This is a genomic window from Pseudomonas sp. 15A4 (assembly GCF_016925575.1).
Lineage (GTDB): Bacteria > Pseudomonadota > Gammaproteobacteria > Pseudomonadales > Pseudomonadaceae > Aquipseudomonas.
Window position 1 is genome coordinate 1,764,276 of record NZ_CP068986.1, and the last position, 57,671, is coordinate 1,821,946.

Annotated in this window: 33 protein-coding genes and 5 pseudogenes (2 of these 38 cut by a window edge); 18 read left to right on the plus strand and 20 right to left on the minus strand. The window is 57.6% G+C overall.

The genetic code is table 11. The features are described from left to right. The 6 genes and pseudogenes from yedA to JN403_RS07990 all read left to right on the plus strand — a co-directional run. Positions 1-819 (plus strand): annotated as a pseudogene (gene yedA / locus JN403_RS07965) (drug/metabolite exporter YedA) (it extends 71 nt beyond the left edge of the window). A gap of 69 nt (positions 820-888) precedes the next feature. After that, positions 889-2,226, plus strand: coding sequence for a DEAD/DEAH box helicase (locus JN403_RS07970; protein WP_122536923.1), 1,338 nt, complete (start codon positions 889-891; stop codon positions 2,224-2,226). A gap of 194 nt (positions 2,227-2,420) precedes the next feature. Next, positions 2,421-3,497 (plus strand): dTDP-glucose 4,6-dehydratase, encoded by a 1,077-nt coding sequence (rfbB, locus tag JN403_RS07975; RefSeq protein WP_122536924.1) that lies wholly within the window; start codon positions 2,421-2,423, stop codon positions 3,495-3,497. Further along, positions 3,494-4,399 carry a dTDP-4-dehydrorhamnose reductase gene (rfbD, locus tag JN403_RS07980; RefSeq protein ID WP_205486672.1) on the plus strand — a complete coding sequence of 302 codons (906 nt, stop codon included), beginning with the start codon at positions 3,494-3,496 and terminating at the stop codon, positions 4,397-4,399. Before rfbB ends, rfbD begins: the two co-directional genes overlap by 4 nt. Then, the gene (rfbA, locus tag JN403_RS07985; protein WP_205486673.1) at positions 4,396-5,286 is read left to right on the plus strand and encodes a glucose-1-phosphate thymidylyltransferase RfbA; all 891 of its coding nucleotides are present in this window, start codon (positions 4,396-4,398) and stop codon (positions 5,284-5,286) included. The genes rfbD and rfbA overlap by 4 nt, the downstream gene beginning before the upstream one ends. 31 nt (positions 5,287-5,317) lie before the next feature. Next, positions 5,318-6,226 (plus strand): glycosyltransferase family 2 protein, encoded by a 909-nt coding sequence (locus tag JN403_RS07990; RefSeq protein WP_205486674.1) that lies wholly within the window; start codon positions 5,318-5,320, stop codon positions 6,224-6,226. A 1,689-nt stretch (positions 6,227-7,915) separates the two neighbouring features. Here the strand turns inward: JN403_RS07990 and JN403_RS08005 are convergent. After that, positions 7,916-9,019 carry an acyltransferase gene (locus tag JN403_RS08005; protein ID WP_205486677.1) on the minus strand — a complete coding sequence of 368 codons (1,104 nt, stop codon included), beginning with the start codon at positions 9,017-9,019 and terminating at the stop codon, positions 7,916-7,918. 492 nt (positions 9,020-9,511) lie between these two features. On the opposite strand from JN403_RS08005, the gene JN403_RS08010 reads away from it, so the two are divergent. Beyond that, positions 9,512-10,507: a glycosyltransferase family 2 protein gene (locus JN403_RS08010; RefSeq protein WP_205486678.1), complete on the plus strand. Its 996-nt coding sequence runs from the start codon at positions 9,512-9,514 to the stop codon at positions 10,505-10,507. Beyond that, the gene (locus JN403_RS08015) at positions 10,504-10,842 is read left to right on the plus strand and encodes a 4-amino-4-deoxy-L-arabinose-phospho-UDP flippase (RefSeq protein WP_122536931.1); all 339 of its coding nucleotides are present in this window, start codon (positions 10,504-10,506) and stop codon (positions 10,840-10,842) included. Before JN403_RS08010 ends, JN403_RS08015 begins: the two co-directional genes overlap by 4 nt. 158 nt (positions 10,843-11,000) lie before the next feature. On the opposite strand, the gene JN403_RS08020 is transcribed toward JN403_RS08015, so the two are convergent. From JN403_RS08020 to JN403_RS08045, 7 genes are all read right to left on the minus strand, one after another. Then, positions 11,001-11,642, minus strand: a complete 642-nt coding sequence (locus JN403_RS08020; protein WP_205486679.1) for a hypothetical protein — start codon at positions 11,640-11,642, stop codon at positions 11,001-11,003. A gap of 32 nt (positions 11,643-11,674) precedes the next feature. Beyond that, positions 11,675-12,268, minus strand: a complete 594-nt coding sequence (locus tag JN403_RS08025) for a hypothetical protein (RefSeq protein ID WP_205486680.1) — start codon at positions 12,266-12,268, stop codon at positions 11,675-11,677. A 164-nt stretch (positions 12,269-12,432) separates the two neighbouring features. After that, positions 12,433-13,278, minus strand: a complete 846-nt coding sequence (locus JN403_RS08030) for a hypothetical protein (RefSeq protein WP_240356860.1) — start codon at positions 13,276-13,278, stop codon at positions 12,433-12,435. Between the two features lie 8 nt (positions 13,279-13,286). Continuing rightward, positions 13,287-13,700, minus strand: a complete 414-nt coding sequence (locus JN403_RS25370; protein WP_240356862.1) for a hypothetical protein — start codon at positions 13,698-13,700, stop codon at positions 13,287-13,289. Further along, positions 13,697-14,728, minus strand: coding sequence for a glycosyltransferase (locus JN403_RS08035; protein ID WP_205486681.1), 1,032 nt, complete (start codon positions 14,726-14,728; stop codon positions 13,697-13,699). The genes JN403_RS25370 and JN403_RS08035 overlap by 4 nt, the downstream gene beginning before the upstream one ends. 607 nt (positions 14,729-15,335) lie before the next feature. Further along, on the minus strand, positions 15,336-15,689 hold the full coding sequence (locus JN403_RS08040) for a hypothetical protein (RefSeq protein WP_205486682.1): 354 nt from the start codon (positions 15,687-15,689) through the stop codon (positions 15,336-15,338). Further along, positions 15,689-16,591 carry a hypothetical protein gene (locus JN403_RS08045; protein ID WP_205486683.1) on the minus strand — a complete coding sequence of 301 codons (903 nt, stop codon included), beginning with the start codon at positions 16,589-16,591 and terminating at the stop codon, positions 15,689-15,691. The genes JN403_RS08040 and JN403_RS08045 overlap by 1 nt, the downstream gene beginning before the upstream one ends. 961 nt (positions 16,592-17,552) lie before the next feature. Between JN403_RS08045 and cysC the strand changes: the two genes are divergently transcribed. Continuing rightward, positions 17,553-18,146 (plus strand): adenylyl-sulfate kinase, encoded by a 594-nt coding sequence (gene cysC / locus JN403_RS08050; RefSeq protein WP_205487270.1) that lies wholly within the window; start codon positions 17,553-17,555, stop codon positions 18,144-18,146. A gap of 248 nt (positions 18,147-18,394) precedes the next feature. On the opposite strand, the gene JN403_RS08055 is transcribed toward cysC, so the two are convergent. From JN403_RS08055 to JN403_RS08080, 6 genes and pseudogenes are all read right to left on the minus strand, one after another. Continuing rightward, complete coding sequence (locus tag JN403_RS08055; RefSeq protein ID WP_205486684.1) at positions 18,395-19,498, minus strand: hypothetical protein; 1,104 nt, start codon at positions 19,496-19,498, stop codon at positions 18,395-18,397. Between the two features lie 113 nt (positions 19,499-19,611). Beyond that, positions 19,612-20,631, minus strand: coding sequence for an MBOAT family O-acyltransferase (locus JN403_RS08060; protein ID WP_205486685.1), 1,020 nt, complete (start codon positions 20,629-20,631; stop codon positions 19,612-19,614). Between the two features lie 629 nt (positions 20,632-21,260). Next, positions 21,261-22,603 (minus strand): annotated as a pseudogene (locus JN403_RS08065) (ABC transporter ATP-binding protein). Further along, positions 22,593-23,410, minus strand: a pseudogene (locus JN403_RS08070) (ABC transporter permease). Before JN403_RS08070 ends, JN403_RS08065 begins: the two co-directional pseudogenes overlap by 11 nt. A gap of 179 nt (positions 23,411-23,589) precedes the next feature. Further along, the gene (gene rfbC, locus JN403_RS08075; protein ID WP_205486686.1) at positions 23,590-24,135 is read right to left on the minus strand and encodes a dTDP-4-dehydrorhamnose 3,5-epimerase; all 546 of its coding nucleotides are present in this window, start codon (positions 24,133-24,135) and stop codon (positions 23,590-23,592) included. Positions 24,136-24,431: 296 nt separating this feature from the next. Beyond that, positions 24,432-25,331 (minus strand): glycosyltransferase family 2 protein, encoded by a 900-nt coding sequence (locus JN403_RS08080; protein WP_205487271.1) that lies wholly within the window; start codon positions 25,329-25,331, stop codon positions 24,432-24,434. Between the two features lie 326 nt (positions 25,332-25,657). On the opposite strand from JN403_RS08080, the gene JN403_RS08085 reads away from it, so the two are divergent. From JN403_RS08085 to lapD, 5 genes and pseudogenes are all read left to right on the plus strand, one after another. Continuing rightward, the gene (locus JN403_RS08085; protein WP_205486687.1) at positions 25,658-27,439 is read left to right on the plus strand and encodes a type I secretion system permease/ATPase; all 1,782 of its coding nucleotides are present in this window, start codon (positions 25,658-25,660) and stop codon (positions 27,437-27,439) included. Between the two features lie 13 nt (positions 27,440-27,452). Continuing rightward, positions 27,453-28,778: an HlyD family type I secretion periplasmic adaptor subunit gene (locus JN403_RS08090; protein ID WP_205486688.1), complete on the plus strand. Its 1,326-nt coding sequence runs from the start codon at positions 27,453-27,455 to the stop codon at positions 28,776-28,778. Then, a complete protein-coding gene (locus JN403_RS08095; RefSeq protein ID WP_172609784.1) occupies positions 28,775-30,166 on the plus strand; it encodes a TolC family outer membrane protein in 1,392 nt (463 codons plus the stop codon). The genes JN403_RS08090 and JN403_RS08095 overlap by 4 nt, the downstream gene beginning before the upstream one ends. Positions 30,167-30,463: 297 nt before the next feature. Continuing rightward, positions 30,464-31,083: pseudogene (gene lapG / locus JN403_RS08100) on the plus strand (cysteine protease LapG); the annotation flags it as partial. 8 nt (positions 31,084-31,091) lie between these two features. Next, complete coding sequence (lapD, locus tag JN403_RS08105) at positions 31,092-33,038, plus strand: cyclic di-GMP receptor LapD (RefSeq protein WP_205486689.1); 1,947 nt, start codon at positions 31,092-31,094, stop codon at positions 33,036-33,038. 744 nt (positions 33,039-33,782) lie between these two features. Here the strand turns inward: lapD and JN403_RS08110 are convergent. Both JN403_RS08110 and JN403_RS08115 read right to left on the minus strand, forming a co-directional pair. Further along, positions 33,783-34,119 (minus strand): annotated as a pseudogene (locus tag JN403_RS08110) (tryptophan synthase subunit beta). Between the two features lie 83 nt (positions 34,120-34,202). Next, on the minus strand, positions 34,203-43,955 hold the full coding sequence (locus JN403_RS08115; protein ID WP_205486690.1) for a retention module-containing protein: 9,753 nt from the start codon (positions 43,953-43,955) through the stop codon (positions 34,203-34,205). Between the two features lie 399 nt (positions 43,956-44,354). On the opposite strand from JN403_RS08115, the gene JN403_RS08120 reads away from it, so the two are divergent. Genes JN403_RS08120 through JN403_RS08130 form a run of 3 tightly spaced genes read left to right on the plus strand, consistent with a single transcriptional unit; the run spans position 44,355 to position 49,270 of the window. Continuing rightward, positions 44,355-45,704, plus strand: coding sequence for a TolC family outer membrane protein (locus JN403_RS08120; RefSeq protein WP_122536993.1), 1,350 nt, complete (start codon positions 44,355-44,357; stop codon positions 45,702-45,704). Between the two features lie 49 nt (positions 45,705-45,753). Further along, entirely contained in the window at positions 45,754-47,907 is a 2,154-nt protein-coding gene (locus JN403_RS08125; RefSeq protein WP_122536950.1) for a type I secretion system permease/ATPase, read from the plus strand. Then, positions 47,897-49,270 carry an HlyD family type I secretion periplasmic adaptor subunit gene (locus JN403_RS08130; RefSeq protein WP_122536951.1) on the plus strand — a complete coding sequence of 458 codons (1,374 nt, stop codon included), beginning with the start codon at positions 47,897-47,899 and terminating at the stop codon, positions 49,268-49,270. Before JN403_RS08125 ends, JN403_RS08130 begins: the two co-directional genes overlap by 11 nt. A gap of 265 nt (positions 49,271-49,535) precedes the next feature. Here the strand turns inward: JN403_RS08130 and JN403_RS08135 are convergent, their stop codons facing one another. The 3 genes from JN403_RS08135 to JN403_RS08145 form a co-directional block, all read right to left on the minus strand. Beyond that, positions 49,536-49,826: a DUF2845 domain-containing protein gene (locus JN403_RS08135; RefSeq protein ID WP_163022099.1), complete on the minus strand. Its 291-nt coding sequence runs from the start codon at positions 49,824-49,826 to the stop codon at positions 49,536-49,538. A 26-nt stretch (positions 49,827-49,852) separates the two neighbouring features. After that, a complete protein-coding gene (locus JN403_RS08140; protein WP_205486691.1) occupies positions 49,853-52,837 on the minus strand; it encodes a DUF748 domain-containing protein in 2,985 nt (994 codons plus the stop codon). A gap of 111 nt (positions 52,838-52,948) precedes the next feature. Then, positions 52,949-53,965, minus strand: coding sequence for a class I SAM-dependent methyltransferase (locus JN403_RS08145; protein ID WP_205486692.1), 1,017 nt, complete (start codon positions 53,963-53,965; stop codon positions 52,949-52,951). Between the two features lie 711 nt (positions 53,966-54,676). Here JN403_RS08145 and mgtA point away from each other — a divergent pair. Next, positions 54,677-57,412 (plus strand): magnesium-translocating P-type ATPase, encoded by a 2,736-nt coding sequence (mgtA, locus tag JN403_RS08150; RefSeq protein ID WP_205486693.1) that lies wholly within the window; start codon positions 54,677-54,679, stop codon positions 57,410-57,412. Positions 57,413-57,491: 79 nt separating this feature from the next. Here the strand turns inward: mgtA and JN403_RS08155 are convergent, their stop codons facing one another. Further along, positions 57,492-57,671: the final stretch of an acetyl-CoA C-acetyltransferase gene (locus JN403_RS08155; protein ID WP_205486694.1), read on the minus strand. It continues 1,002 nt past the right edge of the window; 180 of the gene's 1,182 nt are visible here — the last part of the coding sequence; its start codon lies beyond the right edge, outside the window — the gene reads right to left on this strand; the stop codon is at positions 57,492-57,494.

The window sequence follows — 57,671 nt, forward strand, 5'->3', positions numbered from 1 at the left end:
AACCTATCTCGCCATCCGCATCGGTATTGAAACCTGGCCTCCACTGATGATGGCCGGCGTGCGCTTTACCATTGCCGGCTCCATCCTGTTCGCCTTCATGCGCTTTCGTGGCGCGCCGATGCCGACCTGGAAGCAGTGGAAATCCGCAGGGATGATCGGCTTTCTGCTGCTCGCCTGCGGCAACGGCGGCGTGACCCTGGCGGAACATGCAGGCGTTGCCTCCGGCGTCGCGGCACTGGCGGTGGCCTCAGTGCCGCTGTTCACCTTGTTGTTCGGCTTGTTCTGGGGCCATCGCAATACCGGTCTGGAATGGGCCGGCATCCTGTTCGGTCTCGTCGGCATTTCCTTGCTCAACCTTGGCTCGAACCTGCAGGCCAGCCCCTGGGCGCCGCGCTGGTGATCTTCGCCGCCGCGACCTGGGCGTTCGGTTCGGTGTGGAGCCGCTACCTGCCATTGCCCGCCGGGCCGATGGCCAGCGCATGCGAAATGCTGGTGGCCGGCGCGGTGCTGCTGCTCGGCAGTTTCGTGAGCGGCGAGCGCATGACCCAGTCTCCCGGCCTGTCCGGCTGGCTGGTCATGGCCTATCTGGTGGTGTTCGGCTCCATCGTCGCGTTCAGCTCCTACATGTACCTGCTGAAGAACGTGCGACCTGCCGCCGCGACCAGCTATTGCTACGTCAACCCGGCGGTGGCGGTGTTGCTGGGCGTGTTGTTCGCCGGCGAACACATCGGCTGGGCGGAAGGTGCGGCGATGGCGGTAATCATCAGCGCCGTCGTGCTCATCGGCCTGCCGCAGTGGCGCAAGCAGAAACCGGTGTAGAAAGGGTAAACTGCGCGCCATTGTCTTCTACAGACTCTTGTGCGCTGACCTTTTTCCAACGGTACTGAAATGACATTCGCCTCCCTCGGCCTGATCGAACCCCTGCTGCGTGCCCTCGAAACACTGGGCTACCAGACTCCCACCCCCGTTCAGGCCCAGGCGATTCCGCCCGTGCTCGAAGGCCGCGACCTCATGGCCGCCGCCCAGACCGGCACCGGCAAGACCGCAGGTTTCGCGCTGCCACTGCTGCAACGCCTGACCATGGAAGGCCCGAAGGTCGCTGCCAATTCCGTGCGTGCGCTGGTGCTGGTGCCGACCCGTGAACTGGCCGAACAGGTTCACGAAGCCATCGCGCAATACGCCGAGCACCTGCCGCTGACCACTTACGCGGCCTACGGCGGCGTCAGCATCAACCCGCAAATGATGAAACTGCGCCGGGGCGTTGATGTGCTGGTCGCCACTCCCGGCCGGCTGCTCGACCTGTATCGCCAGAACGCGGTGAAGTTCTCGCAACTGCAGACCCTCATCCTCGACGAAGCCGATCGCATGCTCGATCTCGGCTTCTCCGAAGAGCTGCGCGACATCTACGCCGCGCTGCCGAAGCGCCGCCAGACGCTGCTGTTTTCCGCGACCTTCTCCGATGCGATTCGCGCACTGGCCGGGCAGATGCTCGATAACCCGCTGACCATCGAAGTCAGCCCGCGTAACGTGGCGGCGTCGTCGGTCAAGCAGTGGATCGTCACCGTCGACAAGAAGCGCAAGAGCGAGCTGTTCATTCATCTGCTCAAGAAGCATCGCTGGGGTCAGGTGCTGGTGTTCGCGAAAACCCGCGTCGGTGTCGACCAGTTGGTCGAGCGCCTGCAAGGCTTGAGTCTCAACGCAGACGGCATTCACGGCGACAAACCCCAGGCCACTCGCCAGCGCGCGCTGGATCGCTTCAAGAGCGGCGACGTGCAGATCCTTGTTGCGACCGATGTGGCGGCTCGCGGCCTGGACATCGACGACCTCCCGACCGTGGTCAACCTCGACCTGCCGATCGTTGCCGAAGATTACATCCACCGCATTGGCCGCACCGGTCGCGCCGGCCAGACCGGGGAAGCGATTTCCCTGGTGTGCGCCGACGAAGTCGACCTGCTCAGCGCCATCGAAATGCTCACCCGCCAGACCCTGCAACGCCGCGAAGAACCGGATTTCATCCCGGAACACCGCGTGCCGGCCACCGACGCGACCGGGCAGATTCTTAAGAAACCAAAAAAGCCAAAGAAACCCAAAACCAGCGGCGGAGGTGGAAAACGCAATCTGGGCAAATGGGTCGATAGCGGCGAAGCAGCGGCAGACGTGCCGACGGTCAAGCCAGTGCGGAAGGTGCCGGTGTTTAATACCGGGCCGCGTAAGCGCAAGCCTTAAGGCGCCTTGAACACCCTGTAGTAATAATGGACGTTGCCGTTAAAATGCGGTCTGTTCATTTCGTTGATCGTCGGCACCTGTGTTCGGACGTATCCGACAGTTGATTCGCACAAGAGGCTGACCATTTCTGGCACCCTCGCTTCCATGGACCCGGCAGCGCGCAAAGTTGCCAACAATCAGGGTATGAATTTCGCGTGAAGATCTTAGTTACTGGCGGCGCAGGCTTTATCGGCTCAGCAGTCGTACGGCACATCATTGCCAACACCACCGATTCGGTCGTCAACGTCGACAAGCTGACTTACGCGGGTAACCTCGAGTCACTGCAAACAGTTGACCAGAACGGGCGCTATGCCTTCGAACACGTCGACATCTGCAACCGTGAAGACCTTGATCGTGTGTTCCGCGAACATCAGCCGGATGCCGTGATGCACCTGGCGGCCGAGTCCCATGTTGACCGCTCTATCAGCGGGCCGTCCGAGTTCATTCAGACCAACATCATCGGCACTTACGTGTTGCTCGAAGCCGCACGCGGTTATTGGTCAGCGCTGGACGAGAGCCGTAAATCTGCTTTCCGCTTTCACCACATTTCAACTGACGAAGTGTACGGCGATCTCCATGGGCCGGAAGATCTCTTCACCGAAACCACCCCGTATCAGCCAAGCTCGCCCTACTCAGCGAGCAAGGCGAGCTCCGACCACCTCGTCCGCGCTTGGGCGCGCACCTATGGCCTGCCGACGCTGGTGACCAACTGCTCGAACAACTACGGGCCGTTTCACTTCCCCGAGAAGCTGATCCCCTTGGTCATTCTCAACGCGCTGGAAGGCAAGCCGCTACCGATCTACGGCAAAGGCGACCAGATCCGGGACTGGCTGTTTGTCGAAGACCACGCCCGTGCGCTCTACAAAGTCGTTACGGAAGGCGAAGTGGGCGAGACCTACAACATCGGCGGTCACAACGAGAAACAGAACATCGAAGTCGTGCGCACCGTTTGTGCATTGCTCGACGAATTGCGTCCTGATTCAGCGTTCCGTCCCCACGTTGAGCTGCTGACCTATGTTCAGGACCGTCCGGGCCACGATCTGCGCTATGCGATCGACGCCAGCAAAATTCAGCGTGAGCTAGGCTGGGTTCCCGAAGAAACCTTCGAATCCGGCATCCGCAAGACCGTGCAGTGGTACCTCGATAATCCTGAGTGGGTTTCGCACGTTAAAAGCGGCAGCTATCAACAGTGGATCGACAAGAATTACGCAGAGCGCGAAGACAAAGAATGAAAATCCTCCTGCTCGGTAAAAACGGCCAGGTCGGCTGGGAGCTGCAACGCGCCTTGAGTGTGTTGGGCGAAGTGATTGCACTTGATCGCCATCCGGCCTCCACTCCCTACGGCACGCTGGTAGGCGATTTATCTGACCTCGCCGGTCTGCGCGAAGCCATCCGTAGCGTGTCGCCGCAGGTCATCGTCAATGCTGCTGCTTACACCGCAGTGGATAAAGCCGAAAGCGAGCGCGAACTGGCACACACCATCAACGCGTTGGCGAGCCAGGCGATGGCCGAAGAAGCCAAGCGTCTCGACGCGCTGCTGGTGCACTACTCGACCGACTACGTGTTCGACGGCAGTGGCATGAAGCCGTGGAAAGAGACGAACGCCGTCGCGCCGGTCAATTACTACGGCGCCACCAAGCTGGAAGGCGAGCAGTTGATTGTCGCTTCGGGCTGCAAGCACCTGATATTCCGCACCAGCTGGGTGTATGCGGCGCGTGGCAACAATTTCGCGAAAACCATGCTGCGCCTGGCCAAAGACCGCGCCTCGTTAAACGTGATCGCCGATCAGATCGGGGTGCCGACTGGCGCTGATCTGCTGGCGGACGTGGCGGTGGCCGCGCTTCAGAAAGCGCTGGTCAACCCTGAGCTGTGCGGCATTTACCACCTCGCTCCTGCCGGCGAGACCTCTTGGCACGCCTACGCAAGCTATGTCATCGACTTCGCGCGCGCTCATGGCGAGGTACTGGCGGTCGATACGATCAGCCCGATCGCAACCACCGAATACCCCACACCCGCTAGTCGTCCGTTGAATTCGCGCCTTGCGACGGACAAGCTACGCGAGACCTTTTCTCTACACTTGCCGGATTGGCAAAGTGGCGTAACCCGCATGCTTATGGAAGCTCTGAACAAATGAACACGACCAATCGTAAAGGAATCATTCTGGCCGGCGGTTCGGGCACTCGCCTGCACCCGCTGACACTGGGCGTTTCCAAGCAGATGCTTCCGATCTACGACAAGCCCATGATTTTCTACCCGTTGTCGGTGCTCATGCTGGCCGGAATGCGCGAAATCCTGATCATTTCGACGCCCGACGATTTGCCGAGCTTCCGCAAGTTGCTCGGCGATGGCAGTCAATACGGCATCGAACTGACCTACGCCGAACAGCCTAGCCCGGATGGCCTCGCCCAAGCCTTTATCATTGGCGAAGAGTTCATCGGCAAAGACCCTTGCTGCCTGATCCTGGGCGACAACATCTTTTACGGCCAACATTTCTCGGACAACCTGCGCGCCGCCGGCGAGCAGACCGAAGGCGCGACCGTGTTCGGCTACCACGTCAACGATCCGGAGCGTTTTGGGGTGGTTGAGTTCGACAAGGACGGCCGCGCACTGAGCATTGAAGAAAAGCCAGCAGCGCCGAAATCAAGCTATGCGGTGACCGGTCTGTATTTCTACGACAACCAGGTTGTCGAGATCGCGAAAAACATCAAGCCGTCCGAGCGGGGCGAGCTTGAAATTACCGACGTCAATCGTGTCTACCTTGAGCAGAAGAGCCTGACTGTACAAATGCTGGGTCGCGGCTTCGCCTGGTTGGACACTGGTACCCACGAATCGCTGCTGGAAGCCAGCCACTTCGTCCACACCATCGAACAGCGCCAAGGCTGGAAAGTCGCATGCCTCGAAGAGATCGGTTACACCAACGGCTGGATCACCAAAGAGCAGGTCGCTTCCCAAGCTGAAAAGCTGAAGAAAACCGGGTACGGACAGTACTTGCAAAAGATGCTTGACCACGGCAACGCGTGATAGACCTTTGAACGAATAGGCTGCCAACAGCATGTCTTTTGAGTTACCCGAAGTCGCTGTGCTGTTGGCTGCCTATAACGGCATGTCGTGGATAGAGGAGCAGATTGCCTCTATCCTCGCGCAGACCAATGTGCACGTCAGCATCTACATCAGCGTCGACCCGTCGACCGATGGTACCGAAGGCTGGTGCGCCGAGTACGCGGCGACTCACCCTAACGTAACTTTGCTCCCTTCTGCAGGCCCATTCAAGGGCGCCGCACGCAACTTCTTCCGCCTGATACGCGATGTCGATTTCAGTGAGTTCGACTTTGTATCCTTCTCCGACCAAGACGATATCTGGTATCCCGACAAGCTTGAGCGTGCGGTTGCAAAACTGCGTTCGGACGATGTTGACGGTTACTCCAGTAACGTCGTCGCCTTCTGGCCCGATGGCCGCCGAATGCTTGTCGACAAAGCCCAGCCTCAGGTGCAATGGGATCACCTCTTCGAAGCAGCGGGGCCGGGATGCACGTATGTGCTCAAGCCAGCGCTAGCAGCGGGGTTCAAGAAGCTGATCGTGGATGAGTGGGAGAGGGTGCAGGACGTCGCGTTGCATGACTGGTTTTGTTATGCGTACGCGCGCAGTCATGGGTTTACGTGGTTTATCGATCCAGTGCCTGGGATGGATTATCGGCAGCATGCGGATAATCAAGTTGGGGTGAATGCTGGATTCAGCACAGCAATCGCCCGGGCGAAGAAAGCCCTAAACGGTTGGTGGTTCGCTCAGGTGTCAATAGTTGGATCGCTTCTAGATAGTCACCCCGACGGTGTGCCACATACCAGTTCACGATTATGGCTGGCGTTGACCGCCCGCAAGTGTCGCCGCCGTCGCCGCGACCAGATCGCCTTCACGCTGGTATGTGTCGGATCAATTTTGGCTGGAAATAGATTTAAATCCTGAGGTCCTCATCGGAAGAGAAAACCAGGCATGATGATTGGTGCGCCCGGAATACGAGTCATTTGTTCATATGAGGCCAAGGGACGTGCCGGGTCCAACCGCGGCAGTCGGTACCGAATCTTGTTTTGCCTTTGGTGGAACTTAGCTGCAAATCAGGTAGAGGAATATGTATGAGGCGCGTGGTGATTATCGGCGCGGGATTCAGTGGCACTGTAGCTGCGGTTGAATTCATGAGACATGCTCCCCAAGGAGCAGAATTAATACTGGTAAATCGTTCTGGCAAAATGGCTCGCGGTTTAGCATACGGAACGAGTAGCCCACACCATTTATTAAACGTGCCTGCTGGCAATATGTCCGCATTGCAGGATGATCCAGACTCTTTTTGCGTTTCTGCCGTCGCTTAGACAATGAAACTCACTCCGGCAGTTTCGTCTCTCGTTCGCTATACGGTGTGTATTTGGAGGAGCTCCTGGCCTTTGCTGAGTCGCAAAGCGCAGGTCGTGTCACCTGTCGGCGCGTAGCGGGTAACGTGCTCTCGGTTGAAAAGAAGGGGAGCGAAGTGTTGTTGGAAATGGCTTGCGGAGCAAAAATCCAAGCTGATCATGTCATTCTGGCGTTGGGAAATTTTGCCCCCTCAAATCCACTGGCCGTAAATCCGCAATCATTTTCGCCATTTTATATCGCAGACCCGTGGTTGAATCACTTGGAGCTGGCCCATAAGGACGCTCCAAGGGTCCTGCTCATTGGGACGGGACTGACTGCTGTCGATGTATTATTGTCAATCAAGCGCTCACTGCCCTCCGCGCAAGTTTTTATGGTCTCACGCCGTGGGCTGCACCCGAAGGCCCACAGGGACCAGCTCCCAGCTGATGGCTTTACGACGGATGTTCAGAGTTTAATTCTGAATGCTGAGCCTACTGTTCGAACGTATTTAAGGATCGTACGGGACTGTATAAGTATCTCGTCAGAGCATTGGAGGGAGGTAATTACGGCTCTCAGAAATATCACTCCAGAATTGTGGTCGCGTTTGCCGTTAATCGAGCGTAGGCGTTTCCTGCGACACCTCCAAGTATATTGGGACTCACATCGGCACAGAATTGCGCCCGAACCGTCTCGCATTTTCGAAGCTGGTATACAGGATTCTAGTGTTGAACTCATCGCAGGTAGAGTTACCGCAGTGGAGATCAAAGGGGATATCTGTGAGGTCGACGTGGCGCGGCGTGGCTCTGAGCGCGTTTATCGGGTGGCGGTCAACAAGATAATCAATTGCACTGGACCTTGCACTAGCCTCTCTAGAATAGAAGATGAGTTGATGCGAAGTCTTGTCAGCGCCGATATTATTTCCTCAGATGAGCTTGGGCTGGGGATTAATGTATCACCTGGCTATGAAGTATTGAGCAGTCAGGGCATTGCGACGCCATGGCTTAGTTATGTTGGGCCGATGCTTAAAGCTACATACTGGGAAGCGACAGCCGTACCTGAGTTGCGGGTCCATGCTAAAGCGCTGGTAATTGAAGTTATGCGCAGGTTATCCGCTGCGCCCTAAGAGCAAAGCGACTTCTCAGTCGGCACCTGCTATAGGGCTACTGCCGTCTCTTAAGGAGGCGCCAGGGCCCCAATGCCTGCTTGAATGACAGGCACCAGCTGTAAGCCTTCGGAACTCAAGCGTTGAGCGCGAACTGCCACAAGCGGCTATGGGACTGAGGCTCTATGCCGCGGGGCGTTAAAATACCACTTTTCAAATAGCATGTACGACACATAGGAAGCAAAAAGGGTAAGCACAAGAGTCGTCATAAATGCAAATACGGCACCCCCAAGCGACGCGGGCCATGGAGTTAGCTTGTATAGCACAATGGACGCAATGACCGAATGATACAAATATAGCGAGTAGGACAGCGTGCCCAGCTTTCTCATAGCGGGGAGCATAAGGAACGAGCCAAGGGCAGAGTTTCGCCATACCAGTCTAACAAGCAGTACTGCGGCGCACGCCAGGAATAGGGAATAATAACTTTGGTAGCTAATGACTCCTAAAGCCTTTATGACTCCGCAGCTTAGGTAAGCAATGACCGCAATCGAGAGGGGGATTTTGGATGCGAATGCTTTGAGGGATGATTCAGATAAAATCCCGATGAGTCCCCCCACAAACAGAGCTTCGAACCGGATGAGCGAAGGCGGTATGCAGAACAGAATTGCTAACAAAATTACGAACTTTATGGAGGTTTTAGCTGTATCACCTGGTACCAGTGCCAATATAGGTATTATCACGTAGAAAGCGAATTCGTATCCGAGCGACCAAGATACGTGGTTATAGGGCATCACCCCCAGCGCCGGAAAAGCATTTAAAAAAATCAGGTTGCCCAGGAAGTCCATGATTTTCCACGGCCATCCAAATACTTGCACCACAATTAGGGTGGTGATGAGTAGCGATACGAAAAATGCAGGATAGATGCGCTTAACTCTGGCGAGTACGAAGTCCGAATAAGAGAAATTTGGTTTTTGGATCAGTCTTGTCATCAAAAAGCCGCTGATGATGAAAAAGATATCTACGCCATGGTTGCCGTCCGCTAAATAATATAGCGCCTTAAGCGTTCTTGAGTCGGAGGAGTAGCTAAACTCAAGCGGGTTTATTTTAAAATATTCGAGAACAATTCCGGAGAGGACATGCTCAACGAATACAATGAGCGCAGCATAAAATCTCACTCCTTCTAAGCTGGGGTATGCTAACGGCCTGACAAGCGAGACAGTGCTTTTTTCCATGCTATATGTGGCCTGTTCTGGGTTGTTTTTATTAGCCATGCTGAAGGAAACTAGCCGAAGCTACCTAGTTTTTACGTTTTTTCCCACGACCCCGTATCTGGTAAGTTTTGAAGTGTGATGAGTGTGATTGCTCAAGTCCAGACTTTTGTTAAGCCGTGCCAAGCTGACTTATAGTTGAGCACATCATCCATTGCTAATGGGCACAGTGCCCCAATACCGTGCACGGACAGGTGGCGAGTGAGGGTTTTCAGCCAAGCCTCTTTAGATCTGAAGGTAGTCGCTGCGGCCCTTGATCGGCCCCAGGCATGGGCGCGACGGTTCTACTAGGCCGTTAGGCGCTTGGCACTAGGACTGCCAGTACCGCCCTAAAGTGGGTTACCATGGCTGCTTTTCGAGCGGGCGCTGCTGGCCGACAAAACATCATCGAATCCATTTACGAAAGGGCTGCCACTCGGTGGACCCACCCCTGGCTCTGATCTCCATGTCGATTGTGAGTTCTTGATCGATCAAAGGTATGAAACGGCGAAAACCATGACAATGACAGACTTGAAAATTGCGGTAATCATCCCTTGCTACAAGGTCAAGGCACATATCCTCGGTGTTATCGCCGAGATCGGAAGCGAGGTGACTAAAATCTACGCGGTCGACGACTGTTGTCCAGAGCAATCTGGCAGTTTTGTCGAAGAACACTGCACAGATCCTCGAGTAGTCGTCGTACGCAACGAACAAAATCAGGGAGTGGGCGGTGCCGTTATGGCTGGCTATCAGGCTGCCATCGCCGACGGCATGGACATATTTGTAAAAATTGACGGCGATGGGCAAATGGACCCTCGTTTGCTCCCTGAATTCGTCGCCCCCATCATTCACGGTGAGGCAGACTACACCAAGGGGAACCGGTTCTTCGACCTCGAGGAAATCCGTCAGATGCCCAAGATTCGTCTGTTCGGTAACGCCGCGCTGTCGTTTTTAACTAAGCTTTCTTCGGGCTATTGGGATCTTTTTGACCCGACCAATGGCTATACCGCGATCCATCGAGATGTTGCGCGCCATCTACCTTTCAACAAGATCAGCCGGCGTTATTTTTTTGAAACTGACATGCTTTTCCGTCTGAATACATTGCGAGCAGTTGCCGTAGATATTCCGATGGATGCTAAATACGCAGATGAGGTCAGCAACCTCAAGATATCTAAAATCGTTGGCGAGTTTTTCGTCAAGCATATGCGGAATCTGGCCAAGCGCATTTTCTATAGTTATTATCTGCGTGACATGTCGCTCGCCTCGTTAGAGCTGCCTTTGGGGTTGATTTTGGTGATCGTAGGTTCTTTGTTCGGATTCTCGCATTGGGCGTCGTCCCTGAGTTCAGGTGTACCTACGCCAGCCGGAACAGTGATGCTTTCAGCGCTGCCAATTATCTTGGGTACCCAGTTCATCCTCGCCTTTATCGGACACGATGTTCAGGCGGTACCTAAGCGAGCATTCCATTTGTTGCGCAAAAACAAATCCGTCAACGAGCTGAAAGTAAAATGATTTATTTCGTAGCGCTTATATGCGTCCTTGGTATTGCTGCTGGGCAGATTCTCTTCAAATTGAGCGCCTCTACTCTGCAACGCACTGGAAGCTTCTTTGATATAGCTACCCTTACCACACTGTTTTCGGCTTTTGCGCTGTACGGCATTACAACGATTGCCTGGGTGTGGGTGCTGCAGAAGATCGAGCTTGGGAAAGTTTATCCGCTAATGGCGTTGGCGTTTGTCATCGTGCCAATTGGGAGTCATCTATTCTTCGGCGAAAAATTTCAGCCTCAGTACTTCATTGGTGTCGCAGTCATCATCTTAGGGATCATCATCACAGTTAAGGCCTGATAGACACTAAGGCTTTGGTGGGGCGAGATGCTCAAGAGACTTTATTAAAATTCGCGCCGTTGACATTAAGAATGTCAATCGGCGCGAATTGGTAGCCCCTGCTAAAAACGCTTCATTGGGCCGCTTACAGGAACAGGTCCGTCATCGTTTCCAATAAGTTATTCGTCCCCCATGAGCAATACCATGAAAAGCATCATGACCAGTGGTATTGCACCAAATAGATACCTGAAGTCTGCAGCGATGGCTGTTGGCAGATAAGATGCGTACATCAAAGCGGTAGCCGCAGCGATGAGTGCACTGATAAGTAGTAGCCGACGTGGCAGGCGGGCATAGACACCAATCACCACCGCTAGGGCCAGAGCGCCTAACCAAAAGAAGTGACGGTATATAGGCCAAGTAAAATATTGCACCGCAATATCGTAGATAAGTTGACTCCGCTGATCGCGTCCTTCACCGATACCTACTTGTTTAAGATAGCTCGGGTTTCCTTCCACTCCGATGTGGATAGGAAGCGTGCCCTCCAATCCATATAGACCTATCAGCTTTCCAAAAGCCGACAACCGGTGCTCTGCGTAAGCCCCTGGATTTTGTTTAAGCATCGCCCACCACGCGTCACTCAACTCGCTGTTCGGCAGCCGGCCAACCCAAGCTTGAGTAAACGGGGTACGGTCCAAGGTGTCCACCCGTTCCGGTGTGTAGATCTGGCGGATGGCTGTCAGCTGCTCTGGAGTAATTGGGAATGCGTAATCGCTTGCCTGTCGGTCTGAGTCACTTACCATGCCTGCGAGATCGAAAATCATTAAATTACGAAACCCGACAGAGGTCGCGACCTTCACGGGTGGTTTGATAGCTGCGTCAACTCTTTTTGGAGTACCGTAACGCTTACTAAGAATGCGGCGATGACCCCGGCAATCACGTAAAACTTCTGGTTCCGAGAATGGCTTGGCCACAAAGCTACAATCACCGCCAGCAAGATGCAGGGGACCATAAAGATTCCCTGCTGGCGGGTGATCATTCCCGCTGCCAGAACTGCGATGGCCCCTAGTGCGCAGGCATAGCGTTTGTAAATACCACCTGTACTCGCTGCAAGCGTTAGAGCACATCCTGAAGTGAGAAGTGACGCGAACAGCACATCCTTCCAGACGATGCCTGCGTACAGGAATATGATCGGATTCAGCACAATCACTATTGCAAGGATTATTCGCCAGTAAGGGAGGTGGTCCCGCCCTTGGTCTTGGCCCATATTGCCCACCGAAACGGCAGTCAAGGCAAAGCTGCCGTAAAGCAGAACAGCGTTTATCAGCACCAAAAGCGAAGTTGCAACAGAGCCGCCCCCGAGCCACCTCATCAGCGCCGACATGAAGGGCGGGTTGTAGCTGATAGACTGCCCAATTGAGGCTTCATAGAGCTGAACGCTGGTGTCCATAGAGACCTGTCCGGGAGCCTGCAGCGCGATGCAAGTGCAGGCTGCAACTCCGGCGATAACCGAAATCAATATACCTGCCTGCGACTTCGAGACGACCGGCCATCGATAGCTCTGTTGATCCTCCGACGCTTGGTGGTGTACCGCTGCTGAAGGCACCTCAGGCGTCATTTCGAAACCCGCTTCACGATTCCCGCGACCCCTTCAGTCCGAAGTACTTCCCATGCTCGCTTTGCTAGCTTGACGCCGTGGCGCGGGTCATCAATGGCATTAGCAAAGTGGTCGCGTACTCGGCTTGAGCTGAACACAGCGGCGGTTCCACCCGCTTGATAGCCTGGGGTTAATGCGCTGGTCAAGCGCACCATTTCTGCTGGAGCAGCATTTTTGTCAAACAACAAAGGGAATTCGATACGGCCTTGGGATTCCCACCATCCTTTATAGCCACCTTCCTGAGTCAAGAAAGGGTTCGGGAAAGCCTGCTGTAGATCAAGTCGCTCTCGGTAGATCAACCGTGCCGGCTTCGGAATTACCGTGCCGTCGTCAAATCGCGAAAATGCCCAGACGACTTTGCTCAGCGGGTCTTTGCCCAGCTCGGCGATGGTGCGGGTATACCACTCAATGAGCGCATGTACTGTCTCCTGTCCGCCCGCGTTCTTGCGAGCCATCGTACGATGATCACCGCTATCGAAACCTGTGAAGTGATAGAAGCCCAAAGGTTGCCCATCCACCATCACACTATCTGGTAGCTCGCCCGTAATTTTGCGCGTAGTGGCGTTCCATGGTGCAACGTTCAAGCGCGACGTGCGCATAATGCAAACGCCTTCAAAGAAAGCAGGTGCCAAGTCGATCCAGCGTTGATCGGTGAACAAGCCGTTATGAATTTCGGCGCGGCAGAAGTAATACAGACGATCAGACCACCAGCGGGCGAATTGCTTGCCTACCTCTGTTGGCGCTACGGCCAGGAAACCCAAATTATAAATGCCGTGTTTTAGGCTGGAGATCTCATTGTCCATAATCGCTGCTAGGGACGGTTCTGGCTCAATTTGATGGGGGTGAGGGCGATATTTGAATGGCCCAGAGCCTCAATCACATCGGTCAAAGGCGAAAAGAGAACAGTATCTGGGTCCATGTAAATAACACCCGCGCAGTCCTCGCGGTCCAGCAGCCGAGCTAGCAGAAAAGGCTTGATTGCGGTGGAGAGTTCAACGATTGTGTGACAAAACGCCCATCCTGTTGCGTTTGGAATATCCAGACTGCTCAGTGGGTGAATCTCATCGAAAGGCTCCGCGGACAGATCAAGACCTGCCGGAATTTCATCGGACAAAGCCAAGTGGACGACCCACTCAGGGTGGAATTTTTTGATCGACTCAATCAGCGCGCGAACTTTGGGGATGTAGTTACAAGCGGCGCTCGTGTAAACGTGTATTTTTTTCAAGAGATAACCTTCATTGTTAACGGATGCATGGAGCGATCAAAAGCGATAATTTCTTCAAGTAGCCCTGGTCCATCTTGACGTGCCGAAACGTGTCCTGAAGGTTGGCTACGGACGATGTCAGCCTGAGCACCAAGGTCCAGACAGATCATTGGTAGATTCATTGAGATGATCTCGTGCGCAACAAACGAGAAAGTTTCGGGGCAAATCGATGGCAGCAGGGCAATATTGATTTTGTGCTTCTCGACGATCTTGGGCAGATCATCTTGCTTGTACGGGCCGGTCTGCGTTACTACCTCTGGCGGACACCATGCGTCCACACTGCCAACAACGACAATGCGTACACCGGCGCCCGCAGCGGCGATCGCCTTGGCGAGGTCTGCAACCACCCCTGCTCCCTTGTGATGGGATATGGATCCGATGACACCGATTGTAAGAACGGGCTCTTCCGCGCGGCTGTTTCGTACCGTTCGAAGCGGCGGAACTTCATGGGGAATCAGTGTAGCCCTCGCGGCCACCTCCGGATACGCACGGCCTAAAAGTCGTCTGGTCGAATCGGAAAAACACCGTATCTCGTCCGCAGCGTTGAATAGGTCTCCCCAAACGCCTCGCCAGTTGGTAATTGACCTCTCGCCCGTAAGGGAAACAAAGCCGTCGCCGTGGTAGGGCAGGCATGACTCGCATTGGCTGATCGACGGGACGCCACAATAAACCCCAGTGCTGTCCAGCAAGAAATTTGAAGGGCAGACCAGAAAATAATCGTGCATCGCAACGATCAGCTCAGACTTGTACCTTGCCTTTACATTCAGAACGAGCTGCTGAATGAGCGCGGGATTCGGAAATGACACTGCGCAATTAAAAAACAGCTTCACCGACTTGGCGGGTTTAAGCAGCGCTATAAGCGACTCTAATGGCTGCAATGCCGAGGCGAAGCTGCCGGCCACGTCACGAACTTCTATGAATGGCTCCATTGATGCCACCTTGAAGCTAAGAAGCACAACGGTGTCGCCTGCCTCGACCCACTGCTTCACCAAGCGCTCGCGAAACAGGTTAGCCCCCCTCCCATTGAGTGGTCAATCACGAGACGGCAGTGCTTCCCTTTTAACCGCTGTGAGACACTCGGATCATCAGGCTCGCCCAGGCGAGGGTTGCTCCTGCCGTATCTTATGGCTTTCTGCACTAACTGGGTTAGCTTGCCTTGCCTTACGTACCCCCAAGCGCGCCTCAATAGGTAGCGGCTTTCCGCTACCCCTGCCCTTGGAACGGCTTGGCTGATGGCAGTGTGGAGGTCATTGCGAACCACTCTGCCGTCTGTAAGCTGAAATACCAGATCCGCATTTTCGGGAGGTACCCCACTCCAGCCCGCCATCAACATGAAACCCGACTGGCCAGCTTGGGCATGATGAGGAAAGACAATGGCAACCTCTTCCCTGACTCGGCCAGTTGAAACGTCGACGGATTCAATCCGTCCGTCGGCATATTTAAGTTCCAAGGTGGCATGTGAAATGGTGCCAGCTTTATCAAGCGCCCAGCCGTAGCCGAACAAGCCGTATGGATGAAGTGCGATGTGATCGATTTGGCACATCAACGTATCATGCAGATCGCTCTGGTGCTGATCTTGGGCTGCTACTCCGCTAGTCACTTAGATGTCTCGTCCTTATTTGTGTCGCTGTCCGCCTCGTCAGTAGCGGGTACGACGTAGCCTTTGATGACCGCAGCATGGGTGAACTCTTTCTCCAGCCGTTCTATGGTCGCTTGTCGAGTTAACGCAAGGTTTTCTGCAAACGCTAGCCCATCGCTGGTGAGCTTCAATTGCGGTTCCAATTCTCCTATCCGCTCTAATCTTTCGAACGCAAGCTTTTCAGCATAGGCGAGAGCATCAAGTGTCCGCTTTAATTGCGACTCCTGCGAGGTTAGCTCTGCCAAGCGTTTCAGCGCTAGCTCTTCAGTAACCTGTAGTGCATCGCTAAGTTCGATTAAACGGGAGTCCATTACAGTGAGCTGGCGGTCCGTTGCAAAAAGTTCTGAACAGCTTGCAGCGTTGGTTTGATCTCGACTTCAAACGATCTTTTTATGCTTAGCCATTCCGGACTCTGCAAAGCGATATTAGGAGACATGCCGTTGCTCGCCACAGAGCGCCAAAATGTGTACGCGCTAATGATCAACGGGTGCATTAGCGGTTTCGCGGTGCCCTTACCGTTCGCTAACCCCGGAGAGATGAAATCTGAGGCAAAACTTTCAACCAAGTTTTCGCTGACGGAAATCCCGATCCATTTTGCCAAGCCTCGCATGACCTCGGCAGGAGCATGCAGAAGGTCAGAAAAATCTATTAAATGCGTATCCGAGTGCTCCTGGAGATAATCCAAGCTGCCAAGCAGATGATTGAACCAGAGCCAGCCGGCCCGCTCGACCGCTATCCCATCACGTCTATTCAATGAGAGCGCGACTTCTGCAGGATCGCGTAGCATCAGCAACAGGCTAGGCGTCAGCCCGCGAGACCTGAATGTCTCAGACCAGAAAGCCGAAAGCAGGCACATTCTGGGGTCTTTGAAACCCCAGACGCGAGTATCGCCAAAAACCTCGTCAACCAAGTCGTAGGCTGCAGTCCTTTGGGGCGCCCAGCGCAAGGCAGCGCTATCGGGAAATGGGTAAGCGGAATCCCAGCGGAGCCCGGCCATATCCAACAACCGAGTGTTGAATTCGACGAATTTCTTCTCTTCAAAATAACCTTTCGGGTTCCATTCGTCCCCTCGATAGAGAGAGGTCCCCATCACCACTCCAAGCTGCTGAAGGCCCGCAGCAATTGCACTCGTGCCGCTTCTATGCATGCCCAGCACCAGTACGACTTTGCTGTCCGCTCCGGCATTATCGCTCGTTGTCGAATCGTCTTCCATTTACCAAATCGCTTTCTAAAAAGTCTTTGTGAGATGCCTGAGATCTATCGTTGGAGCCATGATGCCCACTGATTGATGACGGCTGAGGGTGCTCCGCGCGGAAAGCTCCTCCATGTTGCCGCGCTCAACAAAGCGCAGACGTCAGCATTGCGACATCTTGCCATTCCTAGAAAATCGCCTGAGTGATGAGTTTATGCCACGTTTTGCCGCGACGTCCTAGCTATCCGAGTAGCGGCGCGACACAGAACGTACTCCGCCCGCGGCACCTAACCTCCAACCACGCGCGATGGCCGGTGCCTGTTCTCTGTAGCGATGAGCTACTTGAAGTTCTGGCCTTTCCTCGTGCGGCACGATACTGGATAGAGCTTGTTGTTGCCACTTGTCAGAGCGCTCTATGCCCTAATCCGTCGCTGCCGGAGCCAAATCCGGACTGAGTTCGGCACACATCCCGGCGCTTCCTTCTTTACTGCTTACCGGTGGTACCCCATGAAGCCTGAATATTGTGGGCTGTATTTTTCAAGCTTTACACCTGCTAAACGTTTGGGGCGGGTTTGGTCAGCGTGCCGTGGCGCTCGCCCCAGGGCTGATCCGGCCACAGCGCCCACGCCTTGGCATCCGGCGTAGCCAGTGCATCCGACTTCTGTGTATACAAATGTTGCTAGGCTGCATTGCAAATGATTGGTAAATAAAAAGAGTTGACGCTTTTCATCAACCTTCCGGGCAATCGCATACATCTCGTTGTGTTACCGAATGAAGCCCATGCCCCGCCATCCAGGCGATTGTGGTGATTCGATCGCCTCCATCAGCTACGCGAAGGCTCGGCCATCCGCATGGTGATACGAGCAGATGCCTGTGTATGCTAGGATCGGAGTTTGACGGGCTGAAGTTCAGCCCCTTCCACAATGACGCAGCTTTTTCAGCGCACATGTAGGCCACATCGAGCGGACGTTGACGGAGAGAGATTTTGAGTAATACGAGTTTTTATGAGACTGCAGTTAATCAGCAGCTCAGATCTGCGTTGAAAAAGCAGCGTCCAGTTGTAATATGGCTGACTGGGCTTAGCGGGGCTGGTAAATCCACTATTGCGAATGCGTTGGAAACTGAGCTGCTTGCACTTGGCAAACATACCTATCTTCTAGATGGAGATAACGTACGTACCGGATTGTGTGGTGATCTTGGCTTCAGTGATCAGGACCGCAAGGAAAATATCCGTCGCATTGCTCAAGTCGCTAATCTGTTCACGGATGCCGGACTGATAGTCATAGTTGCGTTCATTTCGCCTTTCCGCGACGACAGAAGACTGGCGCGGGAGATCATCGGGTCGGATAAGTTTGTCGAGGTATTCATTGATACGCCCCTCGCTGAATGTGAACGACGGGATCCCAAGGGGCTGTATGTCAAAGCGCGTTCAGGGTTGATCAAGAACTTCACGGGGCTGGACTCTGTGTACGAACCGCCGGTCGCGCCAGATATGAGGATAAATACAGTTGATTATAGCGTCCAGGACGCGGTCAACGATATCTTGCTCGGCTTGGATCGTTACCTCGCCCCTTAGAAAGTATTATTGGTCCGTGTTGTAAGGAGCAATACGGGAGGTACTTACAAAGGCTCTTATAAGCACCTCATGTTGAGGGGTAGGTAGCCGATTCAGAAGAAGCACGGGTACCGAGCGCTACCAACGGGACAGTGTCTTGTATGTCGGGCTGACCAGTCCATAGTGACTTCTTTAATCTGCCTTCAGTTCCAGTTCGGGCATTTCCCTCATCGAATGACGGATGCCTGACTCGATAACTTCGACTACGATCACATCTGGCTTAAATTGTTCAACGAGGTCCTTTCGAAAAAACCGTCCTGTACATGAGCTGTTATGATTGTCTCAAATTGTTCTTTCAGCATTGGCAGTAACTCCGATGCAAACGAGTCTCTGAGTAGTAAAAGCGTTTTACCCGTCTTTGCATCGGTATGGAGTACTTGCGGTGCAACCCAACTATGGTCGTTACTTAGAAAGGTAGTCTTCTTTGGATCATGCGTTATGGCCGTGGCAAAGGTTACCCGATCATGGGCGACAAAGTCATCGATGCCCAGCATCAAAGAAAGGTTTCTGGGTACGCCGCCAATGCCGCCATGCACTGGCTGAAATGCAGTGATCGGCAGTGGCGCTAGCGATGGTAGGTCTTTTGCTATTCTGCTCATTAAAGCTTCATAGCCGATATACGCCCCTAGGCCCGTCCAATGAGTGTCGTATTCGTCATATAGTTTTTGCTGGCTCTTTTGATCAAGAATGGCAGGCCGTGGATCAATCACCTGGTCATACCCGGCGGCTTGAGCAGCGGCAATAATGTCGTCCACTTCAGTTCTAACTCGCTCGCTGGGCATCCACGCAGGTCTGTATTCGGGATAAATATCTTCTTTGATTGGGCCTAACAAAAAATAGAACTTGGCGCCATTGCGTTGTGAATACCTAATGCGCTGGCTCAGACCTTGTACCCAGTTATCAATACCCTCTTTCTCTAACTTCTGGTGCCCGGCCGCAAGCGCAAGATATCCGCCATCATCATAAAATAACCATCCATCTTTTCCAACGATTACTTTGTTCGACCCTGAGTATCCAAGTTTATACCTCAAATAATTTATCCCGGAGATAAGGTACGTGCGCACAGGAAATTGATCTATGACAAATGAGTCGAGCTTGCTTGGTATGGATGACCAATCATCTAAGCTAGTAGGAAAGCGAGGGGCGGTTGATAAAACTCGGTTCTCCGCAATCGTCGGCTTACTGATTTTTAGATACGGAAATAAGTGAACCGCAAGGATTATAGCCGCGAAAGACAGGGTGAGTGGCCACCAGTTTCGTGAGGGGCTAACAACCAAGTTTTTATCTGCAGTCCGAGCAGTGGGTTGGTCCATGATGCAGCCTCAGAATCGGAAATATAGAAACGGATTAAGTGTGTTTCCTGAAAGCAGAAACATACAAACCACTAACCCTGTTATCAAAAGATAAGTTGGGATCGCGTGAACGCTCAAGACCTGCGACCCCCGCCGCCGGGCAGCGCGGTGCCCTTAACTGAATCAAATCGCAAGAGGTTGCATAATGCAGGGATCACCGGAAAGGACACCACCATGCCTATAGCCATAGCGGCAATCGTCTCAGGCGTCATCCATGCCATAACGGGTTGCCAAGTGACATCTCGCCCTTCAACACCAACGAGGGCTTTAATGACTGCCCATGCTTGGCCGAAGTCTTCGGCCCTAAAGAATACCCACCCTGTCATCACCACCGCTAGCGTATAGATTCGGGCAAATACAGCGGGTATGCCATCTAACAGCTGTTTCAAGAATACTCGTTCGAGCACCACAAATAACCCGTGGAACAGGCCCCAGACTATGAATGTCCACGCCGCGCCATGCCACAGCCCCGTGACGAAGAAGACAATAACAAGGTTGCGTATTGTCGATGCTTCACCCCCGCGACTTCCTCCCAGAGGGATATAAATGTAATCCCTAAACCAGAATGAGAGCGACATATGCCAACGACGCCAAAACTCGGTAATCGATTTGGAAGAATAGGGGTAGTCAAAGTTCTTAGGGAATCTAAATCCGAGCATGAACGCCAACCCGATCGCCATGTTGGAGTAGCCGCAAAAATCGAAATAGATTTGTAGGGTGTAAGCGAGTGTTCCTAGCCATGCTGCTGCTGTTGTAATACTACCCGGGTCCAAACCAAATAAATGGTCGGCCGCAGGTGCTACTGAGTTAGCGATCATGACTTTCTGGCACAGTCCGATGATAAAGAACTGAATTCCTAACCCGATTTTGTCTGGTCCGACCCTGCGATTGATAAGCTCGCTGTTGATATCAGTGTATCTTACGATGGGGCCGGCTACCAAGTGCGGGAACATCATCACGTACGTTGAAAGCCGTACCAGGCTTTTCTCGGACTCTATTGTTCTGCGGTTGACCTCAATAAGATAAGAAATAAGCTGGAAGATAAAAAATGAAATGCCGAGGGGCAGATGTATGCCAAGATGAACTGACTCCATCTGCAATGCACCAGTAACAATATTAACTAGGAACTGGCTGTACTTAAAGACTGCGAGCACGCCTATGTTTACGCTTACAAATGTGAACAGCAGCCACTTACGTCTGCGACCTTCCGAGCAGTCTATCTGCTTTCCAGCCCAAAAGTTGATGAGCAGCAGGCCTATTAGCAGGAATAGATATAGGCCTTCCCCCAGACGTAGAAAATAGCGCTTCCCGTCAATAATACTGCATTGCGAGCGCCGGTCAGGTAGTAGGCAATCAGAAATACAGGCAAAAAATAAAAGATAAATACAACGGAGCTAAAGACCATTTTACTAGGCATTCCATGTCAGAAGTCTTCGCGACTTTACCATGGGCACGGTTGTATAAACTACTATTTTGCTGCGCCATGGGTATAAGGTTTGTCGGCTGGGGATGTTGAGTGAAAAAATTCGCTCAGAGACGTCTAGTGCGGGCGTCTAGATATCGTCGGCCTGACGCTTCAGTCCTGATAACCAAAGCCTGGCGAGGGAGTTTAGGCCTCACTTCGGTAGGGTAGCCTCATTCATATCGGCAATCTCACGGCGATAGACATCACCAAGGCAAGCCGGGACTCGATGCTCCGGCTACCTCATAGTCCATAGGAGTATTAGGAAAAATCCTTTACGGTGGACACACAGTCAAAATCGACTACTCCCGTCGCAGTATCATTTTCTGCAGGGCTAACCTTGAAAAGGTAGGCGTCGATAATACGATGCAGATAAGTGTCTTCCTCTCCGATCAAGCCTGTAACGCCTGCGTTCAAAAAATAAGTGCCGATGTTCAGCTTGCAATTGAACTGAAATTCCACGTCTATTTCCTGGCCTGCAGCGGCATGTACTATTCCGCCGCCCACCGGGCTGGATGCAGCTCCTCCCAGCTCGAACCCAGAAGTCGTCTTTATCATCATCCCGAATCGGACGTTGCTTACGCTTTTGCTAAACCTGACTTTGTATCGATAAAAGTAATGTTCACCGCGGGTCAGGGTGTTGGCCGGTTTGTTGGCCCGGGTGTAGATTGCCGGCTCCAAGATGAGGGCTCCATTGCTCTCATAGGATACGGTGCTCTGAGGCTTCAAGTTGGGATCAAAGAAGTCATTGCTCGATGCAGCTTCGACAGTTTCCGGTTCTGCCTGAACGTCGGCCGACTGCTGGTCATCTGATAGATCAGCGAGTTGTAACCGAATTTCGTTTTTGATCTTCTCGCGCTTTTCTGCCGATGCATAGATCAACCTTTGGTACCGGCTCACGATCGCCTTAGGCTGACCTATTGCCAACACCTCGCCACTGTCCAGCAGTACTGCTCTGTCGCAGAACTCGATCACCGTTCCGCCGGAATGGGAAACGAACAGTATCGTGGCACCGCGCTGCTTGAGGGCTTCAATCTTTGCATAGCATTTGCGCTGAAACAGTTCGTCACCAACAGCCAATGCTTCGTCAATTATAAGTATTTGCGCGTCAACGTTAATGGCGACTGCGAACGCCAGTCGCACCATCATCCCGCTTGAGTAAGTTTTAACGGGCTGGTCAATGAAGTCGCCAATCTCGGCAAAGGACTCAATGTCATGAAAACGGCGTTTGGTTTCTTCCTGGGTTAGCCCCAGGACGGCGGCATTCATGAAGACGTTTTCTCGACCACTGAACTCAGGATTGAAGCCCGAGCCTAATTCCAGCAGCGCAGCAATTCGCCCGTTGGTAGTGATTGCCCCGGAAGTCGGATTTAACGTTCCGCAGATCAGCTGCAGGAGAGTCGACTTGCCACTCCCGTTGCGCCCGACTATCCCAACGGTTTCTCCTCGTTTGACCGAAAATGAAGCGGCTTTGAGCGCCCAGAACTCGCGGAAGTACTTTTTTCTCCCATGGAGAACATCTGCAAAAGTCGATCGCGTGGTGTGTCATAAATATGAAAGCATTTAGACAGCGACTCAATTTCAATTGCATGTTCAGAGGACATCGGCGAACCCTTTACGACTTTTTTGGAACCAGGCAAAGCCTAGCCAGAACACGATTATAGAAATGCCATAGGAGATCAGCAGTTGATCTACTTCCGGAGGTGTGCCCATAAACAAAACTCTTCGCACGTCTTCGATGATCGGCGTTAGCGGGTTCAACATCAGATAGCCGCGGTAAGATTCAGGCAGCGCGCTGGCGGGATAGAAGATTGGGCTCATAAACATCAGCACGGAGGTCAGAACGCCCACAATCTGCCCGACGTCACGCAGGAATACCCCAAGCGAGGCAAGGAACCAACCGAGCCCCATTGACAGCATCATCAATGGCAACACCACCACAGGCAGGTATAGCCCGGTCAAATGCGGTGTGCCGAACAAAAACATGTAAGCAACGAGCCAAACTGTGAGGCTCACAACAAAATGAAACAGCGCCGAACCCAGTGTCACCCATGGCAGGATCTCCAGAGGAAACACCACTTTTTGACATAATTTGAGTTGTTCAGGATCAGGCTGGGCGCACGTGTTAAGCATTCTGAGAAAAGCCCGAAGATCATCAGGCCTGCGAAGAGCATGAGGGCGAACTCGGTTTTGGAGGTGCTATCGACGCTCCAGCGTGCTTTGAAAACCACGCTAAACACGAAGGTATAGATGGCGAGCATCACGATCGGATTGAAGAGCGACCAAAGCATTCCGAGCATTGAGCCTTTGTAGCGCCCGATGACTTCGCGCTTGACCATCGCCGTAATCAGGGCCCGGTGCCGCCAGACGCTGGCAATCAGCGCTTTGGGCGTTGGTGAAAAAGTCTGCATTTATTTCAGAGTCCCTTGCACGTGTGTTCCTTCAATGTCGAGATCGGGAAACAGCTCGAGGAGTCTCAGAGGCGTGATCCGATCAGTTACGAGATACGTGCATAGCCCGGCTTAAGCCCGAACATTTTACCTGCGCGCGCTCTGTTGGAAGGCAATTAGCGGTCTTCGCCAGGTTGGCTTTAGGCGAACACCTCAGCATCTTGCAAGCTCGCCGCCTTCTGATCCTTGGCGGAGAGAGCAGGCTGCTCACTGATCGGCCATTCAATGGCAACGGTGGGATCGTTCCAGGCCAGGCTGCGTTCGTGCTCGGGGGCCCAGTAGTCGGTTGTCTTATAAAGGAACTCGGCGCTCTCCGATAACACGACGAACCCGTGGGCAAACCCCTCCGGTACCCACATTTGTTTCTTGTTCTCGGCACTCAGGTGGGCGCCCACCCATTTGCCGAATGTGGCGGAACTCTTGCGCAGGTCGACGGCGACGTCGAAGACTTCGCCGTGGCTCACGCGTACCAGTTTTCCCTGCGATTGCTGGATCTGGTAGTGCAAACCGCGCAGGACGCCTTTTACAGAGCGGGAGTGGTTGTCTTGCACGAAGGATACTGAGCGCCCTACCACCTCTTCGAACACTTTTTGGTTGAAACTTTCGAAGAAAAAGCCGCGATCATCACCAAAAACTCTAGGCTCGAAAACGATGACGTCGGGAATGGCAAGGCGTGTAGCGTTCATGCGTGGTTGTCTCCGATCACTGTACCGGTTGGCAAAGTACTTCATTAGGTGAAGGACTTGCTCCGTAGAGTTAAAAACGCTGTTGATTTGGCTTCGCGAAACATCAGGCTAGCGAGGTAGGGCTGGTTTAGCTTCGGCTGCGGGCAGTGAAGGCAAAGGCCGACACATTAACATAAGCCGACCTACAGAACATTCTGCCCGGCCGTGCGGGCAAACATTTGCGAGTGAAGGGTTTGCCTGCTGTTTATTCGTCCGCCTACCAGCGGATGGGCACTGTTTAATGCCTCAACGCTGATTCATATTCTTCCGAGGGAAGCAGCGAGGAGCAGGCTCACGCGACCTGCAAACGTCTGCCGATAAACCCCTGAACGATGCAGTTCGCAAAGCCTGTTGGCCAGATTCGTGTGGCGGCCCGCATCGAAATGCTGAAGCACGTGACGGGCGTCATCGGTCATCTGAGCAGACATGGCTTTCAGAATCTGAAGGTTGATGTCATTCCACTCGACAAAGCGGCCCGACAGCATCTTGCTGATGCGGGTAATACGGTCTGTGAGGCTCGCATTCGCCCCAATCAGATTGCCGCCATGCTGGCGGTAGTCGAGCGTAGGTTCAGCGTCGTAGATCGCCTGCCCGCCACACGCGGTGACGATGATGTAAGTCAACCAGTCATGAGCGATGATCGTCGCGTCGTCTGGCACGCGAAGCAGCAGGTCTCGGGCAGCGTTGTTGACTAGCATGGTGTTGGCGCCCGCGAGGCTCTGAACCAGCGCATTCCTGAACGAAGGCGGTCGCGAGAACAGAGGAGAAAAACCGATGATCTTGCCAGTCGCGTCGATGAGTCGAGTTCTTGAGCAATACAGGGCTGGGGTCTGCTCGGCAAATACATCGAGGCGCTCCACACTTCTTTCCAGCTTGTCGCTGAGCCAGACATCGTCTTGATCGCTAAAGGCGTAGTAGCGTGACTGGACCTCCGGCCGTTTCAGCAAGGATATAAAATTTTTGCCGAATCCCTGGCAAGGCCCATTGAAGATCACCAGCTTGTGCTCGCCCCATTGACGCTGGTATTCAGCAAGGATGCCGAGCGTCGTGTCAGTGGAGGAATCGTCGGATACGTAAAGCGTCCAGCTCTGCAAGGACTGGCTTGCAATGGATTCGAGTTGCCCACGTAGGTACTCTGCACCATTGTAGGTACACATCAGAATCGCGACATCGGCACGGTCAGAGCCTAGCCCTGCGCACTGACCCTCGTCCTTATCCGTAAGCTGACTAATCAAGAATTTCTTCACCGCTAAAAGCTCGGCATATTAACGTCTGAGGCCCTTTGCGTCAGCCTCGAATGACGGTCGACAGCTCGTCGGATCGGCAGCCCGGCAACGAATAACACCGGTAGTCCAGTGTCGAGATAGCAGGAAAAGAATCTGAACGCGGAACGCAACGTCGGTTGACGGCTCTTATGCTGCCGGCCTTAACCGTTGCCGCACGTCCACGGCTTCGCCGCCCTCTATCTTCAGCCATGGATTCTATGAATCGTTCACACGAAAATAACCTGCAAGCGGCGCTCAAGGCTTGTCGAGGGAGTTTCCTCTCGGTCGGGTTCTTCAGTCTGTTCGTCAACACCTTGATGCTGGTTCCGACCTTTTACATGATTCAGGTCTCGGGACGGGTGGTGCCGAGCAGCAGCACGTCCACGCTGATCATGCTCACCCTTATTCTCACCATCCTGATGCTCACGCTCGGGTCGCTGGAGTGGGTGCGGTCGCGCATCATGGTGCGCATCAGCAACCGGCTGGATGTGCTGCTCAGTCGCGATGTCTACCGCGCCAGTTTTCGGAAAGCGCTGAACAGTGGCGGCATGGACGCGTCGGCGCAGTCCCTCAATGACCTGACCTCGCTGCGGCAATTTCTCACCGGCAACGGGCTGTTTGCGTTCTTCGATGCGCCGTGGCTTCCGGTCTACACCGCGGTGATGTTTCTGTTTCACCCCTGGTTTGGCTGGATGACGGTGATCTCGGCGGTGGTGCTGGTGACGCTGGCGTACGTCAATCATCGCTACACCGGTGGCGCCCTGGCAGAGGCCAACAAGCAAAGCCTTACCGCCAATCTGCACACCACCAAAAGCCTGCGCAACGCTGAAGTCATCGAGTCGATGGGCATGCTCGACACCCTGATGGGTCGCTGGGCGGTTCGGCAGCGGCGTGTGCTGGTGCTGCAGTCCGGGGCGAGCGACAAGAGCGGCGTGATCACTTCCATTTCCAAGACATTCCGGGCCTGGGCCCAGTCGATGATGCTGGCGGCAGGCGCGTACCTGGTGATTACCCACGAGATCAATCCCGGCTTGATGATGGCGGGTTCCATCCTGCTGGGCCGTGCGCTCGCGCCGATCGATCAGATGATCGGCAGCTGGAAAGGCTTCGTATCAGCGCGCGTGCAGTACCAGCGTTTGAATGAAACCCTGGACAAGCTCAACGCCGAGCCCGAGCGCATGTCGTTGCCGGATCCGGAAGGGCACCTGCAGGTCGAAGGCCTGTTCGTCGCGCCGCCGGGTGCGAAAGCGGCGGTGATCAAAAACATCAGTTTCGTGACGCCCGCTGGCAGCATTGTAGGCATCGTCGGCCCCAGTGCGGCAGGCAAGTCGACGCTGGCGCGGGCGTTGCTCGGCATCTGGCCGCCTCAGCATGGTGTGGTCAGGCTCGACGGCGCTGACATCAGTGCCTGGGACAAGCAAAAGCTCGGTCCGCACCTGGGCTATCTGCCTCAGGACATCGAGCTGTTCGAAGGCAGCATCAGCGATAACATCGCCCGCTTCGGCAAGATCGAACCCGAGAAAGTCGTGCTGGCGGCGCGCACGGCCGGCGTCCACGAAATGATCCTGCAACTGCCCGACGGCTACGACACGGTGATCGGCAGCGAGGGCCTCAACCTCTCGGGCGGGCAGCGCCAGCGTATCGGTCTGGCGCGCGCGGTGTACGGCAGCCCTCGGTTGATCGTGCTGGATGAGCCCAACTCCAACCTCGATGAGGTCGGTGAGCGTGCGCTAGGTGTTGCGCTGCAGAAGATGAAAGAGACCGGCGCGACGGTGTTCATCATTTCCCACCGCCCTAACGTGCTGTCACGGCTTGACCGGATCATGGTCCTGAACAGCGGCACCCTGACGATGTACGGCCCGCGTGATCAAGTGATCGCCGAACTGGCTCAGCAACAGGCCAAAGCTCAAGCCCAGGCCCAGGCCCAGGCCCAGGCGCAGGGTCAGACCCCGCCCCGGGTTGCTCCGGCATCGACCGGCGCCATTCAGCCCAGCGCCTGACAGGAATTCGTGAATGACCAGTAACGCGATAACCGTGCTCGACGAGCATTCTGAAGACATGCCCACTTCCGACCGTGGCATCCGCCGGGTCGGGATGGCGATTGTCCTGGTGACCTTCGGGTTGTTTGGCACATGGGCAGCGTTCGCCCCGTTGGGCAACGCCGTATACGGTTCCGGAGTCGTCACCGTGCAGAGCTACCGCAAAACCGTCCAGCACCTCGAGGGCGGCATCGTCAAAGAACTGCTCGCCCGTGAGGGCGACACGGTGCACCAGGGCGATCCGTTGATCATCCTTGACGATGGTCAGCTCAGCTCGGAGTACGAATCCACCCGCAACCAGCTCATCACCGCCCGCGCCAAAGAAGCGCGTCTTCGCGCCGAGCGTGACGATCAGCCAGCGATTCCGGCGTTGAAGATCGATGGCGTTGAAAGCGATCGCGCCCGTGAGGCCATCGACGGCGAGGCCCAGGTTTTCCGGTCGCGACACGACGCGCGCCTGGGTGAGATCTCGGTGCAGAAAGAGCGCATCGGCCAGTTGAAGCAGCAGATCATTGGCCTCAACGACATGATCGCCACCAAGGTCAGTCTCGAAAAGTCCTACACCGGTGAAATCACCGAGCTGAAGGACCTGCTGCGTCAGGGCTTCGTTGACAAGCAGCGCCTGCTTGAGCAGGAACGCAAGCTGGACATGCTCAAGTCTGAGGTCGCTGACCACCAGTCGACCATCACCAAGACGCGTCTGCAGATCAACGAAACCGAGATGCAGATCGTTCAGACCAACCAGAAATTCAGCTCCGACGTGGCCAAGGATTTGAGCGATGTGCAAGCCCAGGTCTTCGACTTGCAAGAGAAAGCCAGCGCGCTCAAGGACAGGCTGTCTCGCATCGTCATCCGCGCGCCGGAGGACGGCATGGTGCTGGACATGAAAGTACACACCATCGGCGGGGTCGTCAGCGCCGGGACACCGTTGCTGGACATCGTGCCGGAGTCTTCGGACCTGGTGGTCGAGGCCCATGTGTCGACCAACGACATCGACCGCATCACCCTCGGCAAGCTCACCGACATCCGCTTCAGCGCCTTCAACGCTGCGACCACGCCGGTGATTCAGGGACAGGTCACGCGCATCTCGGCTGATCGACTGACGGACGAGAAAACCAACGAGGGCTATTACCTGGTGCGTGTGAAGGTGACTGACGAAGGCTTGAAGCGGTTGGGTGATCGCAAGTTGCAGCCGGGCATGCCCGCCGAAGTGCTGATCAATGCCGGCGAACGCACCATGCTGCAGTACCTGCTCAAGCCTGCGCGCAACATGTTCGCCAAATCGATGATCGAGGAATGACCGTGGTCCGTATGCTTCCCGGTCTGCTTTTCGGTCTGTTCGCGCTAAACGCCAGTGCAGCGCAGCCTGCCGCGCCGCAGCAGGTCAGCGCTTCGACCTATTCGCTGGACCTGATGACGCTGTACAAAGAGTCGCGGCTTGAAGATCCGCGCATTCTTTCGGCCTACGCCCATGCACGCTCTGCCAAGCAGCAGGAGCGCGAAGCGTTCGGTGGTTTGCTGCCCCAGGTGTCGGCGAGCAGCAACATCAACCGGATTCTGCGCAAGGACGAGCAATCGCGGGATATCTACGACAACAAAAGCTATTCGCTGAACCTGAGCCAGTTCATCTACAACAAGGAAGCGTGGGAGCGGTATCAGAAGGCCAAGAGCGTGACGTTGCAAAAGAGCTCGCAGTCCGAGGATTCGCAGGCCGAGGCTACGGTCGATCTGGCCAAGCGTTATTTCGCGGCGCTGGCCGCCGACGATGCGCTGGAGCTGGTATCGGCCGAGCGTCGCGCGACTCAGGGGAGTCTTGATCGCGTCAATGCCCTGTACGCCAGGCAGATGGCCAAAATCACCGACATGCTGGACCTCAAAGCCCGGGTCGATTTGCTGATTGCCCAGGAAATTGAAGCGCGCAATCAGGTGCGTCTGTCACGGGAAGGGTTGTCGGAGATCGTCGGCCGGCCGATCAATGATCGCCTGAGCCGAATCCGTAACGACATCGCGCTGGAAGCGCCGACGCTGCCGCTGGACGCCTGGATTGCCCAAGCGCTCGACAGCAACCCTCGACTCAAAGCCTATGAAAGCAATCTCGCCGCGGCCGATGCGGCGGTGCGTGAAGGGAAGGGCGGGCATTACCCCTCGCTGAGTTTCAACCTCGGCGCTTCGCAGAGTGATGTCGGTTACGACAACACGCTGACCCCGCGCAGTGACAGCTACGTCGCAACCATTGGTTTGAAGGTGCCGATCTACAGCGGCGGCTCGACGTCCGCGCGGGTGAGCGGGCTGTATGACGAGCAGTACGCGGCCGAGCAGGACCTTGAAGGGGTTCGCCGGCAAGTGGTGAAGGAAACAACCAACGCGTATCTCACGGCTCAATCCGCTGTGGACAAAATTCGCGCGGGGCAGAATGCGTTGTCCTCGGCCAAGCAGTCGAGCATCGCGGCGCAGAAGGCGTTCACCTATGGCGTGGTCAACGCCGTCGACGTGCTGACCGCTGTGCAGAATGAATTCAAGGCGCGGGGCGATCTGCTGAAGTCGCAGTACGACTTCATCACCAATCTGTTCATCCTGAATCGCTGGGCCGGCAAACTCTCCCAGGAGAGCGTTGCCAGCGTCAACGTCTGGCTGGGCGGGGATGATTCGGAAGCGCTGAAGGACTTGAATAACTCAGGCCCCAAGTAAACGGGGAAAACACGCCCCTATTGGTGTGGCACAGGCACTTTTCAGCCTACCGCCAGCGTTTGGCTGGCAACCTGGCAGCCATGAAATCAAGGGGCGCGAGCCTGTCATGAGTCGCGTTTGCGGGCATTTGCTTCTGCGCATGATCTCACCGCGCCATTGCGTTTCCGTCCCCAACCCCTCACCATCGCTTTTCGTTATCCATGGCCTGATGGACTAGACAAATTGGCAGCACGCTCGGCTCAAAAGCGCCCTGGATTATGGTTGCTTCTGGCGCTTGCACTGACGTGCACGGCGTGTGTCGGCTATCTGCGCGCGGATTGGGATTTTTCCCTGATCAGCCGTCGTGCCGAAGCGTTGTATGGGCCATTGGGCGCCGGCAAGCAGCGCATCGATGCCTGGCAGAACCTGCTGGCGACCGAGAAGCAGGTCAGCGAGCTCGACAAGTTGAAGGTCGTGAACCTGTTCTTCAACAAGCAGATGCGCTACGCCGAGGACATCGACCTGTGGCACGAGGTCGATTACTGGGCGACCCCGGTCGAGTCGCTGATCAAGGGCGCGGGGGATTGTGAGGATTATGCGATCGCCAAGTATTTCAGCCTGCGCCGCCTGGGTGTGCCCAGCGAGAAGCTGCTGATCACTTACGTCAAGGCGCTGCGCCTGAACCGCGCGCACATGGTGCTGACCTATTATTCGAGCCCGAACGCCATGCCGCTGGTGCTCGACAGCCTGATCGACGACATCAAACCTGCCAGCCAACGAACGGACCTGTTGCCGGTGTATGCCTTCAACGCTGAAGGACTGTGGCTGCCTGGCGCGCAGGGCAACAAGAAAGTGAGCGACACCAAACGTCTGTCCCGGTGGCAGGACGTGCTGAAAAAATGACTGCAGAAGGCTTCCCCACCGAGCCCGAGAATTAGGAGTACTGATGTCTCTGTTCAAACAGCTGTTGATCGCGATCTGTCTGTTCATGGTGGTTGCCTTTGCGGGAAGTTTTGTCGTGAGCCTGGAAAGCTCGCGGGCGCAGTACGTCAATCAGTTGCGTTCCCACGCCCAGGACGCCGCGACCTCGCTGGCGCTGTCGCTGACGTCCAACATCGACGATCCGGCCATGGTCGAGCTGATGGTGGCGTCGATCTTCGACAGCGGTTACTACGCGAGCATCCGGGTGGTGGACCTGGCGAGTGGCGACGCGATCGTCGAGCGCAGTGCGACGCCGGACAATCAGGGTGTGCCGCAGTGGTTCATCAACGCGATTGGGCTTGAACCCGCAGGCGGCGAGGCGATTGTCAGCCGTGGCTGGCAGCAGACGGCGCGGGTCGAGGTGGTGAGCCACCCGATGTTCGCGCTGGCGAAGTTGTGGCAGAGCGCGCTGGGCAGCCTGGGTTGGTTGCTGGTGTGCGGCGTGGTCAGTGCGATTCTTGGCGCGATGTTGCTGCGCCGGCAGCTCAAGCCGCTGGATTACATGGTGGCGCAGTCCCAGGCGATTGGTCGTCGCGAGTTTCTCGTTTTGCCCGAACTGCCGCGTACGCCGGAGCTGCGCCGGGTGGTGCAGGCGATGAACCAGATGGTCGAGAAGCTCAAGGCGCTGTTTCAGGAAAGCACCGAGCGCAGTGAGAAGCTGCGTATCGAGTCGTATCAGGACAGCCTGACCGGGCTGTCAAACCGCCGTTATTTCGACATGCAGCTCAACGCCCACGTCAGCCATCTGGAAGACGGTCGGGCGGGGTATTTGATGATGTTGCGCGTCAACGACCTGGCCGGTCTGAACCAGCGTCTGGGCGGCAAGCGCACCGATGCCTTGCTGGTGGCGGTGGCCGAGCAGTTGGTGCGCCACTGCGAAAAGTACCCGGAAACCCGCAACCTCATCAGCCGCAGCCGTGGCGGCGAGTTCGCCGTGCTGGCGCCGGGCATGGTTCACGATGAAGCCGTGCAGCTGGTGCAGAACCTTGACGCGGCGCTGCAGAGCCTGGAGGCCACTGGCGCCTCCGATGTCTCGCCGGTCGCGCACATGGGGCTGGCGCCGTACAGCCCGGGCGATGCGTCGATGACCCTTCTGGGATTGGCGGATCAGGCGCTGTCCCAGGCCGAAAGCGGCGGCGAGCAATCGTGGTATTGCATCGAGCGTGGAGCGATTGGTGATCTGGGTGAAGATCAGCATGAGTGGCACAGGACGCTGGACCGGGCGCTGGCCCATGGGCGTTTTCAGTTGTTCTTTCAGCCGGTGGTCGCGTCGGGCGATGGCTCGACCGTGATGCACTACAAGGTCCTGTCGCGGCTGGTCGATGCCGACGGCGTGACGATTCCGGCGGGGCGGTTTCTGCCGTGGCTGGAGCGCTTTGGCTGGTCGAGCCGTCTGGATTTGCTGATGCTGCGGGAGGTGCTGGCGCATCTGGGTACTCACAACGAGCGGTTGGCGCTGAACCTGTCGGCGGCCACGCTTAACGATGCGGCGGCGATGAACGAGGTGTTCGCGGCGCTACGTCAGCATCCCAAGCTGGGCCCGCGCCTGACGCTGGAGATCGGCGAGGAGCAAGTGCCCGAGCAGGCGGTGCTGGAGAAACTGACCCGACGCCTGCAGGAAGCTGGCTATTCCCTGGCGCTGCAGCGCTTTGGTGGGCGTTTCAGCATGATCGGTAACCTGGCGCATCTGGGGCTGGCGTATCTGAAAATCGATGGCAGCTACATCCGCACCATCGACCAGGAAAGTCACAAGCGTTTGTTCATCGAAGCGGTCCAGCGCGCGGCCCACAGCATCGACCTGCCGCTGATCGCCGAGCGCGTCGAGACCGAAGGCGAACACCGGGTGATTCTCGAGATGGGGATCGAAGGGGTGCAAGGGCGGCTCTTTGGTGATCCCGCGCCGTGGAAGTAATCGATTAAACAACTTGCCCGCTGTTTTAACTGAATATCGATGGCTGACGCGCCATGTGTAGGCCTGCTGGCCCGCGAACGTGGTGTGTCAGACGGCATTGATGTCACAGCCCCGGCGCTTTCGCGACCGTCGTAACCTCCGATTGCTCCTACAGTGGATTTGCGTGCGACGCGGATTTGGGTGCGGGCACATAAACCCGTGCGACGCGGTTTTTGGGTGCGGATACGAAAATGGTAGGAATGAGCTTGCTCGCGAAGCTGTGGGTCAGACGGCATCGATGTCACAGCCCCGCCGCTTCGCGACCGTCGTAACCTCCGATTGCTCCCACAGTGGATTTGCGTGCGACGCGGATTTGGGTGCGGATACGAAAATTGTAGGAGTGAGCTTGCTCGCGAAGCGGTGTGTCAGACGGCATTGATGTCACAGACCCGCCGCTTCGCGACCGTCGTAACCTCCGATTGCTCCTACAGGGGATTTGCGTGCGATGCGGATTTGGGTGCGGACACATTAAACCCGTTCGACGCGGATTTGGATGCGGATACGAAAATCGTAGGAGTGAGCTTGCTCGCGAAGACGTAGGCACATCCGCCACATCTCCAGCGCCTAAAATGCCGTCTTCGTGAGCAAGCTCACTCCCACACGTGCACCCTTTGTTGGGGGATAGCAGGCTGTCAGAAACAAGCATCAGGGTTTGCCGCGCGACAGCGAGTCGTTGCAAAACGGTGCGTACGAAAGGAGAGGCCTTCAGATCAGCCGTTGTTCATCATCATTGATCAAGTCGCTCAGGCCGCCCAGTGTTTCCCGGGCCTGAGTACGATCCATCAATTTTGCCTGTGCGGCGGGGGAGGTCGGTGATGTTGAGGATACCTTTACTGGTCAGGACCTGAATCAGGTCGTCCAGTACCCGGATCATGTCCATGTCGCTGGACTTGAGCTGGATCAGGCTCTTCTCGACCACTTCGTTGGCAAACCAGGCTTGCACCTGATGGTCATCGGGCGGCAGTTGCTCGCTCGCTTCGGCAAAAGCCGTCGCTTCCACGCGAACTAGCGTGCCATCGGCATCGCGCTGAACGTAAAACATGGCTCATTCCTCAGGGACTAACCGGGCTGGCAGCCGTCAGGGACGGGTGCCAGCACAGTACAACAGCTCTCGCGACTCAGCTATCAGTGGTGATCGACTTTGATGGTCGGATCCGCACCGCTCACCAGCGAGTTGACCATGGCATTGCTCCAGGTCACGCCTTCTACCTTGATGTGCACATCGGCCGTGGTTGCCGCGGCAGCCGCAGAGACATTCGACGCGAACTGCCCGGTGGTGCTGACCTGCAGAATGGTGTCATGGCCATCGTTGCTGACCTGCAGGTACTTGCTGAGGGTGTCGGTGTCTTCACCTTGCAGCAGGTCACGCAGGTCAATGCGGTCGCCAGCGTCCTTGTTGAAGTCCTTAATCACGTCAACGCCACCGCTGTTGGTGTCGCCGGCTTTCCAGGTAAACGTGTCCGCACCGGCGCCGCCGAAGAGGATGTCGTTGCCTTTGCCGCCGACGAGCACGTCATTGCCACCCTGACCGAACAGGATGTCATTGCCATTGCCGCCCAGCAGGGTGTCGTTGCCGTCCAGCAATGTCGACGACTTGTTGGAGGTGTTGGCGAGGTCGGCAACGGCACCGAGGTGGTTGGTCACGAACGAGTGCAGCGTTGTGCCATCGATCTTCGAGACATCGACGTGCAAGGTGTCGGCAGCGAACGCCTTCAGGGCGGTGATGCCTTCCTTGGTGCCGTAGCTGATCGTGTCGCCGAACAGGATGTCATTGCCGTCGCCACCGTTAAGCGTGTCGCTGCCCGGCGCGGTCGGTTTCTGGCTGCCCAGTACCGCTTGTGCCAGATCGTCCGCATCAACGTTGGTTTGCGCGTGGCCGTCGCTGTCGTAGTGATTGAGCGTGCTCGTCTTGACCGACGAGTTAAGGCCAATCGCTTCGATGGTGGGCGACTGCTTCAGCAGCAGGGCGTAGCCCGTATCCGCTTCAGCCAGCACAACGCTGCTGCCGTTCATCTCCGGAGAGGTCAGGCTGTATTCCTGACCACCTTTGCCGTCGTCGTGGAGGGCGAGGGTGCCTACCGACTTGCCGGTCGTGCTATTGGCGTAACTGTAAACATGACCCTCGGCGTCGATGGCGACCTTGCCATTCACCGAGTACGTGCTGCCCAGATGCCAGCTATCAAGCGCAGTCGCGAGCAGGATGGCCGTACCGTTCACCGTCCCGAGCACCGTGCTGGTGTTCTGGTAAACGTTTGGCTCGCCGTCGGTGATGAAGTAGGTGCGGTTCTCGCCCGTCGGGTTAGTGCTGTTCAGGCCGGCAAACCAGTTCGCCGTAGACTTGAACGCATCTTCGTAGTTGGTCGTACCGCCTGACTTCATGCCTGCCAGGGCCGTGTTCAGGGTAGCCAGCGCTGCGGCCTTGTTAGACATGTCCACCGAGACGGTCGAGCGCACGTTGGTGTCGAAATCCACCAGCAGTACGTTGATTTTGCCCGCGTTGGCGGTCTGGGCGCTGCTCGCCAGTTTCTGGAAGACCGACTGCAATTGCGTCTTGGCGGTGTCGAGCGTACTGCCCATGCTGCCCGAGCTGTCGACGATAAAGGCGATGTTGTAGTTCTTCCCCTGCACGATGGTCGTGCCGCTGACGTCGCCGACGATGATATCCGCACCGGTGGTGCCCGTGATCACGGTTGGGTCAGTGCCGGGCAGGCCTTCAATCGGGGTGTAGGTCTGAGGCTCGACAGTCACGGTGATGACTTTAGTGGCGGTGGCGCTCTCTACCGCCGTGTCCACGCCTGGCACCTTCGCTTCGGTCGCCTTGGCAGTGACGGTCAGGTCGAACTTGCCAACGAAGTAGTCACGCGTAGTGACGCTCAGTGTCGACAGGTCGAAATTGCTGACATCGACCGAACCCTTATCGCTGGTCACGGTGGCGGTGTGACCCGCTGCGTCGGTCAGGATCGAGCCTGCCGGTGCGCCGCTGACGGTAACGACGTGCGTCTCCGAACCGTCGAGGCTGTCACCGAACACTACTTTGACCGGGCTCAGCTTGATCGCGCTGCCTTCGGTGCCGTGGTTCAGCTCGTAACCGGTGTAGTAACCCTCACCGCTGCCAACCGTGCCTTCGTGCAGCGGCGAGACGTTCAGGCCGGAAGCCTTGAGGTCATCGACCGTTGCGAACAGCAGCACGTTGCTGCCGTTCAGGGCCACGGTCTGGGTGGCGTTGGTGCTGAGGTTCTTGTCGGTCAGGCTGACGTTGTAGCTGCCCGGGCCGGCCTGGTTGTAGTGGTAGATGTCCAGGGTGTAGTAGCCGGACTCGGTGGGCGTAAAGCCCGCACTCTGGATCTTGCCGCCCGCGCCCCATGTGGCGTTGGCTGCGGTCTGGCCACCGACAGTGATCAGCAGGCTGTCGTCCGCGGTACCGGAGAAGGTGTAGGTGTGGCCGGCTTCCATGTACATCAGGCCGGACAGCTTGGTGCCGGTGCCGGTGGCGACTGCGGTGGAGGAGTCCTGCGCGCCGGTGGCGACGCCGTGAGTGGTCGGGGCAACGGTGGTGTTGAAGCCGGCCTTGAGGGTCGCTTCGTTGGCGCCGTTGCCGTCGGTGCCCATGTTTTTCAGCGTACCGACATAAACGTCTTTCACCAGACCGGTCGACTGAACGACGCCGTTACCCAGCGTCACCAGCGGTTGGTCGGCGACAGGCGCCACGCTGATGGTGCCAGTGGCTGGCGTAGAGTCTGCCTTGCCCTGGTTGTCCACTGCCTTGTAAGTGAACGACGTGCTGCCTGCCCAGTCGGCCGCTGGCTTGAAGTACACCGTTGCAGCGTTGCCAACTGCGGCAATGTTGCTCAGGCTGGTCAGCGCGACCTTGCCCGCAGCATCGGCGTAGAACGTGCCGTGAGCCGCCATGTCGACCAGGTTGAAGTGATCGACATTGCCGTCAACGTCGGTGCCGGTCAGCTTGACCGCGATGGCGGTGTCTTCGTTGCCCGCCGCCGACGCAGCCTTGGTAATCGGCGCGTCGTTCACGGCAATGACGTTGACCTGGCTGTCGTGAACAACAGTCTGGTTGCTGGTGCCGTTGGCGTCTGCGTCGGTCACAGCGATGGTCACGCCACGTGGCGCGGTGCTTGGGTTATCGCTGCTGTTGGCGTAGGTGATCGACTTGATCACGGTTTCGTAAGCGGCTATCGACGCCTTGCCGGTCAGATTGATGTAGATGGTGCCGTCGGCGTCATTGGTCAGGGTGTACTTGATGCCCTGGCCGGCATCACCGCTGTTGCTGTCCTTGTAGTACGGGGACACGATCAGGTCTTCGCCCTTGATGCCGGTCAGCGTGATTTTCGCGCTGCTCAGCTGGGTGCTGTCGACGTCGGCGATGCTGAAGTCTTTAACGAGGGCAATCGGTGCGCCATTTTCGGTGTAGGTGATGCTGCCGAAGTTGACCACAGGCGCGTCGTTGACCGGCGTAACCGTGATGGTGCCGTTTGCCGGAGTGGTGGACGTCAGGCCCTGGTTGTCGACGGCGGTGTAGGTGAACGGCGTGCTGCCGTTCCAGTTCGCGTCCGGCTTGAAGTAGATCGTTGCGCCATTGTTGGTGGCGGTGATGTTGGTCAAGTTGGTCAACGGCTGAGTGCCCGCGGCGTCGGAGTAGAACGTGCCATTGGCAGGCGGGTTGACCAGGTTGAAGTGGTCAATGGTGCCGTCGACATCAGCGCCAGTCAGCTTGACGGCGATAGGGGTGTCTTCGTTGCCCTTGCCTGTGGCGTTGTCGACGATAGGCGCGTCGTTCACGGCGATGACGTTGATCTTACTGTCGTGTACGACGGTCTGGTTGTTGGTGCCGTTGGCATCCACGTCGGTGACAGCGATGGTCACGCCGCGTGGCGTGGTGCTCGGGTTGTTGCTGTTGTCGGCGTAGGTGATCGACTTGATCAGGGTTTCGTAGCTGGCGATCGAAGCCTTGCCGGTCAGGTCGATGACGATGTTGCCGTTGGCGTCGTTGCTGAGCTTGTAGCTGATACCCAGATCGGTTGTGCCGGTGGTGCCGTCGGTGCCGGCTTTGTAGTACTGCGAAACGATCAGGTCTTCGCCCTTGATGCCGGTCAGCGTGATTTTCGCGCTGCTCAGCTCAGTGCTGTCGACGTCGGTAATGCTGAAGCCTTTGACAATCGGCGTCGCTGCACCGTTTTCGGTGTAGGTGATGCTGCCGAAGTTGACCACAGGCGCGTCGTTGACTGGCGTTACGGTGATGGTGCCGGTTGCCGGGGTGGTGGAAGCCGTGCCCTGGTTGTCGACGGCGGTATACGTGAACGGCGTGCTGCCGTTCCAGTTCGCGTCCGGCTTGAAGTAGATCGTCGCGCCGTTGTTGCTGGCGGTGATGTTGGTCAAGTTGGTCAGCGGCTGAGTACCCGCGGCGTCGGAGTAGAACGTGCCATTGGCAGGCGTGTTGACCAGGTTGAAGTGGTCAATGGTGCCGTCGACATCAGCGCCAGTCAGCTTGACGGCGATGGTGGTGTCTTCGTTGCCCTTGCCTGTGGTCGTGTCGACAACAGGCGCATCGTTGACTGACGAGACGTTGACGGTCAGCGACTTAATCGAGGTGGCCGAGTCGCTGTTGGCGCTTTCGGTAGACGTCGAGCTCACTTGCAGGTTGAACGAGCCGTTGAAGTCTTTCGGCGGCGTGATGGTCAGGGTGCTCAGGTTCCAGCCGGTGAGGTAAGCCTCGCCATCGCCGCCTTCAGAAGCAGGGAGGGAGGTGTAGCTGTTGCCGTTGCCATCGCTCAACACCGCGCCCACTGGAATGCCGCCCACAATGACCGGTCCGAGGGACTCAGAGCCGTCGGTGTCCACCAGGGCAGCGCTCAGGTCCAGCTTAATGGCGCTGTCTTCAGCGCCCTGAGCGTTGGTGACGGTAACGGTTGGTGCATCAGCCACGGGCGTGACGTTGATCGTGCCAGTTGCCGTGTTACCGGCTGGCAGGTTCTGGTTATCGACAGCTGTGTAGGTGAAGGTGGTGTCACCGGCCCAGTTGGCGTCCGGCTTGAAGTAGATCGTCGCGCCGTTGTTGCTGGCGGTGATGTTGGTCAAGTTGGTCAGCGGCTGGGTGCCGGCGGCGTCCGAGTAGAACGTGCCATGTGCAGGCGCACTGACCAGGTTGAAGTGGCCAATGGTGCCGTCGACGTCAGAGCCAGTCAGCTTGACGGCGATAGTGGTGTCTTCGTTGCCCTTGCCTGTGGCGTTGTCGACGATAGGCGCGTCGTTCACGGCGATGACGTTGATCTTACTGTCGTGAACAACGGTCTGGTTGTTGGTGCCGTTGGCATCCACGTCGGTCACAGTGATGGTCACGCCGCGTGGCGTGGTGCTCGGGTTGCTGCTGTCGTCGGCGTAGGTGATCGACTTGATCAGGGTTTCGTAGTTGGCAACCGAAGCCTTACCGGTCAAATCGATAACGATGTTGCCGTTGGCGTCGTTGCTCAGCGTGTACTTGATGCCCAGACCGGTTTCGGCGCTGTTGCTGTCCTTGTAGTACGGGGACACGATCAGGTCTTCGGCCTGAATGCCGGTCAGCGTGATTTTCGCGCTGCTCAGCTGGGTGCTGTCGACGTCAGTGATGCTGAAGTTGTTGACCAGCGCTACCGCGGCACCTTTCTCGGTGTAGGTGGTGCTGTCGAAATTCACCACAGGCGCGTCGTTGACAGGCGTAACCGTGAGGGTGCCGGCTGCCGGAGTCGACGCCAGGCCCTGGTTGTCGACGGCGGTGTAGGTGAACGGCGTGCTGCCGTTCCAGTTCGCGTCCGGCTTGAAGTAGATCGTTGCGCCATTGTTGGTGGCGGTGATGTTGGTCAAGTTGGTCAGCGGCTGGGTGCCTGCGGCGTCGGAGTAGAACGTGCCATGTGCAGGCGTATTGACCAAGTTGAAGTGGTCAATGGTGCCGTCGACGTCAGAGCCAGTCAGCTTGACGGCGATAGTGGTGTCTTCGTTGCCCTTGCCTGTGGTCGTGTCGACAACAGGCGCATCGTTGACTGACGAGACGTTGACGGTCAGCGACTTAACCGTGGTGGCCGAGTCGTTGTTGGCGCTTTCGGTCGACGTCGAGCTCACTTGTAGGTTGAACGAGCCGTTGAAGTCTTTCGGCGGCGTGATAGTCAGGGTGCTCAGGTTCCAGCCGGTGAGGTAAGCCTCGCCATCGCCGCCTTCAGAAACAGGGATGGAGGTGTAGCTGTGGCCGCTGCCATCGCTCAACACCGCGCCCACTGGAATGCCGCCCACAATGACGGGGCCGAGGGACTCGGAACCGTCGGTGTCCACCAGTGCAGCGCTCAGGTCCAGCTTGATGGCGCTGTCTTCAGCGCCCTGGGCGTTGGTGACGGTAACGGTTGGTGCATCGGCCACCGGGGTGACGTTGATGATGCCGTTTGCCGGCGCGCCCGCTGCCAGATTCTGATTGTCGACAGCGGTGTAGGTGAAGCTGGTGTCACCGGCCCAGTTGGCGTCCGGCTTGAAGTAGATCGTCGCGCTGTTGTTGCTGGCGGCGATATTGCTGAGGTTGGTCAGCTCCTGGGTCCCGGCGGCATCGGCGTAGAACTTGCCATGCTCGGCCATGGTGACCAGGTTGAAGTGATCAATCTTGCCGTCGACGTCAGCGCCGGTCAGCTTGACCGCGATCGCTGTGTCTTCGTTGCCCTGGCCCTGAGCCGCGCTCACGGTCGGCGCATCGTTGACCGGCGTGACGTTAATGGCACCGGTGGCGCTGCCCGACAAGTTGTTGGTGCCGTTGGCATCCACGTCGGTGACAGCGATGGTCACGCCGCGCGGTGTGGTGCTCGGGTTATCACTGCTGTTGGCGTAGGTAATCGAGTTGATCACCGTCGTGTAGTCGGCGACCGACGCGTTGCCGGTCAGATCAATCACGATGTTGCCGTTGGCGTCGTTGCTTAGCGTGTACTTGATGCCAAAGGCGGCATCGCCGCTGTTGGCGTCCTTGTAGTACTGGGAAACGATCAAGTCTTCAGCCTGAATACCGGTCAGCGTGATTTTTGCGCTGCTCAGCTGGGTGCTGTCGATGTCGCCGATCTGCAGGTTGCCGACCAATGGCTGAGGTGCGCCGTTCTCGACGTAGTCAGGGTTGGTGAAGGTGACGGTAGGCGCGTCGTTAACCGGCCCGACGGTCACGGTCAGAGACTGCGTCGTGGTGGCCGAATCCTTGTTGGCGCCCTCGGTCGATGTCGAGCTCACTTTCAGGATGATCTCGCCGTTGAAGTCTTTCGGCGGAGTGATCGTCAGGTTGTTCAGGTCCCAGCCGTCGATGTAGACAGCGCCGTCACCGGTCGGAATCGAGGTGTAGCTGTGGCCATTGCCGTCGCTCAGCACGGCGTTGACCGGAATGCCCGACACAACAAGCGGGCCCAGGGATTCGGAACCGTCGGTGTCGACCAGCGCGGTGCTCAGGGTCAGCTTGATCGCGGTGTCTTCGGCGCCTTGGGCGTTGGCAACGGTCACGATTGGCGCGTCGGCTACTGGCGTGACGTTGATGATGCCGTTCGCTGGCGCGCCGGCTGGCTGGCCCTGATTGTCGACAGCGGTATAAGTAAAGCTGGTGTCGCCTGCCCAGTTGGCGTTCGGCTTGAAGTAGATCGTCGCGCCGTTGGCGTTAGCCGCGATGTTGCTGAGACTGGTCAGCGCCTGGGTGCCGGCAGCATCGGCGTAGAACGTGCCGTTGGCTGCCAGGCTGACCAGGTTGAAGTGATCGATGGTGCCGTCGACGTCAGCGCCGGTCAGCTTGACCGCGATGGTGGTGTCTTCGTCGCCGTTGCCCGATGCGTCGATGACGGTCGGCGCGTCGTTGACCGGGGTGATGGCGACTTCGCCGGTGGCGCTGCCCGTCAGGTTGTTGGTGCCGTGGGTGTCCACGTCAGTCACTTCGATCGTCACGCCGCGTGGGGTGGTAATCGGAGCGTCACTGCTGTTGGCGTAAGTGATCGAGTTGATCAGCGTGGTGTAGTCGGCGATCGACGCGTTGCCGCTCAACTGAATGACAACGTTGCCGTTGGCGTCGTTGCCCAGCGTGTAGCTGATGCCCGAAGCCGTGGTGCCGCTATTGCCGCCCTGGAAGGACGGCGAAGCGATCAGGTCTTCGGCCTGAACGCCGGTCACGGTGATCTTCGCGCCACTCAACTGCCCGCCGTCGACGTCGCCGATCTGCAGGTTGCTGACCAGTGCCTGAGGCGCGCCGTTTTCGACGTAATCAGTGCCGGTGAACGAGACGGTCGGGGCGTCATTGACGGCAACGACGTGGACGATGCTGGTTGCCAGTGCGGAATCATTCTGGCCGTCGTTGACGGTCACCGTGATAGTGCGGTCCGCGACGCTCGGGTCTTCGCTGCTGTTCTGGAAGGTGATCGACTTGATCACGGCTTCGTACTCGGCAGCAGTGGCGGCGCCGGTCAGGGTCAGGACAATCTGGCCGTTGACGGTGGCGGTGCTGACCGCGATGTTCGCATTCGGGCTGCCCACCACCAGTGTGTCAGTGTCCTGAGGGTTGGTCAGGGTGACGCGCGCGCTTTGCAGGTTCGGGCTGTCGGCATCGGTGATGGTCAACTGGTTGGCGATCGATACGCCAGCCTGGCCTTCGGTGAAGGTGGTTTCGCTGTTGGTGCCGTTACCGCCGCCGTTCGGATCGACAACCGGCAGTGCGTCGTTGTCGATGATGGTGGTGGTAACACTGCCATTGGTCGGGCTGACAGCGACGTTCTCGAAGTTGCCGCCGCTGATGGCGCCAATCGCGACGGTGACGTTTTCAACGCCTTCCGGGATCGTGTCATTCAGTGTGTTCAGGTCGAAGGTGACGCTGCTGCTGTTGGCAGGGATCTTCACGCTGACCACTTGCGTGTAGTCGGTGCCGTCGGTCGCGGTGCCGCTGTAAGTCAGGTTGATCGTGACTTCGGTCTGCGCCGGATTGCTCAACGTAATGGTGTACGTGGCGGCCTGGCCTTCAACCACCGACTGGGTACCGGTGATGCTGGCGAAGGTGGTGTCGATGGTGTCGGTGATGGTAGTCACCGCCGGCGTCGGATCGGTCGTCACGACCAGACCGCCACCGCCCGTTGTGCCGGTGATGGTGGTGCTAATAACAGAAGGGTCGATGTACGGCGTGTTGTTGTCAGCCACTTGGACAGTGGTGGAGCCCGAAGTGTCGCCGCCACGAATGACAATGGTCGACCCGTTGGACAGGGTGATCGTCAGGTCCGAAGTCGGGGCCTGAGTGACGTTTGCCGTGTAAACCAGCGCGCCGCCGGCTTCGGTCAGCGTCTGGGTGGCGGTCAGCGTCAGGGTGCCCGTCGGCGCCGGCGCGACAGGGGTCCCGTTGCCATTGCCATCGTCGATGGCCAGGCCATTAACCAGCGTAGGTGGAGGCGTGGCAGTGGTGCCCAGACCGTTGGTCGGGAAGCCGATGGTCGGATTCACCACGCCTGCGGTCTCGGTGAGCATCACGACGCTGTGGCCGCCGCCTGCGTTGCCGCCATCACCTGGCGCAGCCTGCGGACCTGCCGCAGTGGCTTCAAGGTCCTTGGTCGGGTCGGCGCCGGCCGCGATGGCCTGCTGCAGTTCCGCAACCGAAGGTGCCGCTTGCGCGGTGGCTTCAGCAAGGTTGGTGGTGGAAGCCGGTGCGTCGGCGCTCCATTGGCTGTCACGACCAATGTCCAGTTGACGGCCATCAGCAAGCTGCAGCGTGACTGCGCCTCCCGGGCCTGTCAGAACCTGCTCGCCGGTGAACAGCCGGTCACCCTCGATCAGCACACGACGAATCCCTTCCGGGGAAACTGCGACTACCTGGCCAACAATGCTTTTGACGATGGCAACAACACTGCTCATGGGGGTGACTCTCCGAAATTACCGTTCAGTGGGTATCCATCATGCCGACCGGCTTAACAGAGCCGCTTCATATTGGAATACGTAAAGATTCGCATTTGATTCGATGACAGATAACAACTTAGGGAACTAATTAAGTTGCACGTTATCTGGCGTCAATTTATTTACAGCAGGTCGGCACCGGAATTAACTTTCTGCCAAAGTATTGACCTATTCGGCGACATCCTAAACAATCGCATCCGTAATGTCACATTGATATTTGATGAGATCGCGTATTTCTGCAGTGTGATCGCAAGCGCCCTTCAGAACACTCTCGAAACGATCACTTCAATGGCCATTTTTACGATGCGGCAGTGTGTATTGCTGCATTTTGAACAAGTACGTTCTCGGGAAACCACCAAAATGCGTAAGCACCTTTTCACTGCTGTACCCCTTATCCTTTGTGCCGGCTTCGTTCAGGCCCAAACGCTACAGTCCGCCATGCAGAAAGCCATGGACGAGCATCCCGAGGTGCAGGCCGGCATTAATGCCCGTATCGCGCAGGACTACGCGCTTCGTGCTGCAAAAGGCGGTTACCTGCCGCGTGTCGACGTCACGGCGGGCTACGGCCGGGCCGGTTCCGATACGCCAAGCACCCGTGCCTCGACCGGCCGCCACGACTACCAGACGCTGGACCGCGGTGAAGCGCAAATCCGCCTTCAGCAGATGCTGTTTGATGGCTTCGCAACAAGTAACGAAGTTGCGCGTCAACAAGCCACCGCCAATTCCCGGGGCTATTCGCTGTTGAATACCACCGAACGTACGGCGTTGACTGTTGCACAGGTCTATCTGGATGTACTGACCCAACGTGAAATGGTTCGGCTGGCAGAAGAGAACCTGAAGAGCCACGAACGTATTTACGATCAAATCAAACTTCGCACTTCCCGCGGTGTCGGGCGTATGGCGGATATGGACCAGGCCGATGCCCGTCTGGCACAGGCCCGTAACAACCTGATCACTGAACAGACCAACTTGGCCGACGCTCAGACCAACTACCTGAGTGCCGTTGGTCTGGAAGCTGACCAGTTGGAAGCGCCGTCGCCGTTCGCCATGATGCCCGCCGATCTGAACGAAGCCCGCCGCCAGATGCTCGAGAACAGCCCGGTGCTGCGCTCGGCCGAAGCCGACATCGTTGCCGCTGAAAAGCAGTACAGCTCGGCGCAGTCCAATTATTACCCGCGTTTCGATGCAGAACTGGGCCGCAATGCCGATAACAACATTGGCGGCGACGAAGGCCACAACAATGGCTGGGAAGCCATGGTTCGCATGCGCTTCAACCTGTACGCCGGTGGCAGCAACAAGGCTGACCTGCAGTCCAAGTCGTATCTGTCGAGCCAGGCCCTGGACATCCGCAACAACGCGCTGCGTCAGTTGAACGAAGAACTGGGCCTGGCCTGGAACGCCTACAACAACGCCAACGCTCAGGTGCCGATTGCTCAGCAGTACGTCGAGCGTGCCAACAGCGTTCGTACCTCTTACCAGCAGCAATTCAGTCTGGGAGAGCGTACCCTGCTCGACCTTCTCGACAGCGAGAACGAGTTGTTCACCGCGCAACAGCGTCTGGTGCAACTGAAGAACCTGCAGACGTACACCCAATACCGCATCAAGGCGGACATGGGCACGCTGCTGAAAAGCCAGGGCGTTGTGGCGCCAATGGCATCGGTTGTGCAGAACGACGTCAAACCGACCGTTCAGCTGCCGGGCATGAACTGATTCTTGACGGAGTCAGCTTCTTTTAACCGTTAAGAAAGAGAGTGTCAGCGTGGACTTGGAATTACCTTCGGCTCAATTAGGTCATGATCCACGCAGCCAGCACGACGATCCGCTACTCGACGGGCTGCTGACACTCTGTGCCCTGCATCACAAACCCGCGAGCCGGGCCATGCTGACCACCGGTCTGCCATTGCCCGACCAGCGTTTGAGCCCGGATCTGCTGCCTCGCGCCGCAGCCCGGGCCGGTTTGCAAGGGCGTCTATTGCAACGCAAGCTCACCCAGATTCCCGAGATCGCATTACCCGCCTTGCTGCTGCTGAAAGAAGGGCGCTCTGCCGTTCTGCTCGGTTGGGAGGGCGAATCGGCCCGCCTGCTGATCAGCGAAAGCAACGGCGGCGAAGTGCTGATCGAAACCGAAGCGCTGGCGCAGGATTACAGCGGTCGGGTGTTTTTCGCACAACCGCAACATAAATTTGACGTGACCCAGGGCTCGCTCATCCCGCGCGCTCGTTCCTGGTTCAAGGACACCCTCAAGCTGTCTCGCTGGCTTTACGTCGACGCGATCGCTGCCAGCTTTGTGATCAACCTGATCGCTCTGGCTACCCCTCTTTTCGTGATGAACGTCTACGACCGTGTCGTGCCCAACCAGGCCACCGCGACCTTGTGGGTGCTGGCGACCGGTATTTGTGGTGCGTTCCTGTTTGACCTGTTGCTCAAAGGCCTGCGCAGTCTGTGCCTGGACCTGGCCGGCAAGAAAACCGACCTGATCATTTCCGCTACGCTGTTCGAGCGAATCGTCGGCATGGCGATGAAGTTTCGTCCGGCGCGGGTCGGTAGCTACGCCCAGAACATCCATGAGTTTCAGGGCATGCGTGACTTCCTCACGTCGCTGACCCTGACCAGCCTCATTGATCTGCCGTTCACGCTGATCATCCTGCTGGTGATTGCGCTGCTGGGCGGGCATCTGGTGTGGATTCCGATCATCGCCTTCCCGCTGGCGCTGGGCATCGGCCACTTCCTGCAAAAGCCGCTGACCTCCACCCTTGAGCGCACCATGGCATTGGGTGCCGAGCGTCAGTCAAGCCTGATCGAAACCCTCGCCGGCCTCGATGCGGTGAAGGTCAATAACGCCGAAAGCGAGCGTCAGTACCAGTGGGAACACACCATCGGTACGCTCAGCCGCCTGGAATTGCGCGTTAAGGTCCTTTCCGGTCTGGCCATGAACATCACCCTGCTGATCCAGCAACTGGCGGGCGTGGCGATGATCTGTTTCGGCGTTTACATGATCATGGACGGCGTCCTCAGCATGGGCGGCCTCGTGGCCTGCTACATGCTCAGCGGTCGCGCCCTCGGCCCGTTGGCGCAATTGTCCGGCCTGCTGACCCGTTATCAGCAAGCCAAAGTGACCATGGTCTCGGTCGATCAGATGATGGAGCTGCCTCAGGAACGCAATTTCGACGAGCGTCCGCTCAGCCGTCAGGTCCTGCAAGGCGCCATGGAATTCCGCAACCTTGAGTTCACTTACCCGAACCAGCAGAACCTGGCGCTGCGCAACATCAATCTGGTGATCCGCCCGGGCGAGAAGGTCGGCATCATCGGCCGTAGCGGTTCGGGCAAAAGCTCCCTCGCCAAACTCCTGGTCGGGTTGTATCAGCCGGACGAAGGCTCGCTGCTGGTGGATGGGGTCGACATTCGCCAGATCGACGTCAGCGAAGTGCGCCACAACATCGGCTACGTCGCTCAGGACATTCAACTGTTGTCGGGCACGCTGCGCGACAACCTGATTTCCGGCGCGCGCTACGTGGATGACGAAATGGTGCTGCAGGCCGCCGAACTGGCGGGCGTGCATGAGTTTGCCAGTCTGCATCCCCAGGGCTACGAGCTGCAGGTGGGTGAGCGCGGGCAGAATCTGTCCGGTGGTCAGCGGCAGAACGTCGCCCTGGCGCGGGCCTTGTTGCTCGATCCGCCGATTCTGTTGCTCGACGAACCCACCAGCGCCATGGACAACACCGGCGAAGAACGTTTGAAGCAGCGCCTGCATGGCGTTATCGAGAAAAAGACCGTGATTCTTGTGACACACCGAGCTTCGTTGCTCAGCCTGGTTGATCGCCTGATAGTCATCGACCGCGGCCAGATCGTGGCCGACGGCCCGAAAGCCGCCGTTATGGAAGCGTTGAAGAAGGGGCAGATCAGTGTTGCTTAAGTCAGGTCAAAACGCCGGTGGCGGCATCTTCGGCTACTTCAAAGGCTCGCCTTCGCTGGAAGGCCAGGCACTCCCGGAAGTCAAAAAGGCACTGGTCGATGATGCTCCTCGCATCGTGCGGCTGACCATCTGGGCGGTGATCCTGTTCTTCGTCTTCTTGCTGGTCTGGGCCAACTACGCCGTGATCGACGAAGTGACAAAGGGCGAGGGCAAGGCGATTCCGTCGACCAAGATCCAGAAGATCCAGAACCTGGAAGGCGGCATCGTCGCGCAGATCTACGCCCACGACGGCCAGATCGTCGACGCCGGCGCCCCGCTGATTCGTCTCGATGACACGCGCTTTGCGTCCAACGTCGGCGAGACCGAAGCGGATCGTCTGGCGATGCAACTGCGCGTTGAGCGTCTGAGCGCCGAGGTCGATGATCGTCCCCTGAATATCAGCGCCGAAGCGCGCAAGCTGGTGCCGAATCAGGCGTCCAACGAAGAGTCTTTGTACAAGAGCCGTCGTCAGCAACTGGTCGACGAGATCGGTGGCTTGCAGCAGCAGTTAATTCAGCGTCAGCAGGAATTGCGTGAATTCGCCTCCAAGCAGGAGCAGTACCGCAGCAGCCTGGGCCTGTTGCGCCAGGAGATCGGGATGTCCGAGCCGTTGGTGTCCCAGGGCGCGGTGTCGCCGGTGGATATCCTGCGGCTGAAGCGTTCCGAGGTGGAAACACGCGGGCAGCTGGACGGCACCACGCTGGCGATCCCTCGGGCACAAGCGGCGATTGCCGAAGTGCAGCGCAAGATCGACGAAACCCGTGGCAAATTCCGCAGCGACGCGCTGACCCAACTGAATGAAGCGCGCACCAACCTTTCCAAAGCGCAGTCGACGGCCAAGGGCCTTGAAGACCGCGTCAACCGTACGATGGTGACGTCGCCGGTGCGCGGCGTGGTCAAGCAGATGCTGGTCAATACCGTGGGCGGCGTTATTCAGCCGGGCAGCGACATTGCCGAAGTCGTCCCGCTGGATGACACGCTGTTGGTAGAAGCGCGCATTCGTCCGCAAGACATTGCCTTCCTGCACCCGGGTCAGGAAGCGATGATCAAGTTTACGGCCTATGACTACACGATCTATGGCGGGCTGAAAGGCAAGCTGGAACAGATCGGCGCCGACACCATTCAGGACGAAGAGAAGAAGAACACCTTCTACGTGATCAAACTGCGCACCGACCGCAGCCACCTTGGCACTGATGAGCACCCGCTGCTGATCATCCCCGGCATGGTCGCCTCGGTGGACATCATCACCGGCAAGAAAACCATCCTGAGCTACCTGCTCAAACCCGTGCTGAAAGCCCGCGCCGAGGCATTGCACGAGCGTTGATGGTCGCAATCTTGTAGGACCGGCTTTAGCCGGGAATGCGTCGGGTCTCACACCGGAAATCTATGGTGTTCACACTGGCCTCTTCCCGGCTAAAGCCGATCCCACAGACTGAACTCATGCTTTTTGTGGGACCGGCTTCAGCCGGGAAAGCGTCGGGCGTGACACCGTAAATGTGTGGCATTCGCGCGGGCCTCTTCCCGGCTGAAGCCGGTCCTACAGAAAATCAGCCAAGCCGAGTCCCGCATGAGAGCATCCGCAGGCGCCATCACCTCCCGCGTTTGCTATCGATCCTCACTAATCGCCCACCTTCGAACCTCAAATACTGGTACATCCCGTTGCTCGGGCCGTAGATCCATTCCTGGACCTGCACCTGATCCACTTGGCGGTAGTGATTGACGGTTTCCTTGTAGCCGATGATGTCCTGGCTGACCGGCTGGCCGCACTTCTGCTGCACTTCAAACATCCGGTCGCCCACGCTGATCAACTGGCTGCCACAGCGCAATGTATCCGCCTGAACAACGCCGACCAGCGCGGCCAGGCCGAGCACCAACGCCATCCTCGTTATCGCATTCTTCAAAATCATTACTCGCTGTCGAGGTGCAGGGGGCTGATGACGCGACCGTCTTTTTCTGGCTGGCCGAGGGTGGTGTCGACGAAATACACTCGCTCGTCTGCCAGTTGGCCCTTATCCACCAAGTAGTCCTTGATGCTTCCGGCCCGCGCCTGGCCGAGCTGACGCAGCAGCAGCGCGCTCGAACTCCAGGATTTGAGCACCGCCTCGCGCAGCTTGTTCTGACGCTCTTCCTTGCCCAGATTCACCCACTCGGCTGGCGGCTGTTGCTTCAGACGAGTGCGATAAATGCCCTCGAGCATCGGCGCTTTCTCATCAGCAGGCACGGCCAGATCGCTCGGCTGCGCAGGCACTTTGTCGCCGCGGCGCTGGAGAATCTTGTAGTACGTGCTCTGGTATTCGCGCTCCAGGCGTTGCTGGGCAATCAGCGGCCCGTCGCTCGCTTCAGCGCTGGTGCCTTCAATCTCCAGACGCAACGCCGGCCGCGCTTTCAATCCTGCCGCCAGCTTGTCCAGCGAAGCCATTGCCTCAGGGCTCAACTCATCAGCCCCCGGCGCGAAGGCCACCGTGCCCAAATCCTCCGACCCGCCACCGCCGCTGATCAAGCCGCCGATGAATTTGAACGGCGCCGCTGCGGCCTTCACCACCAGATTGCGCAGGGTCTGCCAGACAATCGGCATGACGCTGAACTGCGGATTGTTGAGGTCGCCCGTTACGGGCAACTCGATGGAAATCTTGCCATCGGTATCCTTCAGCAGGGCAATCGCCAGTTTCAACGGAAGATTCACCGCATCCGGGCTATCGACCTTTTCACCCAGTTGCAGTTGCTCGACGACCACTTTGTTCTCGGCCTTGAGCTGGCCCTTGGTGATCAGGTAATGCAGATCCAGATTCAAGCGCCCCTTGCGAATACGGTAACCGGCGAACTTGCCGGAGTAGGGCGTCAACGTGGTCAGTTCCACGCGCTTGAAGCTGGTGGCGATGTCCAGGCTCGCCATCGGGTTGAACGGATTCAGCGCGCCCTTGATGGTCACCGGCGCATACCGATCAACCTTGCCGTTGATGTTCACCGTTGCCGGTTTGTCCTGGCGGTTGTCCAGCGTGCCGATCTTGCCGTTGAGCTGCTGAACGGCGGTGGCGAAGTTCGGCGTCAGGCTGAAGTCGGCGAAATTGGCCGAGCCATTGGTGATGTTGACCTCGCCAATGCGAATGCCCATCGGCTTTTCGCTGCTGGCGGCAGCCTTGGCTTTCGGCGCGGCAGGCGCCTGATCAGCGGGCTGTGGAATCAGAAGGTCGTCGATATTGGTCGAGCGATCATCGGCGATCATGAAGCGCGCATACGGCTGATCAATGTTGACCGAGGCAATCGTCAGGCTGTCGCCCAACTGGAAATTCAGCCCGTCGACATTCAGCCGCTGCCACTTCACGAAGTCTCGCGATTTGAGCGTGTCGAGGGTGTGCAGCTGGTCAACCTGCGCCTTGCCGGTAATGCCCAGCGCCAAGGGCTCGGTGCTTTTCAGGTCCACCGCCAGATCGCTGTTGAGCATGCCGCTGCGCACTTCCAGGCGAATGAAAGGTGTGACGTAGGACTGCGCGACACGCAAGTCGATATCACGGGTGGTGACAATAAGATTGGCGCGAACCGGCGCCAGATTCACCTCGCCGTCTGCGGTCAGCTTGCCTTGCTTGCCCACGCCGGTGTCGAGCTTGAGTTTGAAGGGCGACTTGTTGAGGCTGTCGAAGCCGGTCAGGTCCAGATTCAACGGGCCGACGTCAATGGCGACAGGCTCTTTCGGCACTTTGTCGGCGAGATGAATGCGGTAGTCACGCAGCTGCGTATAGCGCAGCAACACCTGCCAGGGTTTACTCGGCGCCGCCGGCTTGGCGCTGGCCGTCGCTTCAGTGCCGGTGGCGGTGGCGGGCTGCTGCTTCTCAGCCTCGACTTTCTTGGACTGGGACTGGGACTGGGATTGGGTTTGGGCCTTGGACGGCTGGCTGGTGAACAATTTTTGCCAGTCCAGCTCACCGTCCGACTCCCGCGTCGCCCAGGTTTCCAAGCCTTCGCTGCGAATCTTGCCGACGTTCACAAACTGCTTGGCCAGATCGATGGACGTCTCGCTCACGCTCAGTTTTTTCAGGCGAGCCAGCGGTCTGCCGTCTGGGGCATCAATGGCAAAGGGCGCGACGCTCAGGGACGTGTTGTCCAGCAGCAGCTCAGTCTCCTTGGCCAGACTGAGTTTGTAATGGGTGTTGAAGTTGAGCACGCCGTCTTTGAGCACCAGCGGCAATGCATCGCGAACGTAAGGCCACCAGACTTTCATCTTGCCGTCGGTGACTTTGAGCGTGCCTTCCGACGCGATCGGCACCAGGCTGATACGCCCGACCCAGTCGATTTGACCGCCTTCAGGCCCGGCGGCGACCAGCGTCATGTCGGCGTTGTCTTCCGGCAGCGTGCTGAGGTTTTTCAGCTCGAAATTCAGCGCGTCGTAGAGAAACTCGATGGGCTCGCTGGGGCGCATGTCCTGAAAATGCACGTAACCGTCGGCCAGCTTGATCTCGCCGATGCGTAGCGGAAACGGCTTGCTGGGCGGTTCGTCAGGCTTGGCGGGTTCGCTGGCGGGCAGCTTGAACAGCCCGGCGAGGTTGAGCGTGCCGTCCTTGGCGAACAGCAGCTCGGTCTTGGGTTTATCGAGTTCGACGGCCTTGAGGTGCAGGGCCTTGGTCCACAGGCTGTCGATTTGCAGATTGGCGTAAAGCCGTGCGAAACCGATTTGCTCCTTGCCCGGCACCCCGATGTTCAGGCCCCAAAGGGTGACTTCCAGGCTGTAGGGATTGAGTTCGAGGCGGTCCAGCCTGGCCGGCACTGTGCTGTAATTTGCCAGCTGTTGATTGATGATTCGCAATGCAACGCCTGGCAGGATCAGAAACCCCAGCACGCTGTAGATAGCGAAGACGGCCAGCAGGGCGCCGATGGCGCGTTTCAATCCTTTGGGCATGTAGGTCGCCGACTCTCTCGATGGGAGGTCCTTGGAGTATGGCACGCCAATCTGGTTCCGAATCCAGTCGCTTCAATCCTTGTGGGAAATTTCCTTAGGCCCGTTTGAGCATCACAGCTGCAAGATCAATGTCTTGAGCGGGGGCTGTTGATCCTGTGACGGAAAGTCGGCGCCCGGGGTCAGCACCTGGCAGTCGCGCACAGGTCGGCCAATCTTGCTCGCGCAACGCAGCACTTGCTCGCGCCAGTCGTCCAGGCTGACTTTCGCCAGATTGTTGCAGCAGATCAGCACGCCATCTTCGGCGGTGGTCAGCAGCGCGGGTTTCAGCAGGCTTTGGTAATCGCGCAGCAGGTCAACCGTGCCGAAGGCGCTTTTGGCCCAGGCCGGCGGATCCAGCAAGACCAGATCATACTGGCGTTGCTCAAGGCGGACGTAGCTCAGCAGTTTGTGGCCGCGACGGGAAGCGATCGGCAGCCCGGCCAGTTGGCGAATGGCCGGGAAGTAATCGGACTGGACGAAATGCATCGTCGGTAGCTGAGGATTGAGCTGGCCGTTCTCGCGCCCGACGGCCAGGTTGCCCTCGGCGAAATCCAGGTTGCACACCTCGCGCGCGCCACCCGCCGCTGCGCTCAGGCCGACGCCGCAGGTATAGGCGAACAGGTTGAGCACGCTCTTGCCGGCGGCATGTTGCTTGACCCAGCCCCGGGCGTTGCGCAGGTCGAGAAACAGCAGCGGATCCTGCCCGGCATGACGACCGCGCACCCGGTAATTCAGGCCCCATTCGTGGCCGACCAGATCGGCGAGCGCTGCGTCGTCGGCTTTGTAGATCGGGTCTGTGCGGTCGACGCGCGAGTTGCCCTGAGAGCGGTCGTTGTAGACCAGCATCAATTCCAGACCCAGCCGTGCATTGACGGCGGTATGCAGCGCCAGCAGCGAATCAAGGTCCAGGCTGTTGTGGAAACTCTGCACCAGCAACTGCGGGCCATAGCGGTCGACCGTCAGCCCGCTCGCGCCCTCCTGGCTGCCGTGGAACAGGCGATAGCAATCGGTGCCTTGGGCGTGCAGTTCCGCGAGCAGGGGTTGACGATTATCGAGGGCGACGCTGAGCGCCTGATTCAACGAAGACATGCTCGGCCTTAGGCAGGGATGAGGCGCGGCAGTTTAGCAGTTCGATTTCATACGGTCTGCTTTGGCCGACCTTGGCAGCACTGCAGATCTCCCTGCTACCACACCAATTGTGGGAGCGAGCTTGCTCGCGAAAGGGCCGGGACATCCGCCACATCTTTAGCGCCTGAAATGCCGTCTTCGCGAGCGAGCTCACTCCCACAAATGCCGCCACATACCGCACCGCTGCCGCCTTTCCTGAACCTTTCCTGAACCTCCCCTGAAGACATCCGCAATAACCCTTACACCCCACGTACTGGCGATTTACTCTCATAAAACCCGGGCGTATTCTTCGCCCGTTTTCAACCAATGCGGAGACCCACAGTGGGTACTTGTTCGAGTGACAGACGTCAGCCGGTGCTAACGACCGGCCAATCCTCGGCCCGATAACGCGCAGTCTTTTCACTGCCGCTATCTCGCCGACAACGTGAGAAGCGGCAGTGCCAGCAGACTCTGATCAGAGCCCGCTTTCCTGTCCTTTCCCTGACGCCCAATCCTGCGTGATGACCGACGCGTCCGTCGTTCGTCTGCGCATCGGACGCGCGCGGCATTTTTGCTGTGCGGGCCAGCCTGCGGTGCCTGCTCAAGAATAAGCGCGGCACCAGAGGCTTGCCGTACCCGCTCCAGGTTCCTGTGCTTTCAGTTCCAGCAGCCTTCGGTCCAGGGGACATAACCATGAAGTACACCCTCCTGAAAGAATTTCTCGCAGACTTCGTCCGCACTCGCAAACTTGGCCGGCACTTTCGTCGGCTGGCGACGCTCGACAGCGTGACCGACGCCACCGTCAGCCGCGAAGTGCCGCCCACCCTTGCGCAAACCCTGACCCGCGGTGCCAGCAGCGATGTGCCTGAATTGCTCGCACGCCTGCGCAGCCACGCCGACGGTCTCACCGAAACCGAAGCGCACGAGCTGCGCGAGCAACACGGCCTTAACGAAGTCGAGCACGAACAGCCGCTGCCATGGTGGGTGCACCTGTGGCACTGCTACAAAAACCCGTTCAACCTGCTGCTGACCCTGCTGGCGTTCATCTCGTGGCTGACCGAAGACATGAAAGCCGCCACGGTGATTTTCTCCATGGTCGTGCTCTCCACACTGCTGCGTTTTTGGCAGGAGGCGCGCTCCAATCAGGCCGCCGACGCGCTGAAGGCGATGGTCAGCAACACCGCGACCGTCATGCGTCGCGCCGACAGCACGTTCGACATTGCCGATAACGCCAGGCAAAAACGCCTTGAGCTGCCGATCAAGCAACTGGTGCCGGGCGACCTCATTGTGCTGTCTGCCGGCGACATGATCCCTGCGGACTGCCGCGTGCTCAGCGCGAAGGACCTGTTCGTCAGCCAGGCCGCGATGACCGGTGAATCCATGCCGGTGGAGAAATTCGCGCGGCGTCAGGGCGTTGATACGGTCAACCCGCTGGACCTGGAAAACATTCTGTTCATGGGCACCAACGTGGTGTCCGGCGCTGCGACGGGCGTCATTCTGGCCACCGGCAACCACACCTATTTCGGCGCGCTGGCGCAGCGGGTCAGTGCCACCGACCGCGCGCCGACCTCGTTCCAGGCCGGGGTCAATAAAGTCAGCTGGCTGCTGATCCGCTTCATGTTCGTGATGGCGCCGCTGGTGCTGTTCATCAACGGCTTCACCAAGGGCGACTGGATGGAAGCGCTGCTGTTCGCGCTGTCCATCGCGGTCGGCCTGACCCCGGAAATGCTGCCAATGATCGTCACTTCGACGCTGGCCAAGGGCGCGGTGTTTCTGTCGCGCAAGAAAGTCATCGTCAAACGCCTCGACGCCATCCAGAACTTCGGCGCGATGGACGTGCTGTGCACCGACAAGACCGGCACGCTGACCCAGGACAAGATTTTTCTCGCACGCCATGTCGACGTATGGGGCGACGAGTCCGACGACGTTCTGGAAATGGCCTACCTCAACAGCTACTACCAGACCGGCCTGAAAAATCTGCTGGACGTCGCGGTGCTGGAGCACGTCGAGATTCACCGCGAGCTGCAAGTCGGCACCGCGTTCAGCAAGGTCGATGAGGTCCCGTTCGACTTCAATCGCCGGCGCATGTCGGTGGTGGTGCAACAGCAGCGCGAGCCGCATCTGCTGATCTGCAAAGGAGCGCTGGAGGAGGTGCTGAGCGTGTGCAACCGCGTGCGCCACGGCGATGCCGAAGAAGCGCTGACGCCTGAATTGCTCGAGCGCATTCTGAACGTCACCGCTGCGTTCAATGAAGAAGGCCTTCGCGTTGTGGCGGTGGCGGCGCGCGCCATGGAAGCCGGTCGTGACACCTACGGCCTGGCTGACGAAAGCGACCTGACCCTGATTGGCTATGTCGCGTTTCTCGATCCACCGAAGGAAAGCACGGCGCCGGCGCTTAAAGCGCTGGCCGAGCATGGCGTGGCGGTGAAAGTGCTGACCGGCGACAACGAGCGCGTCACCGCGAAGATCTGCCGCGAAGTCGGTTTGGAGCGTCAGGGCCTGCTACTGGGCGGTGATATCGAGCGCATGAGCGACGCTGAGCTGGCGGTCGCGGTCGAGACCACCAACGTGTTCGCCAAACTGACGCCTTCCCACAAGGAGCGCATCGTTCGGCTGCTCAAGGCCAACGGGCACGTGGTGGGTTTCATGGGCGACGGCATCAACGACGCGCCGGCGCTGCGCACGGCCGACATCGGTATTTCCGTGGACAGCGCGGTGGACATCGCCAAGGAAGCCGCCGATATCATTCTGCTGGAGAAGAGCCTGATGGTGCTGGAGGAGGGCGTGCTGGAGGGGCGCCGGACTTTCGCCAACATGCTCAAGTACATCAAGATGACGGCCAGCTCGAACTTCGGCAACGTGTTCTCGGTGTTGGTCGCCAGTGCGTTCATTCCGTTTCTGCCGATGCTGCCGATGCACCTGCTGGTGCAGAACCTGCTGTACGACATTTCTCAGATCGCTATTCCATTCGATAACGTCGATGAGGAATTGCTGAAAAAACCTCAGCGCTGGCAGCCCGCAGATGTAGGACGCTTCATGCTGTTCTTCGGGCCGATCAGCTCGATCTTCGACATCACCACGTTCGCGGTCATGTGGTACGTGTTCGGCGCCAACACGCCTGAGCATCAGACGCTGTTTCAGTCGGGGTGGTTTGTCGTGGGCCTGCTGACGCAGACGCTGATCGTGCACATGATCCGCACGCCGAAAATCCCTTTCCTGCAAAGCCGCGCGGCAATGCCGTTGATGGTGATGACCGGAGTGATCATGGCCGTGGGCATCTTCCTGCCGATGGGCCCGCTGGCGCACTACTTCAAGCTCCAGGCGCTGCCCCCGCTGTACTTCGCCATCCTGCCGCTGATCCTGATCGCCTACGTGGCGCTGACCCAGGCGGTGAAGGGCTTCTATGTGCGCAAGTTTGGGTGGCAGTGATTGCATGTGACGCAGGTCCCACTGACTGACCACGTGCTTTTAGTGGGATTGGTCCTACACCTGCGTCTCGGCCAGGCTCTTACGACCGGGCCAACGCCAGCGCCACGCCTTGTCCGCCACCAATGCACAGCGTCGCCAGTCCCTTCTTCGCGTCGCGTTTGATCATTTCGTGGAGCAGGGTCACCAGCACGCGGCAGCCCGACGCGCCGATCGGGTGGCCGATGGCGATAGCGCCGCCGTTCACGTTGACCTTGTTCAT

Bases quoted from the DNA above. Each gene is read 5' to 3' on its own strand.
- JN403_RS07970 (WP_122536923.1), top strand. From the start codon at position 889: ATGACATTCGCCTCCCTCGGCCTGATCGAACCCCTGCTGCGTGCCCTC.
- rfbD (WP_205486672.1), top strand. From the start codon at position 3,494: ATGAAAATCCTCCTGCTCGGTAAAAACGGCCAGGTCGGCTGGGAGCTG.
- rfbA (WP_205486673.1), top strand. From the start codon at position 4,396: ATGAACACGACCAATCGTAAAGGAATCATTCTGGCCGGCGGTTCGGGC.
- JN403_RS07990 (WP_205486674.1), top strand. From the start codon at position 5,318: ATGTCTTTTGAGTTACCCGAAGTCGCTGTGCTGTTGGCTGCCTATAAC.
- JN403_RS08005 (WP_205486677.1), bottom strand. From the start codon at position 9,019: ATGGCTAATAAAAACAACCCAGAACAGGCCACATATAGCATGGAAAAA.
- JN403_RS08010 (WP_205486678.1), top strand. From the start codon at position 9,512: ATGACAATGACAGACTTGAAAATTGCGGTAATCATCCCTTGCTACAAG.
- JN403_RS08015 (WP_122536931.1), top strand. From the start codon at position 10,504: ATGATTTATTTCGTAGCGCTTATATGCGTCCTTGGTATTGCTGCTGGG.
- JN403_RS08020 (WP_205486679.1), bottom strand. From the start codon at position 11,642: ATGATTTTCGATCTCGCAGGCATGGTAAGTGACTCAGACCGACAGGCA.
- JN403_RS08025 (WP_205486680.1), bottom strand. From the start codon at position 12,268: ATGGACACCAGCGTTCAGCTCTATGAAGCCTCAATTGGGCAGTCTATC.
- JN403_RS08030 (WP_240356860.1), bottom strand. From the start codon at position 13,278: ATGGACAATGAGATCTCCAGCCTAAAACACGGCATTTATAATTTGGGT.
- JN403_RS08040 (WP_205486682.1), bottom strand. From the start codon at position 15,689: ATGGACTCCCGTTTAATCGAACTTAGCGATGCACTACAGGTTACTGAA.
- JN403_RS08045 (WP_205486683.1), bottom strand. From the start codon at position 16,591: ATGGAAGACGATTCGACAACGAGCGATAATGCCGGAGCGGACAGCAAA.
- JN403_RS08055 (WP_205486684.1), bottom strand. From the start codon at position 19,498: ATGGACCAACCCACTGCTCGGACTGCAGATAAAAACTTGGTTGTTAGC.
- JN403_RS08060 (WP_205486685.1), bottom strand. From the start codon at position 20,631: ATGGAGTCAGTTCATCTTGGCATACATCTGCCCCTCGGCATTTCATTT.
- rfbC (WP_205486686.1), bottom strand. From the start codon at position 24,135: ATGAACGCTACACGCCTTGCCATTCCCGACGTCATCGTTTTCGAGCCT.
- JN403_RS08080 (WP_205487271.1), bottom strand. From the start codon at position 25,331: ATGTGTACCTACAATGGTGCAGAGTACCTACGTGGGCAACTCGAATCC.
- JN403_RS08085 (WP_205486687.1), top strand. From the start codon at position 25,658: ATGAATCGTTCACACGAAAATAACCTGCAAGCGGCGCTCAAGGCTTGT.
- JN403_RS08090 (WP_205486688.1), top strand. From the start codon at position 27,453: ATGACCAGTAACGCGATAACCGTGCTCGACGAGCATTCTGAAGACATG.
- JN403_RS08095 (WP_172609784.1), top strand. From the start codon at position 28,775: ATGACCGTGGTCCGTATGCTTCCCGGTCTGCTTTTCGGTCTGTTCGCG.
- lapD (WP_205486689.1), top strand. From the start codon at position 31,092: ATGTCTCTGTTCAAACAGCTGTTGATCGCGATCTGTCTGTTCATGGTG.
- JN403_RS08115 (WP_205486690.1), bottom strand. From the start codon at position 43,955: ATGAGCAGTGTTGTTGCCATCGTCAAAAGCATTGTTGGCCAGGTAGTC.
- JN403_RS08120 (WP_122536993.1), top strand. From the start codon at position 44,355: ATGCGTAAGCACCTTTTCACTGCTGTACCCCTTATCCTTTGTGCCGGC.
- JN403_RS08135 (WP_163022099.1), bottom strand. From the start codon at position 49,826: ATGGCGTTGGTGCTCGGCCTGGCCGCGCTGGTCGGCGTTGTTCAGGCG.
- JN403_RS08140 (WP_205486691.1), bottom strand. From the start codon at position 52,837: ATGCCCAAAGGATTGAAACGCGCCATCGGCGCCCTGCTGGCCGTCTTC.
- JN403_RS08145 (WP_205486692.1), bottom strand. From the start codon at position 53,965: ATGTCTTCGTTGAATCAGGCGCTCAGCGTCGCCCTCGATAATCGTCAA.
- mgtA (WP_205486693.1), top strand. From the start codon at position 54,677: ATGAAGTACACCCTCCTGAAAGAATTTCTCGCAGACTTCGTCCGCACT.